We start from the raw sequence: 49,307 nt of genomic DNA, 5'->3' as shown, positions 1-49,307 counted from the left end.
GGAAGATGCCCGCCAATCTCCGCTGACCCTTCTCCCTGCCACACAATTTACGCCTCAGAGCACCTCTGAGTGGCGTCGTTCGTGGACCGCATACGTCTGACGGTATTGACCACGCCGCGGTGGCTGCAAGAGGTAATCACGACGAGACCCCGTCCCTTGACGTTAAAGCATGTCGCCAACTCATGCTGGAAATCGTCAGGAATAACCTGTACGGTCTGTTTCTCGGTGGCGAGCTTGTCTGGATAACAACCGACACCGTCCTTGATCCCGACGTGCATGCGGCTTGGCGACAACACCTTTTCAAACGATCCAGTCGGTATGTTTCCGGTAGTAAAAGCATGGTCAGCGATAACGGTCGGCGTCTCAGCGATGACAATCTTCAATTTAGCGTTGGAGAGCGCCTGCCGATCAATGTAACCAAAGTCTTCGATCTTGCCAGCGGTCCACTCGCGAGTACAAAAGGCTTCTTCGCCGCCCAGATACAACGGCAGATCCGGTCGCAGCCTGCGCTGATTGTGCTGCAGGAATCCGGCAAGACCTCCGAAGTGGTCGTAGTGCCCGTGGCTCAAAACCAGCGCGTCGAGACGCTCCGGAGCGATGCCCAGCATGGTCAGATTATTCTCCAGCGTTTCGGACGTAAATCCGAAATCGATAAGAATGTTCCGAGTCTCGCCGTTGACACTCGATTCGACGTGCATGGCCAGACCAAATTCTCCCAGCAGCGATTTTCCCGCAGGCGGCATGCCAAAGCGGGTCACTTCGACGGTGCCAACCCTGCCGCTTGGCGCTATGGCCAACTGATAGCTGTCTGTGACAACCCGCAGTCCAACGCGATCGACTGTCGGTATTTCGCCAGAAAGCGGATCGGCCCGGACGATAGGTGAGCGGGTCAGAAGAGTGCCCAGTAATACATCGAAAGCCGCCGATGCGCCACAGCAGAGGAACGTGCGGCGAGATGGCCAACGCGAATGCATGGATTGCGGCATGGCGGTCTCCTTTGAAGAAATGTGCTCGATTGCATTTCGAAGGGCGCGCGTCACCCCGGTCGCCTTCATGTTGGACCTCGCCAAAAACTCGGGCGTTGACATTGAATCCGTTGCGACGACGGATTTCCAATATAGGGCAACAATCCGCACCGCGCCCGTCAGGAAAGCACTGGTATTCGTGCGTGACCGCCAACCGGTAATCCAGGCTCTCAGACGCCCAATTTGCGCCCTATCGGGCCGAAAAACGTGACGATTCTCCTAGGCTCACCAAGGCGCTCGGATGACGTATCGTTGACGTCTGCAGCGGGCCAGAGAGCAGTCGTTCGAAGTTCTATCCGCGATGTCTCTTCATGGCCGCATTGAGCCGTCAACGGGAACAGCGTTTCACCTCTCTGCGGTGCGTTGGCAGTGCTGCCGGATCCAGTCCAGGATCACCGGCCAGAGCCTGAGATGGGCGTTGCGGCCAACCAGGACACCCACATGCTGTAATGCAACGCCGGTGTCGCCCTCATAGCGCAGCGCCTGGGCGTCGGTGCGCATCGCCAAAGCGTCGATGAACGGCACGATGGATACCGGCGGTACGACGCGGCTGCGCGGATTGAATACGGCCAACACCGGCGCGCTGATGTGAGCCGGCGCGGGCAACCGGCCGTCGATGTGCAACGTTCCGCGCGAGAACCGATCCTCGCGATATAGATATTCGACCACCTCCGCGAAGAGCCGGCCTGGCAATGCGAACTCGTCGTGCGTCCAGCGCTCCACCCTAAGGTGCAGCCATAGGGCCAATGGATCAGAAAAGCTTAGCGCGACGTCCTGCCAACGTTCCCACTGAAATTCGTCAGGTGCGGCGGCCGTGCTGACGAGATTGAGAAACGAACCGGGCACGTGGCCGCCCAGTGCGGCGACGATCGCGTCGGCAGGCGGTGCCCATTGCGCCAGAGGCGCGAAAGCGCCGGCGGCAGACCCAGCGAAACAGATAGGCGCTTCGAGGATGACGAGGGCCCGCACGGTCTCCGGATGCAGAGCGGTGAAAATCGCCGCAAGCGTGCCGCCCAATGAATGCCCCACCAGCACGACCGGGATGGTTGCCCGACGCCCCCCATCAGCGCCGATCGCTTCGAGACTCTGCGCGATCAAGCTGTCAGCGTAGGCGGCCAGCCCGTCATCCTGTTCAGCGGCGTCGCGCTTCAGCTCCGTCCAGCGAATGAGATAAACCCGCAGACCTGCCTCAAGTGCGCGGCGCACCACGCTCACCTCGGGAGCGAGATCCCAGATATGGGCCTGCTTGATTGGTGCCGGGACGATGAGCAGAGGCGCGGCGGATGAGGGATGGGCGGTGCAAGTCGACCAGAATTTCAGCCGCGCCGGTCATTTTGGCGGCGCGTCAGAGTTGAAATGGACGCCAGGCTGGGATTCTGCTGGTGGACGCATGCAATTGACAGGCTTACGGAGGCCGCCACAAACCAGCGCGAGGGCCGCGCCAAAAAGCATTGGTTCACGGGGCAACAGGAGCGTGGGACTCCCCGTGTTCTACTCGTTGTCGTCAGGCCGGGGGCGGTAGCGGAACACGACGCCTTGCTAAAATTGCAGCAGATGCCTTACCTGTTGGAGCAGGCGGTAAACCAGGTGATGCTCGAAACGGGCTATCCGGCAAGTATCAAAACAATTCCGCGCCTTGAGACTTTCGACACGCCTTACAAGCAGGGATCTCTTCGACTGCGTCTCATGATGGGACCTTGAATGGTTCCGACGATCTTCCCCTTGAGCCGCGCCCCACGTGAAAGCCAGGAAGCCAGGCTTGAGTGCCGCTGATGCCCGTCGTCAGACGACGAGCTTGCTCCGGCCGGCGTCCCCCTCGGGACGTCCGTTGAGTTCACGAAGCCGGGGATTACCACGCCGCGGGAACCTGTTGGGGTGGGAGTCACATTAGTCTTCATCCCCTTGGCGCGAGTTGAAAATTCTCCGTGCGCGACGGCCCGCCACCCGCCGTCATGCCTACGATGTGCCGGCAATCTGGTGGCGTTCGATCTGATGCGGCGGATTTTTGCGCGGCGGTCGGTGGCGGGATCGTGATGGTGCGCTTCACCGTCAGCATCACCTGACGCGATGACGAATCGTATTCGACGGCTGCTTCGGCGGCCCGTTGAGTTGAGCGTTTTCGGGAGGCGCAAACGCGGTCGAACGCCCGACAGGTGAGCTTTTGCGGGAACAAACTCCCCGCCGACAGGCCGCCGGGCCACCCCTGAATTAACCCACATGGGTAGACGAACCCTCCCAACGCCCGTATAATCCTTTGCACCCTAACCGCGAAATCGTAGCTAAATAGGCTTCGTTAGAAGGGGTTGGATGCAAATAGGAGCACATTGCGTCCGCCCCATCACCGGTAAAAAAGCCGGTCTTCCTAGGGGCCCCAAACCCCGCCGGACCAGCGACCCAGCGCCGCTGTCCACATCATCATCATCGATGGATCTGGCGCCAGTTTTGTTAAATGGCAAGCCACCGAGGGCACGAGCAACTCATCGAGACCCTCGCGCCGGGCAACAACACACTCCCGGCACCACTCGGTTCAACTCGCGGCATCTGCCGCGTCCCGAACTTCCCATTCGCAGCGTCGTCACGACGCCTGTGCGGCGTGGCTATTTCCGCGCGTCGCCCGAACAAGGAGGCGCATCTTCATGATTCATCGTCCTGCCAGACTGATCGGCAGTCTTGTAGCCATCGGCATTGTCGTCGCGTTGCTGTGGCGCGCGATCGACCCCGGCGCATTGCATCAGTACGCGCCCGATCTGGTCTACTACACGAAACGTCACCTGCTGCTCGTCGGCTACTCGATGGCGCTCGCGCTGCTGGTCGGCATACCCGCCGGCATCCTGCTGAGCCGCCCGTCGTTTGCGCGTCACGCCGAACGCTTCATGCAGATCTTCAACATCGGCAACACGATCCCGTCGTTGGCGGTGCTGGCGATCGCGCTCGGCATCTTCGGCATCGGCGACATTCCGGCGCTCGTCGCGCTGTTCCTCGCGTCGTTGCTGCCGATCACGCGCAACGCTTACGAAGGCATGAAAAACGTTTCGCCCGCGCTGCGTGAAGCGGCGCGCGGCATCGGCATGACAGGCTGGCAATCGCTGCTGCGCGTCGAGTTTCCCAACGCGATGCCGATCATCATCGGCGGCGTGCGCACAGCGCTCGCGATCAACGTGGGCAGCGCGCCGCTTGCATATCTGATTGGCGCGGACAGTCTCGGCACGCTGATTTTCCCCGGCATCTATCTGAACAATCAGCAGCAGCTTTTGCTCGGCGCCGCGGCGACCGCGATTCTCGCGCTGGTGCTGGACGGCATCGTTTCGGCCGGCAGCCGCTACCTGCTCGCACGACGCGGGGTGACGGCATGATGAGTCTGTTCAAAGGCAGCCGCTGGGTTGCAGCCGGCGCACTGTTCTTCGCGAGCCTTCACGCGAGCGCGGCGACGCTCGTGCTCGGTGGAAAAAATTTCACCGAGCAGTACGTGCTGACCGAGATCACGTCGCAATACCTAAACTCGAAGGGCTACACGATCGACGCGCGCACCGGGCTCGGCAGCACGCTGCTGCGCAGTGCGCAGGAGAACGGCCAGGTCGACGTGGTGTGGGAATACACCGGCACCGCCGCGATCGTCTACAACAAGATCACCGAGAAGCTCGATCCGAAGACGATGTACGAACGCGTGAAAACGCTCGACGCGAAGCGCGGCCTCGTCTGGCTCGATGCATCGCCGCTGAACAACACGTACGCGCTCGGCTTGCCGCAACGAGTGGCGCAGCAAACCGGTATCCGCACGATTTCGCAGCTCGCCGCGAAGCTCGCGGCGGAGCCGAACAGGAAGCACGTGTTCGCGATGGATGCGGAGTTCGCCAATCGCCCGGATGGTTTGAAGCCGCTCGAAGCCGCCTACGGCATGGAGTTCAGCCGCGCGGAAACGCGTCAGATGGACCCGGGCCTCGTCTACACCGCGTTGCATAACAACCAGGTGCCGATCGGTCTGATCTACACGACGGACGGTCGGGTGAAGGGCTTCAACATCATGCCGCTCGAAGACGACCGTCACTACTTCCCCGCGTATAACGCCACGCCGGTGGTGCGCAAGGCGACGCTCGACCAGAACCCGCAACTCGCGACGCAGTTGAACGCACTATCCGACGCGCTGAACAACGACACCATGCTGGAGATGAACAAGCAGGTCGACATCGACGGCAAGCCGGTGCGTGAAGTCGCGGCGGAATTCCTGCGCACGCACAAGCTGCCCTGAGCGGAGACCTTTTCCATGACTGTATTCGACTATGTGTCGGCCAATTGGCCTGAGCTGCTGCAACTGACCGCGCAACACGTATGGCTGGTGGGGATCGCGGTGGGCTGCGCGATCATCGTCGGCGTTCCCCTGGGGATCCTGATCAATCGGCACGAGTGGCTCGCCGCGCCGTTGCTGAGCATCGCAACCGTGGTGCTGACCTTGCCGTCGATCGCGCTGTTCGGCCTGATGATTCCGGTCTTCTCGCGCTTCGGCCAGGGGATCGGCGCGGTGCCGGCGATCACCGCCGTGTTCCTCTATTCGCTGCTGCCGATCATGCGCAACACCTACCTCGCGCTGCGCAACGTCGACGCCGGCATCAAGGAAGCCGGCATCGGCATCGGCATGACCGTTTGGCAACGGCTGCGGCTCGTCGATTTGCCGCTCGGGGTGCCGGTGATTCTCGGCGGCGTGCGGACGGCCGTGGTGACGAACATCGGCGTGATGACGATCGCCGCGGTGATCGGCGCGGGCGGCCTCGGCACGCTGATCATCCGCGCAATCGGCCAGAGCAACATGATGAAGCTATTGGTGGGCGCGGTGCTCGTGAGCTTGCTCGCGATCGTCGCCGACCTGCTGCTGCAAGCGCTGCAACGCCTGCTGACACCGAAGGGAGTGCAAAAGACATGATCGAACTCGACCAACTGACAAAGACATTTACGCAGAAGGACGGCCAGGAGGTAAAAGCGGTCGACTCGGTGAGCCTGACGGTCGGCGCAGGCGAAATCTGCGTGTTTCTCGGCCCGTCGGGTTGCGGCAAGACCACCACGCTGAAGATGATCAACCGTCTGATCGCGCCGACTTCGGGCCGCGTGCTGATCAATGGCGAGGACACCTCGGGCCTGAACGAAGTCGAATTGCGCCGGCACATCGGCTACGTGATCCAGCAGATCGGTCTGTTTCCGAACATGACGATCGAGGAGAACATCACGGTCGTGCCGCGTCTGCTCGGCTGGAACAAGAAGCGCTGCCGCGAACGGGCCACGGAGCTGATGTCGATGGTCGCGCTCGATCCGAAGCTGTATCTGAAGCGCTATCCGCGTGAACTGTCGGGCGGGCAGCAGCAGCGCATCGGCGTGATTCGCGCACTCGCCGCCGATCCGCCGGTGCTGCTGATGGATGAGCCGTTCGGCGCGGTCGACCCGATCAATCGCGAGTCGATTCAGAACGAGTTCTTCCAGATGCAGCGTCAACTGAACAAGACGGTGATCATGGTGAGCCACGATATCGACGAGGCGATCAAGCTCGGCGACCGTGTCGCCGTGTTCCGCCGTGGTCAACTGGTGCAATACGATCATCCGGATACGCTGCTTGCGCATCCGCGCGATGAGTTTGTCGGCGCGTTCGTCGGGCAGGACAGCACGCTCAAGCGCCTGCTGCTGGTGAAGGCCGGCGACGCCGCCACGCAGCCGGAAACCGCCCATGCCGACCTGCCGGTTGCACGCGCCTTCCAGATGATGGACGACAGCGACAATCGCTATCTGACCATCGTCGACGACAAGCGGCAGGCGCTCGGCTATGTGACGCGGCGCGCGGCGCGCGCGGGCCAGGGCGTGTGCGGCGATCATCGAACCGCGTTCAAGGCGACGGTCAGCGCCGACGAACATCTGCGCATCGTGTTGTCGAAGATGTATCAGTTCAATTCGTCATGGATGCCGGTGCTGGATGGCGACGGCCGCTATGTCGGCGAAGTCACGCAGGATTCGATCGCGGATTATCTGAGTTCCGGACGTTCGCGCCAGCGGACGGGTCAGCCGGCAATCGTGTCGCCTGCCGTCACCGCGGCGGAAGCGGCTGCCGCTGCCGCGCAAGCGGCGGGGCGGTAAGCGTACTGCTCTGGTGGGGGGTCAGCTTCGAAGATCGGTTCGAGCACCAGCATCGCTGCTGTCATGCACACCCGATCTCGCAAGGTCGAGATGCCCAGTGGCCTCAGCTTGCCATTGGCCTTCGGGATAAACACTCGTCTGATAGGGTCCGGCCGGTAAGTTTCCCGGCTGAGCGCCAGCGCCAGTTCACCGAGCCACTTCGACACCCCATACGTCTCGACCTCCGTGAAGTCTTGCCGATCGACGCCCGGCGCGCCCTTGTTCGAGCGGCACCGGGCGTATGCATGCGCCAGCACATCCTCACGATGGATCTTGTCGTACAGAGCATAGAAGCGGTACCCGGCTTCTGCCTTCGCTTTCGCGTGTAACGCCATCTGCAGCTACTGAACACTGATCGGAGTTGATAGGTTGCCCAATCTCCAGGTCCCTCACTACGTGTTGCGTTTGTCTTGAACTGAGGCCCCTTTCCTCCACCGGCATTACCCGGCTTCAACGGTACTACGGGCCTCTCCGTCACCCCAAGGCGTCCGGCCTGTCCCTCACGGGCGTCCGGTTGGTCATTCCTGACCACGCCAGGGGGCTTCCCGTGTTGCGTGCGCTTCCCTTGTGTGCATGCTGTCGCCACTACCCCGGCACAGCGGCTGGGCGTCCTGCCTGCTCATTTCGCCCAGCCGTATCAGCCTTCCCCGTAATGGCAGTCGGGTCGGCCTGCGCATCGACCTTTTCGAGGCTTGCTCGGCGTTCACACGTGTTACGGCCTGCACACTCGCGCTGTCACCGTATTTCGTGACACGCTACACCGAAGGCTTCAGCCATTTCGTTACCTCCATAGCTGCTCCGAATTAGAAAGGACTTTCCCGATCCCGTGGCGTAGCGATATGCCACGATGGCTGGTGCTGGCAATCCATCTGAGAAGGGGAAAGTCATGGACAAGATTACTCGTATCGGCGTCGATCTCGCCAAGAACCTGATCGTGGTACACGGAGTCGACTCAATGGAGCACGTGGCAGTCAGAAAGGCGATCTCAAGGCAGAAGTTTCTCGAATGGTTTGCCAATCTCGAGCCCTGCCTGGTGGCCATGGAAGCCTGCAGCGCAGCCCACTACTGGGGCCGAAAGCTACGCGCGCTCGGCCACGAAGTCCGCCTGATCGCCCCGCAGTTCGCCGCAGCCTACCGCAAAGGCGGCAAGCACGTGAAGAACGACCGGCTGGACGCAGAAGCCATCTGTGAAGCGGCGAGCCGCCCCCACATGCGTTTCGTCGCCCTGAAGACCGCCGACCAGCAGAACGTGCTGGTGCTGCACCGGATGCGCAGCGGCTTTGTCGAGGAACGTACGGCACTCGTCAACCGCCTGCGCGCCGAACTGTTTGAGTTCGGCGTGTTCCTCCCGCAAGGCATCGAAGCGTTCCGTGACCACTTCGTCGAGGCACTGCAGGACGGGACCACGGAGCTGGACGGTCTCGCACGCACCGCGCTCCTCGCAGGCTGGCATCACATCCACGCCCTCGACGAGCAGATCGCGTGGTGTGACTCGCAGATTGCCGCGCGGGTCAAACATGACACCAACGCGCAACGCCTCATGGCCATCGTTGGTATCGGGCCGCTCACCGCGTCGGCCGCCGTCGCGACCGTCGGTGACGCGCGCGTGTTCAGGAACGGACGGCAATTCTCCGCCTGGCTTGGCTCTGTGCCCAAACAGGCCAGCAGTGGCGGTAAAACCCGGCTCGGCCACATCACCAAGCAGGGCAACACCTATCTGCGCACCCTGCTGTTCCAGGGTGCGCGCTCGGCCCTGACAAGCGCCCACCGGCGAACTGATAGGCTCTCACGCTGGATCGTCCAGCTGCATGCACGGGTAGGCTGGTATCGAACGCTGGTGGCCATCGTCAACAAGCACGCGCGAATCCTCTGGGCGATCCTCGCCAAAGGCGAGCGCTTCGATCCCTCCTATACCCCAATCCGTCCGTCGTAATTCGTGAGCCGCACCGCGATCCCTGAAACGCAGGACACCACCGTACAGCACCCCAAAGGGGCCACTCCCAACACAAGGACGCAATAGGCATGGATAGCGACAGGTCAGACCGACAGCAGGCGAACTCGAGGAAGCTCCAGGCGACGCATCTCATGCGTGGCGCCGCGCTCCGGATGGAGTCCTGCTGCGCGGTCACTATCCTGGCCCGGGCACAGAAGCGACAGTGCCCAACGAGGCCGTTTATAGGTATGCAGTCTGCCCCGCCGCCGATCTGTCCATCACGTCCCGCCCACAACATCGGATCGGAGCTCAATCAATGACCAAATGAACCCCAAGGTTTGCAAAAAGGGAAAGTCCTTATAGGTTGCTTCCGGCTGGAGCGGTTGCCGGGTGGGGCTTACACCCACTGGGAAAACACCGCCTTTACACGGCGCACGCCATCTACGGTCCTCCGCAATTCATTGGCGAATGTCTGCACAAGAGTTGCCGAGCCGCCGTTTGATCCCGTAATGGAAGCCACTCCTCAGCCCTGGCGATCTGCACTTGCGCGCTCTCGTCCGCGGCGGTCGCGGGACCGGTGTAGTAGCAGTTGTAGCCTTGCTTGTTGAGTTCCTTGTTCGCCCGTTCACATCCACAGTTTCTTCATTGCTTCCTCCTGTTCGGCGCCGGCTCTACGGTGCCCATGTCGGCCTACACAGTCTTCGTAACGATCCAACGTCAGGCCCGCCCGGCGTCAGGACGACTTTCCCTGACGCCGTCCTGCCGTTCTGCAAATCGTCGAACGCCTGGCTTCCGGCATCGAGCGGCCGCACGTCGAGCCAATCCAGCGAACCGAACGCGCCTTCGTGCAACGCCGAAACCGTCGCGCGAAGATCCGCCATCGTATAGGTGTACGTACCCAGCAGCGTGATTTCAGCGAGCGTCAGCTTGCGCATATCGATTTCGCTTGCCCAATCCTGGAGGCCGATGTGCATCACGACGCCGCCAGGCTTCACCGACGACAACGCGAGCGCGCGTGTCGGCTTTGCGCCCACGGCATCGATCACGAACTCAAACCGGCTTTCAGGCGCCGGCGCGTCCAACGGATCCCATGTCTCGCACTGCGCATGCTGCTCCGCCGATCGTCGACGCAGCGGATTGACCTCCGCCATTTCCACCGACCGGCAGCCGTACGATTTCAGCAACAACGCCGACAGCAATCCAATCGCCCCGCCGCCAATGACCAGCGCGCGGGTTTCCGGCAACGGTCTTTGCAGCGCGCGCATCGACAGATTCAGCGCATGCAGCGCCGTAGCAGCCGGCTCGGTCACCGCGGCGTGCGTTGCGGGCATCTCCTGCGGAATTTCGACAACGCATCCCGCAGGCAACGACATATATTGTGCAAATGCACCCGGACGCGTCATGCCGACCATCGTCCGGTTCGCGCACAGATTGTCGCGCCCCTGCACACAATATTCACAGTGCCCGCAGGTGATCAACGGATTGCCCGTGACGCGCAAGCCTTTCATCAGATGCGGTGCGCGCGTCTCCACGATCGTGCCGGCGAACTCATGACCGAGAATGAGGCCGGGTTTGCGTCGCGGATCGTGGCCGTGGAATGCATGCATATCGGAGCCGCAAATACCGACCGCATCGATCCTGAGTATCACCTCGCCGTCGGCTGCCAGCGGTTCGGGCCGATCCAGCAACTGGAGCTCATTGGGCTGCGTGTAGACAAGTGCTTTCACAAGCGTTCTCCGTCGTGCAATTGCGTGACCGCCTAGCGCGCGGTGTACCCGCCGTCGACCATGATGGTCTGGCCCGTGACGTACGCGGACGCGTCACTCGCAAGAAACACCGTGACGCCATACAGATCGTCGAGTTGTCCATTGCGTCCGATGCACGTGTTCTGCGCGTGCATGTCCGCGACGCGCGCGTCGTTGAAAACGGGAGCCGTCAGCGCAGTGGGGAAAAAGCCCGGCCCAATCGCGTTGCACGTGATGCCGTAGCGTGACCACGCCTGCGCGATAGCACGCGTCAATTGCACGACACCGCCCTTCGCCGCGCCGTATGGCGCGCTATCGTTGAATGCACGGTATGACTGCAGCGACGCGATGTTGATGATGCGACCATGTCCGCGCGCCTTCATCGAGGGTGCGAGCGCCTGCGTCATGAAGAACGGCGCGCCAAGATGCAGTGCGAGCTGCTGTTGCCACGCTTGCGGCGTCACTTCATCGAATGGTTGACGCAGATTGACGCCCGCCGCGTTGACGAGAATGTCAATCCGGCCGTGCTGTGCCGCTGCATCGAGCGCGCAGGCGCGCGCCGCATGCGCGTCGCTGAGATCGCACGCCTGCATGTGCGCATCAATACCGTCATCCCGCAGCCGCATTGCCGCTTCGTCGAGCGCATCACTTCGCCGCGCCACCAGCACGACGCACGCACCCGCCCCGCCCAACGCGCGCGCCATCGCTTCGCCGACGCCCGAGTTGCCGCCGGTCACGAGCGCGGTTCTGCCATTCAGGTCGAATAGTCGAGCGATATTCAACGGTGTCCTCCTTCGTCGTACCGATTGCACATGCCGATGGCGTTCATACCTGTACCGGTTCGCCACGCACGAATGCTTCGTCGGGAAAGTACTTCTTCAAGCGGTCGTCAGCGGTACGGGCGTGGGCTTCCATGCCTTCGAGCCGCGAGATACGCGCCGTCACTTCGCCAATGCGCTTCGCCGCATCGCGCGTCATGCGCTGCCACGTCAGCGTCTTCACGAACTTGTGCACCGAGAGCCCCCCTGAATAGCGCGCTGCGCCCTTGGTGGGCAGAACGTGATTCGGACCGCTCGCCTTGTCGCCGAATGCGACCGTCGTTTCTTCGCCGAGAAAGAGCGAGCCGTAGCACGTCAGATGTTCGAGCCACCAGTCCAGATCGGCAGCCTGCACTTCGAGGTGTTCCGATGCATAGCGGTCAGACACGTCCACCACTTCCTCTCGCGTGTCGCACAGGATCACTTCGCCGTAGTCGCGCCACGCGGCGCCTGCGGCATCGTGTGCGGTCGGCGGCAACGCATCGATGAGTTGCGGAACCCGCTCAATGACCTCGTCGGCGAGCGCCTTCGACGTCGTGAACAACCATGCCGGCGACTCGTGGCCATGCTCGGCCTGGCCGACCAGATCGCTCGCGACCATCGCCGGGTCGGCACTGGCGTCGGCGATCACCGCAACTTCCGACGGCCCCGCGAAGACGTCGATCCCAACCTTGCCAAAGAGCGCGCGCTTCGCCTCCGCGACGAACTTGTTGCCCGGCCCCACCACGACGTCCGCCTGCTTGCCGGTAAAAAGCCCATACGCCATCGACGCAATCGCCTGCACGCCTCCCAGCGTCATCACGACATCGGCGCCTGCCGCCTTGAACGCATACAGCACATACGGATGGATGCCGCCTCCGCGAAACGGGCTCGAACAGGCAATCACCGTCTTCACGCCCGCTGCCTTGGCAGTCGCAACGCCCATGTATGCCGACGCGATATGCGCGTACCTGCCAGCAGGCGCATAACAGCCGACCACGTTGACGGGCACCACTTTTTGCCCTGCCGTCACGCCTGGATACAGTTCGACCGAGAAATCCCCAATCGAGCGCCGCTGGGCGAGCGCGAAGTCGAATACCTGTTGCGCGGCGAAATCGATATCGGCCTTCACGTGCGCGGGCACTTCGAGCGCACGCCGTTCGATCTCATCGGCGCAGACGATGATCGGACCGTCCCAGTTATCGAGTTTCTTCGCATACGCACGCGCGGCGTCTTCGCCATGCGCCTGAATCTGCGCAAGCATTTCACCGACGACCTGTTGCGCCGTCGCGGTCTCGGTTTCCGGCGTCTTGGCTGCTTTCTTCAGGTAAGTCACGCTCATCGCCTTCTCCTTCATCGAAGTTAACAATAATGCAAGCGCTTGCAGCGAGGGGCTTTTAAAAGGCCACACCGTGGCCTTTTTGCGCGATCGCGACCGCGCGTTATTTGCTGCCGTCCATTGCGAACGCCGCGAGTTTAGGGTCGCCCAACACACGCTTCATCGCGCTGTCGTCGATATAGTCTTTTGCTTCGGGGACGGACGCGAGCGCGCCCGATGCATGCATGAACTGCGCGATCTTCGTGAACGAATCGTCGGCCTGCGATACGCCTTTCGTGCGGTCCATCGCGGCGAGTTGCTGCTTCAGGTCGAAGGTCGGGCGCGTAGCGAATTCCTTGCGCATCGAATCGTCGCTGATGTTGACGCCGCCCTCCTGGTAAAACTTCTTCATCATCGCGACGGCCTGGTCAGGGTGCGCCCTCATCCACGCCCATGCATGCAGATAGACGGCGAGAAATTTTGCCACCTGATCGGGATGCTGCTTCTCGAATTCGCCACGCGTGACGAGCGCGCCGGGCACCGATGCGCCGCCGTCCTTACCGGAGCACAACACGCGCGCGCCCGCCTTCTCTTCGAGCGTATAGTCATACGGCGCCCACACGCCCGCGTAATCAGCATTGCCCGACGACACAGCGGAAATGATCTCGGCCTGGCCCATGTTCTTGAGCGTCACATCAGCCTTCGTCAGCCCATACTTTTTCAGGCATGCCTGTACCGCGTAATCACCCGTCGAGTTGGACGTCAACACGATGGTTTGGCCTTTCAGCGACGCCGGATTGCGGCGCACCGCGTCATAACGCGCCTTGCTCGCCATCAGAACGTTGCCCTGCGATTCGTCGTTTGTCAGGCCGATCACCTGAATGCCGAAGCGCTTGTAGCCGAGCACCGCCGGCACGGAACCCGTGCCGCCCACGTCCCAGGATTTCGACGCCGCCGCCGCCATCTGCGGCACGCCTGCGGGAAACACCGAAAACTCGGGCTTCAATCCGACCTCTGCCCACCACCCTTTTTCGGTTGCGACATAGAACGGCAACGCCCAATACAGCGCGGGCTGATAGCTGACCCTGATCAGTGTGAGATCGGCGGACCACACCGTGCCCGGCAACGCCGCACTGCCCGCGCAGAGCAACGCGATGAAAGGGATCGCACGCAGACGTTTCATGTTGGTCTCCTGTTTTATGGGGTATTGCGCTCAGCCGTTGGAACCGGTGGCAGTTTTATGCAGTTTCATGCAGCGACACGTTCGACAGCGCCGTGTTCGTCGCGCAACGACTTCCAGATATGCGTGCGCAACCGGACGAACGATTCGAGATCCATCACGTCTTCGATCCGCTTGCACGCGTCCCAGCCATGCTGCTCGCGCACGGACTTCACATCGATCACTTCTTTCACGCGCCCCGGCCGGCCCGTCATCACGACGACGCGATCCGCGAGATACACCGACTCTTCGACCGCGTGCGTGATGAACAGCACCGTGCGCGGATTCACGCGCGTGAGCCGCACAAGTTCTTCCTGCATGACGACCCGGGTTTGGGCATCGAGCGCGCCGAACGGCTCGTCCATCAGCAGCACGCCGGGGTCGAGCGCATACGCGCGCGCGATCGCGACGCGCTGCTGCATGCCGCCCGATAGTTGATGCGGATACGCCTGCTCGTAGCCGCGCAGATTCATCAGCGACAGATAGCGTTCGATCGTTTCGCGTCTTGCGTCGGCGGCCATGCCCTTCGCGCGCAAGCCGAGATCGATGTTGTCCCACACGGTCTTCCACGGGAACAGCGCGAACTGCTGAAAGACGACCGCGCGATCGGGTCCTGGCCGTGTCACCTTGCGGCCCGCCACCGTCACGCTGCCCGAAGTCGGAAACTCGAGACCCGCGACCATCCGTAGACACGTCGTCTTGCCACAGCCCGACGGCCCGACGATCGCAACGAATTCCTTGTCGGCGATTTCCAGTTCGACGTGTTCCAGCGCGACGACGCTCGCCTTGTCGCGCCTGAACATGCGGGATACATCATTGAAACGAATCATGCTCATCGTGCGCTCCGTCACGGTTGAGAGAGTGAAGCCCCCCACGGGTGCTAGTGCCGGGCCACGCGCCGGTTGCGCATCGCGTACGCTTCGATGCGTCCAAGCAGCAGGTCGATTGCCGCGCCCACCATACCGATTGCGATCATCGCGCTCATCACCGTCGCAGTGTCGATTGCCGCTTGTCCCTTGACCATCATGTAGCCAATGCCGCTCGACGCGACGATCAGTTCGGCGCCAACCAGCGACATCCAGCCCAGTCCCGCCGCGACGCGCACACCTGCGATCACCGACGGCAACGCGCCTGGCAGCAGCACTTCGCAGACGATCATCCGGTTCGACGCGCCGAGCATGCGCGCCGCTTCGAGCAGCCTGCCGTCGACCTGCTGCGCACCGCGATAAGCATTGACGACGCACGGCGGAAACGCACCCGCAAAAATGATCAGCACCGGGCCACCGATGCCCGTGCCGAACCACAACGCGGCAAACGGCACCCATGCAATCGGCGCGATGAAACGCACGGTTTCGAAGAGCGGCGTCACGCAGTAGTCGAGCCAGCGGAACCAGCCCATCATCAGACCGAGCGGCACACCCAGCGCGACGGCCAGCAAAAAGCCCATCAGATAGCGCTGCAAGCTCGACCATAGATGCACTTCGAGCGTGTAACCGACAAACGGATGCGTGAGCAGATCGGCAAACTTGTGAACGACTGCAAGCGGCGTCGGTAGAAAGATCGCGGGGACGAGTTCTGCTGCCGATGCCAGCCACCAGATGCCGAAGAATGCGATCAGCCCCGCGGCATTCAGCGTCCAGAGCGGCACGTTGCGTTGAGCCACAGCACGCCCAGGCTCGCTGACCATCTTGCGCTGGCGCAACGTGCGTGCCGCACTGCCGGACTCGCGATTGACGCCGACGGGCTCGATGTCAGGATGCGCGACACCGCGCAGATGACCCGGTTTCATCTGTTCGCTCTCCAAGGCATGAGTTGCCGTTCGATTTGCCCAAGCGCGACCGTCATCAAGCATCCACACAGCGCGACCGTCAGCATCGCAACGACGATCATCGCCGGATAGATGTCGAGCGAGCCTTGCGTCAGCAGATGCCCGAGACCTTTGACCGCACCGATCAGTTCGCCCGCCACGAGCGTCGTCCATGAGGCCTGCAATGAGAGGCGCAAGCCTGTGAAAATCATCGGCAGCGCGCCGGGAATCATCACTTCCAGCACGAAGCGCGAACGCCGCAAACCCAGCATCTCGGCGGCTTCGAGCATCGGCACGTCGAGATTGCGCACGCCCGCGAAACTGTTGATCACGCATGGCACGAACGCCGCGAACCAGATCACCATCACCTTCGCGGAGTCGCCGAGTCCAAGCCAGACGATCGCGAGCGGAATCCACGCGAGCGGCGGAATGGGTCGCAACAGCAGAAAGATCGGGTTGAAGAACGCTTGCGCACGCGGCGAGTAGCCCATCCATAGGCCGAGCGGCACGCCCGTCACCGCCGCCGTCGCGAAGCCGTATAGAACGAGCTTCACGCTCTGCACGATGTGCTGGTCGAGACGGCCGTCGGCATAACCGTCCGTCACCACCTGGGCAAGCGCCTGCCAGGTATCGAACGGAGTGGGGAATCTCGATGCTGCGACGATGCCCGTGAGAGCCGTCAGCACGTACCACGCGGCGAGCGTTGCTGCGAGCGTGCCGATGCTGCACAGGAAGCGCGGTGAACGCAATGCGGGGAACACATTGTCTCCTGCCTGTTCAGCGGCGTGAAATACAACGCGCCGCGCAATGAAATGTAACCGCTTGCATTTGAATATAGACGCTATGATCACGGGTCACATCGGGATTTATACCGATTCGAATGATGTTGTACTGTCGTTCGCTTGCAATCGGGCACTACAATCAATTGAGCCTATCCAAACCTGTCTGATCTGCCGCAATGAATACCTTGCCACGCGCCCGTATCAGCGATGTCGCCACACTCGCCGGCGTCTCGACGGCAACTGTGTCGCGCGCTCTCTCCAACCCCGACATGGTGAAAGCGGACACGCGCGCGCGCATCCGTGATGCGATCGCCACGCTGGGATATGTGCCCGACGGCGCGGCGCGCGCGCTTGCGCTGGGCCGTGCGCGAATGGTCGGCGCAATCGTGCCGACGCTCGACAACGCGATCTTCGCGCGTGCGGTGCAAGGCTTGCAAACCACACTGTCGAATTCCGGCTATCAGTTGCTGATCTCCGCGCACGAGTACAACCTGTCCGCGGAAATCGAAGTCGTGCGCGCGCTGCTGGAACGTGCTGTCGACGCAATCGTTCTGGTCGGCACCGACCATGCGCCGCAAACCTATGAACTGATTCGCGCGAGCCACGTCGCGCTGCTGCTGACCTGGTCGCACGCCGAGCGCCCCAGCGCAGCCGGCAGCGGCGACGCAGATACACCGCCGTCGATTGGCTTCGACAACCAGTTGATCGGGCAACTGGCCGCTGAACATCTGCTCGAACTCGGTCATCGCCGCTTCGGCGTGATCTCGGGCTTCACGCGCCATAACGACCGCGCGCGTCAGCGGATCGAAGGCTTCCGGCGAACCCTTGCACAGCACGATATCCGTCTGCCTGATGCGAACATCATCGAACAGCCATTCGGCTTCGAAGGCGGACGCGCCGGGCTCAAGCTACTGACGCAATTGCGCCCTGCTCCAACCGCCATTTTCTGCGGCAATGACGTGCTCGCGTTGGGTTGCCTGTTCGAAGCGCAATCGGCCGGTATCGCCGTGCCGCAGCAGTTATCGATTGTCGGTTGCGACAATCTGCCCATCGTCTCGCAGATCACACCAGGTCTCACTACCGTGCTGTTGCCCACTTACGAACTCGGCGAACGCGTCGCGCGGGCACTGCTGCGCTGGCTCTCGGACGGCGTGCCGCCGCAGCGCGAGTGTCTGCCGATCGAACTGATCGTGCGTGGCACGAGCGGTCCGGCGCCCGCGTGAAGTGCGCCTGGTTCCTTTCGGCGCATTCGCGCATCACGCGACCAAGGTCTGCAACTGGGTGAGCAACGCATCGGGAATCTCGATTCCATCGCGGCTTGCCGCGTCGGCCAACGCACGCCGCCGTTGCCCTGGCAAACGGACATCCGCATCCTGCAACATCGCCGCGACAAGCGCCTCGACCCGTTCTACGTACATCTCATTGCCCGCCAGCGCGCCCGGATCGATGGCCCAGAACAGATGGCCGATCCGCGAGCGTGCCCCCTCCTCAGTCAGGAACGATCCCGCTTCATAGCCGAAGTTCGCGCCCGCCAGCGCCGCCGCCAGCAGTTCGACCATCAGCGCGAGCATCGCGCCTTTCGCGCCGCCGAACGGCAGCATCATGCCGTCGAGCGCCGCCTTGGCGTCGGTGGTCGGCGTGCCGTCACGGGCGGTCGCCCAGCCGGACGGTATGGGCTTGCCATCGCGCGCCGCAACCATGATCTTGCCGCGCGCCACTTGCGACAGCGACAGGTCGACTATCAATGCGTCGCCATTGCGGCGCGGAAACACGGCGGCAATGGGATTGGTGCCGAATAGCGCATGACGCCCGCCCCACGCGGGCATCGCCGCCGGGGAATTGCTGAACGCAAGGCCCACCATGCCCGCCGCGCCGATCGCCTCCAGGTGATATGCGCCGACGCCGAAATGATGGCTGCGGGTCACGCTCGCCACTGCGCTGCCGTGTTCGCGCGCACGGCCGATCAAGGTCTCGACAGCAAGCGCGCAGGCGGGAAACGCCATGCCATCGGCGGCATCGACGAGCACGGCGGCGTTGCGCGTCGCAACAATGGAGGGCTTCGCCTGCGGATCGACGCGCCCGTTGCGCAACTGCGCGACGTACATCGGCAAACGCGAAACACCGTGCGACGACAACCCGCACGAGTCCGCATACACCAACGCGCGGGCCGTGGCCGTCGCGGTCTCCGGCGTTGCGCCCGCGTTGCGGACGGCGCGCGTCGCGAGTTCGAGCAGTTCGTCGGCTGAGACTCGCGTCATCGTGAAATTCCTTCGGTCACGTGTGAATCACGCTGCGCAAGCAGGGCCTCCGACACGCGCGCCGCAACGAGCGTGCTGACACGTTCGTTCGACTGCATGGTCAGCCCCGCAATGTGCGGCGTGAGAATGAGGTTTGGTGCGTCGGCCAGCGGGGAACGGGCGGCGAGCGGCTCATCGTTGAAAACGTCGAGCGCCGCGCCGCCAATGCGGCCTTCGCGCAACGCCAAGGCAAGCGCCGCTTCATCGACGATCCCGCCGCGCGACGTGTTGACGATAATCGCGTGGCGCTTCAGCGCCGCGAGTTGCGATGCGCCGAGCAGATTGCGCGTGCTGTCGACGAGCGGCACATGCAGCGTGATCACATCGGCGGCACGCAACGCTTCGTCGATGCTCACGCGGCGTGCGCCGGTCGCGGCCCAGCACGCCGCGTCGGCCGGCTGCAGCGGATCGTAGGCGAGCACCTGCATGTCCAGCGCGCGCGCGAGCTGCGCAACGAGTTGCCCGATGCCGCCGAAGCCGATTACGGCAAGCGTGCTACCCGCCGCTTCGCGGCCATTCGAAAGCGCCGCGCGCGGCCATTTGCCCGCCGCGACCTCCATGCTCGAACGGTATGCACCGCGCAGCAGCATCAGTGCCGTGGCGAGCACGTACTCGGCCACCGCGCGTGCATTCGCACCCGTCGCCGGGAACACCGATACGTTGCGTTGCGCGCATGCGTCCAGATCGATGTTGTCGAGCCCGACGCCCAGACGCCCGACCACGCTCAGACGCGGCGCGGCATCGAGCAGCGCGGCCCTTACCTGCGTGCGATTGCGCACGATCAGCGCGTCGGCATCGGCCAGCAACGCGTTCAACGCAACGGGTTGATCGACAAGCGACGCATCCGCATGCACGTCGAAGCGCTCGCTGAGCGCTGCGACTGCGCAAGCGTCGATGAATTCGCTGATGACGATCTTCTTGCGCGTCGCGCGCCGATTCGTATTCAGGTTCGTGCTCAATTCGAGCGCTCCTGTACATACGCGGGCGGCGCCATGTCGTTGACATCGCTTGCGTTCGCTTGCGGCTCGCCGCGTTGAACTTCCGGCGGCGCGGCCAGCAGTTTGCGCGCGGCCTGCACATCGAATGCGCCTTCCCAGCGGGCGACGACAATCGTCGCCACCGCATTGCCGATCATGTTCACGATCGCGCGAATCTCGTTGAGCACGCGATCGATACCGAGTATCAGCGTAATGCCCGCAACCGGAATGATGTTGTGCGTCGACAGTGTCGCCGTCAGTGCGACCAGCGCCGCACCCGCCACGCCCGCGCCGCCCTTTGACGTCACCATCAATATCGCCAGCAGCCCGATCTGTTGCAGTAGCGTGAGATGGGTATTGGTGGCCTGCGCGATGAAGAGCGAGGTCATCGTCAGATAGATCGCGGCGCCGTCGAGGTTGAACGAATAGCCCGTCGGCAGCACGAGCCCGACTACCGGCTTCGGACACCCAAGCCGTTCGAGCTTTTCCATCAAACGAGGCAACACCGATTCCGTTGTAGACGTGCCCAATACGATCAGCAGTTCCTCACGCAGATACTTGAGCAGCGGCCACAACCCCACGCCCGCCCAGCGGCAGATCGTGCCCAGCACCAGGGCGATGAAGAGAATGCTCGTCAGATAGAAGCACACGATCAACAGACCGAGTTGCTGCAACGTCGAAATGCCATATTTTCCGACTGTGAACGCCATCGCGCCGAACGCGCCAAGGGGCGCCAGGCGCATGATCATTTCGACGATCCGCATCAGCGCTTCGCCGCTCTGTTCGATCACGCGCGACAGGAAGCGGCTGCGCCGCGACATGATCGATAGCGCGATGCCGAACAACACCGAGAACAGCAACACCTGCAACAGATCGCCCCGCGCGAACGCGCCCACGACCGAATTCGGCACGATCTCTTCGAGGAAGCTGGTGTTCGACTGCGCGTGAACTTCCGTCACGTAATGGCTGACTGCATGCGTATCGAGCGTCTTCGGATCGATGTTCAGCCCGGAGCCGGGGTGCAGCAGATTGGCGACGACAAGGCCGATGACGAGCGCCACCGTCGTCACCGCTTCGAAGTACACGATGGTTTTGAGGCCGACGCGCCCGACCTGCTTGAGATTCTCCATCCGCGCGATGCCGACGGAGACGGTACAGAAGATCACCAGCGTGATCAGCATCTTGATGAGCCGGATAAAGGTATCACCGAACGGCTTCATCTGGACGCCGAGATCCGGCCAGAAATAACCGACGAGAATGCCTGCCGCAAGTCCGATCAGAACCTGCACGTAAAGATGTTTTAGCACGCGCAAGATGGTGTCTCCTCCACTCGCTGCTGCTGGAAAATGGAACAGCGCCGTGTGGCGCGTGCCGGGCTTCCTGGGCCCGAGACGTCACGCGTGCGCGCGCTGCTGCGAAAACTCCATTGAACATTGAATACAGGGGATCCGAAGCTGACGCGAAGCTAACTGTCATCGCAGCCGCCTGCGCGATCAGGATTCATGCGCTATGCAGCGCGGCCCGTCGCGAGGACGGGCCCGGAGAAATTACGCGCTTTCGAACAGGCGCGTCAACACGAACTCGCGGTGGCCCAGCGCTTCCGCCGACGTAAAGCGCCCATTCGCGGTGCGCAGCATCGATTCCAGCAGTTTGTCGCCAGCCTGATCGAGATTCTGTTCGCGCTGCAATAGTCCCGACACATCCACGTCGATATGCTCGCTCATCGTGCGCACCGTACGCGGGTTCGCGCAAATCTTGATGACAGGCACGATCGGATTGCCGATCACGTTCCCCTGCCCGGTCGGGAAGAAATGCACGGCAAAGCCCGACGCGGCGCACAGCGTCACCATCTCGGCCGCGGCTGACGACGAATCCATGAACCACAAGCCCGGCCCCGTCGGCTCCTCGGCCTTGTCGAGCACGCCGTCGACTCTGCACTTCTTGCCGATCTTCTGGATATTGCCCAGCGCTTTTTCTTCGATGGTCGTCAGGCCGCCCGCGATGTTGCCTTTGGTCGGCTGCGACTCCGACAGATCGTCGGTCTTCCAGCGGTTGATCATGTCCTGATAGCGGTCGAACATGAACTGGAAGCGCTCGCGCACCTGGTCGTTCGCGCAACGCGCGGCAACGATCTGCTCGCCGCCCGTGAGTTCGGACGTCTCGCCGAAGACGAGCGTCGTGCCCAACCCGTAGAGCTTGTCGAACGCATTGCCGACAGTCGGGTTCGCGCCGCAGCCGGACGTGGTATCGGATTCGCCACACTTCGTGGATACCCACAGGTCCGAAATCGGGCATTCTTCGCGATCGAGAGACGTGGCGTACTGCACCATCTCTTTCGCGGTTTTCGACGCACGCATGATCGTATCGTGATCGCCATGCAGTTCGATGCCGAAGCCCATCACCGGCTTGCCTGACTTCGCAATGCCGTCTACGACGCGCTTGGTCCAGCCTTCCTCGATCCCGATCACGACGACCGCCGCGACATTCGGGTTGCAGCCGGCGCCGATCAGCGTGCGGAAATGCAGATCGAGGTCGGCGCCGAACTGCAGGCGGCCGTATGGATGCGGTAGCGCCATCGTGCCTTTGATGGCCGTTTCGACGGCCAGCGCGGCGGCGTTCGACAAATCGTCGACGGGCAGGATGATCACATGGTTACGCACGCCGACGCGTCCATTGGAACGGCGAAACCCGCGGAAAGTGGTGTTCTGGTCAATCACGCTCATGGTGGCTCTCTTCGATCTGGCTCTGTTGAGTGGGGAAGCTCGCTCGCAATGTCGATGCACGAGCTGGTCGATCCTCGCGCCGGCTACCAGCGCTTCGTCTTGATGTTGTGAACATGCGCATGTTCGCCCGCGCGGATCGGCGCAACGACCTTGCCGATGTCCACGCCGTACTTGAACACCGTGTCGCCGACCGCCATGTCTTTCAGCGCCACCTTGTGACCGATCGGAATGTTCTGTTTCGCCGAGATCGTCACGACCTCGTCGTCGTCCATGATCCACGCGTTCAACTGGGTCCCCGCCTTGATGCCTTCGACAACCGCCACACCGACGGTGTCTTTCGCTTCGTGCAGCACGATATGAATCGTTTTGCGGTCTGACGAAAGGCTGGCGGAAGATCCTTCACCGGATTGTTGCGGTGCACCTGCTGCGGTGTGGCTCATCAGTTGTCTCCAGTCTGTTGGTACGGTTTGGTTCGCCTGCGTGAACCCATCTTAGGCGGCACATTTGCATATGTCAACCAGATCATCTATATGTGTTTGATGAACCGTATGAAGTAGAATCAATTGAAAGACAGCAGCAATGAAGATGCAACGACAGGATGAGATCGATGAATACGTTGACGACGGGTATCAACCTACCGAACGGTGCGGCCACCACGCCGGCAATCGGCGGCACGCGCTACAAGGAAGTGAAGAATGCGATGCTGGCCGCGCTGGCCGCGCACGAATGGAAGGGCGGCGAGACGATTCCTTCGGAAAAGCGGCTGGCCGAACGCTTCGGCGTATCGATCGGCACGCTGCGCAAGGCAATCGACGAACTGGTGGCCGACAACATTCTGGTGCGGCATCAGGGGCTCGGTACTTTCGTCGCGCAACACCAGCGTGACCGTCATTTCTTCCGCTTCTTCCGCATCGTGCGCCAGGACGGCGACAAGACCTACCCGACCGTAACGCTCGTGCAGTTCAGGAAGGCCAAGGCTACGCGCGATATCGCGACGCTGCTGAAAGTCGAAACCGGCGCGCGCGTGTTCACGTTCATCAACCGTCTGGCGCTGCATGGCGAAACGGTGATGATCGACAACATCACCGTACCCGAGGCGCGTTTTCCGGGCCTGACGGAAGCCGCGCTGCGCAGCCGGCCGAGCACGCTGTACAACTTCTATCAGGACGCGTTCAACATCAACGTGCTCGGCACCGAGGAACGCGTGCGCGTCGCGGTAGCCAATGAACTCGAAAGCAAACTGCTGGAAGTGCCGCACGGCACGCCGCTTCTTGAAGTGCGGCGCGTCGCGTATTCGTATCATCAGGCGCCCGTCGAAGTGCGGATCTCGCATGCGAACACCGCACGCTACGAATACGTCGGTGCTTCGGCATCGCACGAAGAGCCGCTCTGACAAGGCCAGAAGCCAAGCGCGGTGCGCAGCGCCAAAAGCCGCCGGCCGCGCGCCGCACATGTCACGTTTTCCCGCATTTGCAATCAACAGCACGATCACCTACACTCGCTACTCATACAGATGAGTTAAATCACACGGCGCTGAATTCGCTGAATGCCACAGTCACCGAAGCAAGGCATTTCACGCGCGATCCGGTTGCCCACAACACACCATCTGTGAACCTGATTCCGGCCGCGTCGCGCAAACCGTTTTGTCGCGAGCAGGCCGGCAACAAGGAGACACTCACGATGCGTACCCCGCCTCATCGTCATCCCGCTCATGTCCTTCATGTCGCGCCTTGCCGCGTGACGCATGCGTTGCGCCGGCCGCAGCCACGCGAGACCGAATAAGCACACGCAGCCCCCACCCATCCGGTTGATCCGGTGTCGCATTTCAACAGACTGGCCGTGCCGTTCCTGTCGCAAGGAGTGTCCAGCAATGAGCCTTCGTAAAGTTGCCGTATTTCTCTCAACGCTGCTCGCTCTCGGCGCAGCTCTCACCAGTGCGCCCGCCCGCGCCGAACTGTCGGAGATCCGGATCGCGCGCCAATACGGCGTCAGCTATTTGCCGCTGATGCTGATGCAGGATCAGAAGCTGCTCGAAAAGCACGCCGCGCAACTGGGCGTGCCGAATCTGAAAGTGTCATGGGTCGAATTCGCGGGCGGCAACGTGATGAACGACGCGCTGCTGTCCGATTCGTTGCAGATCGCGTCAGGCGGCGTCGCGCCGCTCGTGCTGCTGTGGGCGCGTACGCGCGGCACGCCCGTCGAGGTCAAGGCGCTGTCGGCGATCAATTCGATGCCGCTGCTGTTGAACACCAACAATCCGACGGTGAAAACGTTGAAAGACTTCACCGGCAAGGACAAGATCGCCCTGCCCGCAGCGAAGGTGTCGATCCAGGCAATCACATTGCAAATGGCCGCGGAAAAGGCCTTCGGCGCCGGCAACCAGGGGCAGCTCGATAAATACACTGTCTCGCTGGCTCATCCCGATGCGCAGCAGGCGCTGCTGTCGGGCAATAGCGAAGTGACCGCGCATTTCGGCTCGCCGCCGTTTCAGGAACAGGAATTGGCCCACCCTGGCGTGCGCACCGTTGTGAATTCGTATGACGTTCTGGGCGGCAAGTCGACATTCAATCTGGTCTGGTGCATGACGAAGTTCTACCAACAGAATCCGAAACTCGTGCAAGCCTTCATGGCCGCGCTCGACGATGCCGAAGCGCAGATCGCCAGGGACAAGCACGCGGCCGCACTCGCCTACCTGCGCATCAGCAAGGACAAGAGCAATGTCGCCGACATCGAAAAGATGATTTCGTCGCCCGACGTCGCCTTCACGACCACGCCCGAAAACACGGTCAAATACGCGGATTTCATGGCACGCACGGGCCTGATCAAGACCAAACCCGCCTCGTGGAAGGACATGTTCTTTCCGACCGCCCAATCGCTTCAAGGGAGTTGATCATGCATCGCACGCGTGCCGGAGCCACCCGCGCCACATCCTCGCCGAGCGGCATGCCGTTACTGGATGTCGCCGGCGTAACGCTGCAATACAAGACGCCGCGGCATCTCGTGATGGCAACCTATCGCGTCGACTTTCAGGTATTCGAAGGCGACCGTTTCGTTTTGCTTGGGCCATCGGGTTGCGGGAAGTCAACGTTGCTCAAGAGCGTCGGCGGCTATCTGCTGCCGACGGAAGGGTCGATCACGCTGAAGGGCAAGACGGTGACGAAGCCGGGCCCCGACCGGATGATGGTCTTTCAGGAATTCGACCAGTTGCTGCCGTGGAAGACGGTCAGGCAGAACGTGATGTTTCCGCTGCTCGCTTCGCACCGACTGTCGGCGCGCGAAGCGCAACAGCGCGCGATGCATTACATCGACAAGGTCAACCTCACGAAATTCTCGGACAGCCATCCGCATACGTTATCGGGCGGCATGAAGCAGCGCGTGGCGATTGCGCGCGGCATGGCGATGGAACCGGACATCCTGCTGATGGACGAGCCGTTCGCCGCACTCGATGCGCTCACGCGCCGCAAGATGCAGGACGAACTGCTGACGCTATGGCAGGAAACGCGCTTCACCGTGCTATTCGTCACGCATTCGATTCCGGAAGCGATCAAGGTCGGCAGCCGGATTCTGTTGCTGTCGCCGCACCCGGGACAGGTCAAGGCAGAACTCGATACGGCGGCGGCAGGTGAATCCGCTGCCACGCTCGAAAAACGCATCCAGCACATGCTGTTCGAAGACGAAATCCACGAGGCAGAGAATGTCTGACGCTACCGCACACGGTTCCGCATCCGTCCATCCGCCCCGTGACGACATGATCACGCGCGCGCCGCGCGGCGAGATCATTCGCGAACCCAGCGATGCACAGCATTTCAGCGTCGTCGAAAAGCCGCTGTCGCCGTTCGAGCGCCTGTACAACCAGAGCTGGCTGCGCAAGTTCCTGATCCTCGCGCTGCTCGCGCTGGTCTGGGAAGGCTACGGACGCTGGCTCAACAATCCGTTGCTGTTTCCCACTTTCAGCGCGACCGTCGACGCGTTTTGCACGAGCATCGCAAACGGCGAACTGCCCGGCAAGGCATGGGCGTCGATCCACGTATTGCTGCTCGGCTACGGCTGCGGTCTGCTGCTGGCCGCGTTGCTGACGGCCGCCGCGATCACCTCGCGCATCGGCACGGACTTTCTCGAAACGATGACGTCGATGCTCAACCCGCTGCCCGCCATCGCGCTGCTGCCGCTCGCGCTGATCTGGTTCGGGCTCGGCAACGGCAGCCTGATCTTCGTGCTCGTGCATTCGGTGACATGGTCGGTCGCGTTGAATACGCACTCGGGCTTTCTGTCGGTGAGCAACACGCTGAAAATGGTCGGGCGCAACTATGGGTTGCGCGGCGGGCGCTACGTCGCCGCGATTCTGGTGCCCGCTGCGTTCCCGAGCATTCTGACCGGTCTGAAGATCGGCTGGGCCTTCGCGTGGCGCACGCTGATCGCGGCGGAACTCGTGTTCGGCGTGAGTTCGGGTTCCGGCGGCCTCGGCTGGTTCATCTACGAAAACAAGAACCTGCTCGACATCGCGAACGTGTTCGCGGGTCTGTTCACGGTGATTCTGATTGGCCTCGCCGTCGAAAACCTGATCTTCCGCGTACTCGAACGCCATACCGTGCAACGCTGGGGCATGCAGTCGTGAAGCATGGCGTGCACGCACGGGAGGCTCGTTGCTAAGCGCCGACATCGCGCTGCTGGTGATTGGAGGCAGCGCGGTCGCCGGCTTCGTGTCGGGGCTGGCGGGATTTGCGTTCGGTCTCGTCGCGATGGTGTTCTGGGCATGGGCGCTGCCGCCGCAAGCGATCGGGCCGATGCTCGTGGTCGGCTCGCTGGTCGGACAGATGCTAACCGTGCATACGGTACGTTCGCAGATACGGCCGAAGATCATCGGTCCGTTCATCGCAGGAGGCATTGTCGGCGTGCCGATCGGCGCCACGCTGCTGCCGTTCATCGATCCCGTCGGCTTTCGGATCGGCGCCGGTCTGCTGATGATCGTCTATTGCGGCGTGATGCTCGCCGCGAAAGATCTGCCGACGGTGACGGCAGGCGGTGCCTGGGCGGACGGCGGCGTCGGTGTGGTCGGCGGCATTCTGGGCGGCATTGCGGGGCTCGTCGGTCCGGCACCGACCATATGGTGCATGCTGCGCGGTCACAACAAAGATACGCAGCGCGCGATCTGCCAAAGCTTTTTCATCGCGATGCAATCGCTGACGCTCGTCACGTATGCACTGACGGGCCTGATCGGCAAGCAGACGCTAGTACTCTTCGCCTGGATGCTGCCGTCGTCGCTGCTGTTTGCGTGGCTCGGCTCACGGCTTTATCGGCGTCTGTCGGACACCGCGTTTCGGCGGGTGCTGCTTGCGCTGCTGTTCGCTTCGGGCGTGGCGCTGCTGGGCTCATCGCTTGTTCACGCGATAAAGTAATGCCGATGCGGCAACGTCAAGCGGAGTGAGCGTCATGAGTGCGATTCGCTATTTCGTCACGTTTCTGTCCGTCGCGCGCCACGGCTCGTTCGCCGCAGCCGCCGACGAAGTGTGTCTCACGCAGGCCGCCGTGAGCCTGCAGATGCGTTCACTGGAACGCGATCTCGACATGGTGCTGTTCGAACGGAGCGCACGCTCGGTCGCATTGAGCGAACAGGGACGCACGATCATGCCGCTCGCCGAAACGCTGGTCGCCAACTATCGGCGGATTCTGGCCACGGCGGGCCGCGACGAACTGGCGGGCGTCGTGCGGGTCGGCGCGCTGGTGTCGTCGCTGATGGGCGCGTTCGCCGATGCGATGCTGAATCTGAAACGCCGCTACCCGCGCCTCGAACTGAAGCTTTTCACGGGCCTGTCGAGTGACTTCACGCTACGCGTGGAGAACGGAGAACTCGACGCCGCCATCGTCACGCAGTCGCCCACCGGCTTTCCCGCCGCGTTGAAGTGGACGGTGCTGTATCACGAGCCGATGGTGCTGATCTCGTCGGCTGACAATCCGCGCGCGCACGTCGACACGCTGCTGCGTGAGCCGTTCATCCGTTTCGACCGGCAGACGTGGACAGGCATGCTGATCGACGACGCGCTGCGCGGCCTCGACGCTTGCGTGCACGACATCATGGAGCTGAACTCGCTCGAATCGATCTGCGAAATGGTGAAGCGCGGTTTCGGCGTTTCGGTAGTGCCGCGCCTCGCGAATGCGAACTGGAATCACGAATCAGGGCTGCGCGTGACCGAGTTGCCCGAGCGGATCGCGCCGCGCCGCGTCGGCCTGCTGGAACGACGTGAACACGGACGCGAAGCGTTCACGGCCGCCGTGAAGCGTCACTTCACGACGGCGGCCGACGTTTCCGCCAGTGGCAATGATTCGTCGAGCAGCGACTGACCAGGCTTCACGCGCGTGAACTGCACGCGCCGGCGGCTGGTTTCGAAGGCGTTCTGCTGCAGCCGCAGGCATACATACTCGGATGTGTCCAGATCTCCGGCGTCGGGAAAGTCTTCGCGGAAATGCGCGCCGCGCGAATTCTCGCGCAGCAACGCCGACTCGGTGATCGCGCGGCTCACGAGCGTCAGGTTGTGCAGGTTCATCCAGTCGTGCCACGACAGGTTGAAGCGCAGATCGCGTCCATCGACACCCGTGCGCTCCAGCCGTTCGCCGATGTCGATCAACGCGCTTCTCGCGCGCAGCAAGCCCTGCCCGTCGCGCAGGATGCCGACGTCGCGCCACATCAACTCGTACAGGTCGTCGCGTATCGATTCGAGATCGCCCGCAGGCTGGCCGAGCGGCCGCGTGCAACGTTCGATGGCGCGCTCGATCTGACTGGCATCGGCGGTGGCGAGGCGCCCATGGCGCGGCACCCAGCGCGCGAGCGTCTCACCCGCAATGCCGCCGAACACCGTCGAATTCGCGACGCCGTTGCCGCCCAGCCGGTTCGCGCCGTGCACGCCGCCCGCATCCTCGCCCGCGACGAAGAGGCCCGGCAGCGTCGTCGAACAGTCGGTCTCGAACATCACGCCGCCCATCATGTAGTGCGCGGTCGGCACCACTTCGACCTGGCCGGCCGCCAGATCGAAGCCGCAATCCGCGCAGCGTTCGACCATGCCCTTGAAACGCTGGCGCACGCTGTCGGGCCCGAGATGATCCATGCGCAGATAGACGCCGCCGTTCGGCGTCGTGTTGCCCGCGCGCAGTTCACGGAAAATGCTGCGCGAGACGATGTCGCGCGTCGCGCGCTCGCCGCGCGGATCGTAGCGGTGCATAAAGCGCTCGCCGTCGCCCGTCAGCAGATAGCCGCCCGCGCCGCGCAGCCCTTCTTCGAGCACGGTGCCCGTCATGCGCGTATGAGTGCCCGCCAGCAAGCCCGTCGGGTGGAACTGCACCATCTCCATGTCGCGCAACGTGAGGCCGGCACGCAGCGCCATCGCCATGCCGTCGCAACTCTTGTCTGCGCTCGGCGTGTGGTACTTGTACATCGTGGGGCCGCCGCCCGTCGCGAGCAGCACGGCCTTCGCGCGCACGAAGACGAATTCGCCGCTGCGAATGTCGATCATCAGCACGCCGGCCAGTGCGCTGCCGTCTTCGGACTCGATGAATTCCACCGCGCGATGTTCTTCGAGCCGCTCGATCCCGCGCGCCCACACCTGTTCGGCAAGCCGGTTGATGATCTCGATGCCAGTCTGATCGCCCTTGTGCACCGTGCGGTCGAAGGTTTGCCCGGCGAATGCCTTCTGCTTCAGCGTGCCGTCCGGGTTGCGGTCGAAGAAGCAGCCCAGTTCGTTTTCGAGTTCGTTTATCCGCTCGACCGCGCGTGTCACCAGCGTCCACGCGAGTTCCTGGTTCGACAGCCATTTGCCGCCTTCGATCGTATCCATGAAGTGACGTTCGATCGAATCGCCCTGTGCTAGCGCGACGTTATAGCCGCCCTGCACCATGCGCGTACAGCCGCATTTGCCGAGCAATCCTTTCACGGCGATCGTGATGCGCAACTGCGGCGCGTCGGCCTGCGCATGCAACGCGGCAAACAGGCCCGCGCCGCCGCTGCCGAGAATCAGGATGTCGGTATCCACGTGCTTCATGGTCGGTTCCCGTGATGAACGACGCTGCGTTCGTTCAGCTTCTGATGCCCAGCGACGCGAGCACCGCTTCGCGCCGCTCACGCGTGCTCTGCTGGACCTTCGTGTAGACGCTGCCGCCGTGACCATCCATCGCGACGAGTAGCGGGCCGAATTCGCCGATCCTGAAGCGCCATAGCGATTCGGGGTTCAGGTCGTCGAGATCGACGTCTTCGATCTGTTCGATCCATGTCGTCTCCAGCGCCGCCGTGCCGCCGACGATCGCGAGATACACGCCGCCGTATTTTGCGAACGCATCGCTCGACGCCTGCCCGAGCCCGCCCTTGCCGATCACGATGCGCACGCCGTACTGCGCCATCAGCGCCGCGGTGAAGCGCTCCATGCGTGCGGACGTCGTCGTGCCGACGCAGACGGGCTCGTAGCCCGCCGGATGTGCGTCCGAGCGTGGCACCTTGCGCACGTTCGGCGCGGTGTGAATCACCGCATGGCCGCGCAGATCGAAGCGAGTCGTGCGGCCACGGTCGAACATGTGGATCTGCGTGGCGTCGCGGATGCCGAACAGCGTGCCTGTCAACGTAACGGTATCGCCCGTGCGCAACGCGCGAATCTGCGCTTCGCTAGCGGGCATGGACAGCGTGTGATGAGTCATCGATCGTTCCTTGACGGTGTGCGTGCCGATGCGGACAGCCCGCGTGTCAGTAGCCGTACTCGACGCCCGCCGGCGTCAGCGTGGCGCGCGCGCGGCGGGCCGAATGACACTGCATGTTCACGGCAACCGGATTCATCGTGATATGCGTCGCAGCCAGTTCGAGGTGGACCGCGAACGATGTCGCGTCGCCGCCGAGCCCCTGCGGGCCGACGCCCAGGCGGTTCACCGCGGCCGACAGTTCCTCCTCCAGCGCGGCCGCCGCCGGATCGTCGCAATGCGTACCGAGCGCGCGCGTCGCGGCACGCTTGGCGAGCCACACGCACAGATCCGATGTACCGCCGATGCCCACGCCTACAATCGTCGGCGGACACGTCTTGCCGCCCGCATCGACCACGCAGTCGATCACGAAGCGTTTGATCGCGTCGACACCTTCCGCCGGAATCGCCATTTTCAGAAACGAGTTGTTTTCCGAACCGCTGCCCTTCGGAATCATTTCGATCACGAGCGTGTCGGCTGTCGAGTCGAAGTCGATATGGATCGCGGGCATCAGCACGCCGCAAGACGAATGTTCGTTGTTCCGCGTCAACGGATGCACGACCGACGAGCGCAATGGATGCTCGCGCGTGGCCCGTTCGCAGCCGCGCCGGATCGCTGCTTTCAACGCGACGCCGTCGAGCGCGAGGCCCGTGCCGATCGTCACGTTGTAGATCGGCAGCCCGGTGTCCTGGCACAGCAGGTTGTCCTGATCTTCGGCAATTGCGATATTGGTGCGCATGGTGCCCAGCACGCGGCGCGCGGTGTCGTCGGTTTCAGCGCGTTCGAGGCGCGCGATACCGTCCTTGATGTCGGGCGGCAAATGCTTCAGCGCGCGTATGTACAACTGCTTCGCGACCTCTTCGATCTGCTGCATGTCCATTGATGAATCTCCGTCGGGGGACCGTGCGTTCACGACGTGAGCGACAGCGCAAACGCCAGCCCGATGACCAATGCGCCGCCCGCTGTCGCCGCGATCAGGTTCTTGCGCAAACCGCTCCATGGCCGGTATTCGATGAGCAGAATGCGCACGCCGCCGAACAGATGCGCGGCCAGCAACGTGACGAGGCCCCACTCGGCGAATACGAAGGCGGGTTGCCTCGTCACGGCGAGAAACGACTCGAACGATGCTGCGCTGTGCAAAGCGGTGCCGAGCGCCCAGAAGTGCAGCGGCAGAAAGAAGGCGAGCGCGAGTCCGGACAGACGGTGCACAAGAAAGGCCCACCACGCGGGATGGTTGCGCGCGCGCGAGTCGGCGCGCCGGCCAGGGGTGCGGTGTCCGGCGTGGTTCGTGTCTGTTGCTGGTTTCGCTGCGCGTGCCATGTCGCTCATTGCGGCCCTCCTACCAGCGCGAAGACCGCGCGCAGACCGGCAATCGCCAACGCAATGCCGACGATCACGCTCGCCACCCCGACGCTGCGCCCGCGCCAGCCGAGCCACTCCTCGGCGATCCTTCTCAACCCGACAGGCACATGCGCGGACGACGCAAGCACGAACACTGAATAGAACACCGCCCACGCCGTATTGCCGTGCAGACGCGCGATCACGTTCGCCGCGCTCAGCCCGCCATGCACGACGATAATCATGGTGACAAGATGGACGGCCACGCATAAGGTCAGCACCATCGCCGACAGGCGCTGCAACCGCCAGCCGCTCATCATCGCGGGTCTCCTTTCGGCGCATGGCCGCGAAGCCGCTTCAGGCCAGCAATGCTGGCCGTCGGCTGCAGCGACTTGGGACACCGTTCGGTGCACGAGCCGAGCGTATGGCACGAATGACAGCCTGCGTCGTTGGAGACGGCTGCGACGCGGGTTTGCTGCTGGATGTCGCGTACGTCGTTGACGAGCGTCCACGCACGGTTGAGCGCGGCGGGTCCGAGATAGTCGGGGTTCCATGCGACGACGTCGCAGCTCGCATAACAGACACCGCAGCCAATGCATTCAATCCCAGCGTCGGCCGCCTTGCGTTCGGCGGAGGCGGGATCGACGCAAGTGGCAGGTTCGTGACGCGTGTGTTCGCCCTTGAAATAGCCCTTCGCGTCGCGCCATTTGTCGAAGAAGGCGGTCATATCCGTCGCCAGATCCTTGATGACGGGCAGGTGATTGAGAGGCGCGATTTCGAGCACGTCACCGGCGTGCTTCATGACTTTGGTGACGTGCGTGCGGCAGGTCCATCGCGCGCGGCCGTTGACGGTCATTGCGCATGAACCGCACATGCCGACCCGGCACGCAAAGCGATAGGACAGCGTCGCATCCAGATGGCGCTGGATGTGGATCACCACGTCGAGCACGGTCTGACTTTCCATGCGCGGCACGTCGAAGCGCTGAAAGCTGCCTTCGTCGTTACCGCGCCAGACGTCGACCTTGAGTTGCGGGGGAGTGGTTTGCATCGTGACCGTTGAGGTTCGAATGATTGCGAAGCCAGTCTAAGGGGCGCGCGCCGCCCGTCAAAGCCAAAGATTCTTGTTGCAACCTCAAGGTTTTTTTATGCTCGCGGGCGTGCGAGTGCCTGTGAGAACGCTCTTGAAACCGCCCCACCAGGCTTGTCATTTCAGAGTGCTCGAAATTCCGCGCTAACATATGTTCGATTGCCCAATTGGAGTGCGTACGCACTCGTCGACGCCAGGGAACGCCGCCGCGTCCGCGGGTCTAGTGGATCCTGAGTTGTCGCAACACGCAACTAATCCACGAAGTCGGACAGCTTTAGTCAAACGGTCTGCAGAATGAGAAAACGATTACCTCCGCTTAACTGGTTGCGCGCATTTGAATCCTCTGCCCGGCATCTCAGTTTCACCCATGCGGCGACAGAGTTGAGCCTGACCCAGGCGGCGGTAAGCCAACAGGTGAAGGGACTCGAGTCGCAGTTGGGGGCAGTCCTCTTTAAGCGCTTGCCAAGAGGACTCGAGCTCACTGAGGCCGGGCTAGCCTATTTGCCGGTTGTCCACGAGGCCGTAGAGCGACTGGCGGCCGCAACTGAAGAGATCTTCGGGCAAGGTCACGGCAGAGTCCTTACCGTTCGGGTCAGCCTGGTGTTTTTTACCCATTGGCTGGCAATGCGCCTACCCGACTTTCGTGAACGCCACCCCGAGGTCAATCTGCGTATCACCAGCAACATATGGGGGGGCGATTCGAGCGTGACCGACGTCGAAGCCGATATGGAAATCCGCTATGGACATGGAGAATGGACGGGACTCAAGTCCGAGCGGCTGACCTGGGATACGTTGCTGCCGGTCTGCGCCCCATTCTTGCCCTCCGAACAGGCGCCACTGGCTACTCCGAAGGATCTCCGTTACCACGAACTACTTCACGTCCTGGGCTACGAGGAGGGCTGGGGATACTGGTTGAAGAAAGCAGGCGCGGGACAGGTCGACTCTTCGAAGGGAATGCAGTTCGATACCTTGATCTCTGCTTTGAGAATGGCCGAGCTTGGTCAAGGGGTGGCCTTGGCGCGCTCGTCGCTGGTCCAGTCGATGCTGGACACCGGGCAACTGATAGCGCCTTTCAAATCCCGGCTTACGACCAGTGAAGCTTTCTACCTGGTCTATTCTCCTCACAGCATCGTCAACCCTGATGCCGCGGCGTTCGTGGCCTGGTTGAGTGCGAAGGCTCAGGAGGGGCGTGCGCGAAACTGATCAGGCAGGTTGACATCGCACGTCCATTTCGCCGGGCTGCCAGTGATCGACTGGTCATTTTCCGGCGCGTTCACTTCGCCGGCCTCAGCCATAAATAAAATAGCCCCATCCTCGGTTTTTTTATTGCTTTACCGGCTCCCCGTTGTATCCGACAGTGATCCCCAGTTCGTCGCCAAGGCCCCTCGCCTCGCATTCGAAATGCGGTTGATTGGTGCTGGCGGCGACCCACCACAATGATGACCTGCGTTTCGGAAGATCTGCAGGTCCTGGAGATGAGTCGGTGAGCCATGGGAAAGCATGATCAACTGCCTTTTAGCGGCGTGAAAGTCATCGACTTTGGCCAGTACATCGCCGGCCCGGCCGTGGCGATGATCCTGGCGGATCTCGGCGCCACCGTCATTCACATCGACCCCCCTGCTGGGCCGCTTTGGGACAGCCCGGCCAATGCCGTACTGAACCGCAACAAGTATTGCTTGAAGCTTGACCTGAAGTCCGCGCAGGGGCTCGAGGCGGCCATGGCATTCATCGCGCGTGCAGATATCGTGATCGAGAACTTCCGGCCGGGCGTCATGACCCGGTTGGGCCTGGACTTCGCCGAGCTGCGTCGTCAAAGGCCCGAGCTCATTACGCTGTCCATCCCTGGCTTCGCCAGCAACGACCAGTTGCGTCGTCACTGGCGCGCCCTCGAACCGATTATTGCGTCGGCCTCCGGGGTATTCACCGATATGGGTCAGAACCGCGTACTGATGGGGATAAACCCGAGCTTTTCGCCGCTGCCGCTAGCCTCGTCCTACGGCACCATGCTGGCTGTCTCCGCGGTGGCACTCGCCCTGCAAGCGCGGGAGCGCACGGGAGTGGGTGATCAGATCGAGGTGCCTCTGGCCGCGGCGGTGATGGAGGGGCTGTCCTACAACTCGATCAAGATCGACGGTTATCCCGAACGCTACAAGACCTTGCGCGAAAAGGAAATTGAGCGGCGGCGGTCGGAAAATCTTCCGATGAACCTCAGCTACGAAGAACTGCAAGAATACCTCGACCCCTTTTACCGCACATACGAGTGCGCGGACGGTCGCAAGTTCTATGCGGTATGCCCGTCACACCGCTCGCACGCCAGGCGTTGCCTTCAGGCGATGGGCTTGTACGAGGAAACGCTATCTGCCGGGCTGCCGACAGTGAGCGACCCATACCTTCCTATCTCTCAGTGGGAGGGGGACGCCTCACTCGGTGTCTACCCGTTGCCTGACCATTGGGCACGGCGCATTTCGGCACGCATGAAGGAGGTGTTCCTGACCAGGACAGCGACCGAGTGGGAAAAAATTTTCGGCGAAGGCCGGTTTCCCGGTGCGCCCCACCGCTCGACTCAGGAGTGGTTGCACGACGAGCACGCCAACGCCGCGGGTCTGGTGGTCGATGTCGACGACCACCAGTACGGCAACATGAAACAGCCCGGCGCGATCGCCTGGCTGGAAGACAGTGCCGACTTGATGCTCTCGCCCGACTCACGCCGCACGGTGAGTCTCAAAGAAGCCCTGGCCATCCTGGATAAGTGCGGGCCCACGGCACTGCCGCCCCCATCTGAACAGCATGTTGGCGGCTGGCTTGACGGTGTGCGTGTCCTCGATCTGACCAATGTCATCGCGGGTCCGCATTCGACCTCCTACCTCGGCCGGTTCGGCGCCGAGGTTATCAAGCTCGACCCCGTAACACCCAACTATGATCCCTGGAACACAGTGGTCTTTGGCATGTCTTCGGGCCGCGGCAAGCAAAGCGTCCTGGTCGACCTGAACCACCCTGACGGACGCGAGGTGTTTAACCAATTGGTTCGTTCGGTTGATGTGATCGTGATGAATGCACCGGATCGTCAACTGGCACCTTTGGGTCTTGACGAAGTCAGTCTCCAGGCCGTCAACCCTGGCGTGATCTTCTGTCAACTGGATTGCTTTGGGGGACCGCGTCGCGGCCCGCGGACCGATTATCTCGGTTACGACGACTTGATCCAGGCCAGCACCGGCATCATGCTGCGCTTCGGCGGCGGCATGGCAACGCCAGAGGAACACGCTCACGTCGGAACCATTGACGTGAATTGCGGGTTCGCTGCAGCGCTCGGCGTTGGCGCCGCGTTATATCGCAAAGCCAGAACCGGCCAGATCAGCCGTGCCCGGACCTCCCTGGCATCGCTCGGCAACCTGGTGCAGATTCCCTTCTGCTACGACTACCCACGGCGGGCCCCGTTCGATGAGCCTTCCGGCCGTAGCGCCCAGGGCTTTGGCAACCTGTCACGCTTCTTTCGGGCCGCGGATGACTGGTTGTATGTGGACGCCAGCGAAAAGGAACTGGACAAGCTAAACGCCGTAGAGGGGCTGACGGGCATCCGCGACGCGGCAGATCCCGCAGCGTTTCTCAGCTCCGCGTTCGCCACGGCCTCCGCCGAAACCTGGCAGACGCGGTTGCAAGCGGCCAATGTGGCGGCAGCCATTCCGGACAATATCGACAACTTGCGCCAACGCTACAGCCGCCCTGCAGACAATCGTCCGGGTATCGATAACGCCAGCTATTCATTCAGTGTGTATGCCGAGCATCCGAGTGGACGACGCGTCATCCAACTCGATCCTTTTGCGATTCGCCCTCACGTTGCTCCGATCCGCGCACTGGCGCCAGCAGAAAAGTTTGGTGCCTCGACCCGAGGGGTTCTGCGCAAGATGGGCTACAGCGATACCCAGATTGCGACGTTGATTGCGCGAGGGGCGGTCGGCGAAAGCTGGAGCGAGGAGTACTTGCCCAGCTGAACACGTCACCGTTGCGGGCAAGCCGGAACAAATCGCGACCGCTCCGCTGATGTGTGGGCGCGGCCGATAGCAGCAAGCACCCTGGAAGAAAAAAGGCTGTCGCGAAGGGGTGTTCGAATATTTATAAGATTGGAGACGAAGATGCACGTACGACACCGCAAGCTCCCGGGTACCGAAAACACCCGGCGAGGCGCAGAAATCGTTATCGAGAACCTCAATCGAGCTACGCAGCACATGGCGCGAAAACGCCCATGGCGAGGCACGGGGAAGGAAGTACCCTGTGCGCCTCCCTGTCGCCGCAGCCGATCTGCAGACACAGCACTACCGCCTGCGCTGCCAGGTGCCTTCCGCACCGAAAGACATTGAGGGTAACGATCATGCAAGACCAGGGCAATACATTTGTGAGCTTCCGCAATGTTCGGAAGACATACGACGGAGAAACACTCGTCGTCAAAGACCTGAATCTCGACATCCAGAAGGGGGAGTTTCTCACTTTGCTTGGTCCGTCTGGCTCGGGAAAGACCACCTGTCTCATGATGCTCGCCGGGTTTGAATACCCAACCGATGGAGAAATCTGGCTGGATGGTCAGTTACTTAATCGTATTCCGCCGCATAAACGCGACATTGGAATGGTATTTCAGAACTATGCACTCTTTCCACACCTGACCGTCGGACAGAACCTCGAGTATCCCCTCAAGGTTCGCAAGATGCCGCCAGACGAGCGGGCCGCGCGCGTCAAGCGGGCGCTCGAGATGGTCCACATGGAAAAGCTGGGTAAGCGAATGCCAGGTCAGCTCTCAGGCGGTCAGCAACAGCGAGTGGCGCTTGCGCGTGCGTTGGTGTTCAACCCAAAGCTTGTGCTGATGGACGAACCGCTTGGCGCGCTGGACAAACAGCTGCGCGAGCACATGCAGATAGAGCTCAAGGCATTGCACGAATCTCTTGGCCTGACCTTTGTGTACGTCACACACGATCAAGGTGAGGCGCTCACGATGTCTGATCGAGTAGCGGTCTTTGATCAGGGGGTGATCCAACAGCTCGACCGGGTCGACTCGCTCTACGAATCGCCGAGGAATCTGTTTGTAGCCAACTTCATTGGTGACAGTAACCGGGTGGAAGGCACCGTCGTAAGCCGGGATGGTAATTATTGCGAGTTGCGCATTGCAGACGGTACGACCGTACGTGCGCTGAATGTTGCCGGGCTCAATGTCGGTAGCCACGCCACAGGGGTGATCCGTCCCGAGCGGCTCTCGATCGGACGGCAATCCGAACAGCAGCGCAATGTCATCAACAGCGAAACGCTTGGGATGATCTACTTCGGCGATCACGTCCGGCTACGCTGCCGCTGCCCCGGAGAAACAGAGTGTTTCGTGAAAGTTCCGCTCGGGCAGGACGGGGCGGCCCATGTCCAACCGGGAAATCGAATCGCGTTGTCGTTTCATGAGGATCATCTAAGAGTTTTCAATTGACCACGCGTAGCGAAATCACCTTGTGCCAAGGAGAACGAAATGAGGTTTTTTAGAAATACGGTAGGCGTGGCTGCCATGATGTGTTGTTCCGCTTTCGCATTGGCCGACAGCCTTACGACGGTCAATTACGGTGGCGCCGTGGGGAATGCCGAGAAGGCTGCCTGGGTTGAACCGTTCTCGAAAGCGAGCGGTATTCCGACGATTGCGATTGAGTACACGGGCGAAATGGCCAAAGTCAAAGCGATGGTCGACGCCAAAGATGTCACGTGGGATGTCGTTGAAGTCGAGTCGGCAGACATCGGACGCGGCTGTCAGGACGGACTCTTCGAGAAGCTCGACTGGTCGAAAATCGCGAAAAAGGGTGATCTGGTGCCTGGATCGGTGACTCCCTGCGCTGCCGGCACATTCGTGTGGTCGACCGTGCTGGCATACAACCCGACGCTGACGAAGGGAACGCCACAGGGCTGGAAGGATTTTTGGGACGTCAAGAAATTTCCTGGCAAGCGTGGCATGAAGAAGGAGGCGCGTTATAACCTCGAGTTCGCACTGATGGCAGACGGCGTTCCGGCGAAAGACGTGTACACCGTGCTGGGCACGGAGGCTGGCGTCAATCGGGCGTTCAAGAAGATGGACGAGCTCAAGCCACACATTCAGTGGTGGGAGGCTGGCGCACAGCCGCCGCAGTTCCTGGTCGCCGGTGACGTTTCGATGTCCACCGCGTATAACGGCCGCATCGACGCCGCAATGCGGGCAGGGAACAAGAACCTGGGTATCTCGTGGGACCAAAGCATCTATGAGCTGGACTTTTTCGTGATTCCGAAGGGCTCGAAAAATAAGGATGCAGCCGAGAAGTACATTGCCTACGTGCTCGAACCTCAGGCTCAAGCTGCGTTCGCGCGGCACATTCCGTACGGGCCAACCAACAGGAACGCTTTAAAGTTGCTCGATGCAGCCATTCTTGAAAACCTGCCTAACTCGCCGAAGAACGGCAAAACCGCTATCCCCAACGACGTAGAGTTCTGGACCGACCACGGCGACGGGCTGGAACAGCGTTTCACCGCGTGGGCAGCGAAATAACGCGAATCGCGTACCCATCGCTCGAACGCATGCGTACGCGAAGGAGAGAGACATGAGCGCGGTAACTACTCAGCAGCAGGATTGGCATTTGCGTGAGCTCAAGCGATCGCTTAGGAACGTGAATTTACGTAAGCAAATGGCGGCGCTGGCGCTGGTCGCTCCCCTTGCTATTTTCATTTTTCTGGTATTCGTGATGCCCGTTGCATCCATGATTTCACGGTCGATTCAGAGTCCGGAAGTCGTTGACGCGTTGCCACACACGACGGCGGCGCTGCGAAACTGGGATCGGAAATCGGCAGTTCCGGATGACGCTTTTCGCGGGCTGATGCTGGATATCGAGCGCAACGGCGGGAACAACAGTTCGGGTACCGCTGCCGGTCGACTGAACGGCCAGAAGGCGGGTTTCCGTTCGTTGTTTTACAAGACTTCGAGCGCACTTCCGTTCGGCGACGATGATTCAGCGCTGCCTGCGCACGAGATTCGACAAAAGCTGATCGAAATCGACAGGCGTTGGGAAGATCCCGGTTACTGGCAGGTCATCGCTAAAGATTCATCCCGATACACAAGCCAGTATCTCCTCGCGACGATGGACTTCCGTCGCAATTCTGCCGGTGACATCGTTCCGGTTGATCCAGGCGCCTCGGCATATCGGGAGGTATTCAAGCGAACGTTCGTGATTAGCGGCCTGGTAACGCTCGCCGCGCTGCTCCTCGGCTACCCCCTGGCATATTGGATCTCCAGTCTGCCGGCGGGTAAGGCAAATCTGCTGATGATCCTGGTGCTCCTTCCCTTCTGGACTTCGATCCTCGTGCGGATCTCCGCCTGGATTGTCATCCTTCAAGGATCGGGCCTCGTCAACAAGGCGTTGCTGTCGCTGGACCTGATATCGTCTCCATTGACACTGCTGTTCAACCGGACGGGGGTGCTGATCTCGATGACTCATATCCTCCTGCCGTTCATGATTCTGCCGCTGTACAGCGTCATGAAATCGGTGCCAGCCAGCTATACGAAGGCAGCGATCTCGCTGGGTAGTCACCCGTTCGGCGCGTTCTGGAAGGTCTACTTTCCGCAAACGCTGCCAGGAGTCGGCGCCGGCGGACTGCTGGTATTCATCACGGCTTTGGGCTACTACATTACTCCGGCATTGCTGGGCGGAGCCGGCGACCAGATGGTGAGCTACTACATCGCCTATTTCACGAATGTGGCCTTGAACTGGGGGATGGCGTGCGCACTGGGAGCGGTTCTGCTTCTCGTGACGTTGATACTGTTCGGTGTTTATCGAAAGATCGTCGGCAACGAACTGAAGGTAGGTTAGGACCATGAAAACGACCGTATCGCGTTTTGCACCTTATACATCGGCCCCCGAGATCGCGTGGCACTACTTTTTGCGATCGACCAATGTCATGATCCTGCTTTTTCTGGTCTTGCCGATACTGGTGATCATCCCGCTTTCTTTCACGGACAATACATTCCTGGTCTATCCGATACACAAGTTCTCGTTCAAGTGGTACCACAATCTGTTTACGTCCATTGACTGGCTTCGTGCCGGAAAAAACAGCTTCATCGTAACCCCGCTTGCCACGATCCTGGCCACTGTCCTCGGGACGTTGGCCGCGTTGGGCCTCAACAAGGCGACGTTCAAAGGCAAGGGCGCGCTGATCGGCATTTTGATCTCGCCGATGATCGTGCCGGTGATCGTCACTGCCGTCGGGATGTATCTGTTCTTTGCGAAGTGGGGGTTAGCCGGGTCGTACCTTGGTCTGATTTTGGGTCATACCGCTATCGCTGCTCCATTCGTGGTGGTCACTGTCAACGCCACCCTTGCCGGGTTCAACCAGAATTACGTGCGCGCGAGCCTGAGCCTCGGTGCGTCGCCCGTCACGACGTTCTTCTCCGTCACCCTGCCCATCATTGCGCCGGGCGTTATTTCTGGAGCCCTGTTTGCATTCGCCACGTCGCTCGATGATGTCGTCATCACGATGTTCATCGCGGGTCCGACACAAGGTACATTGCCGTTGCAGATGTTCATCGGCCTCCGGGAAAACATTACTCCGACGATTGCTGCCCTTGCGACAATTCTGATTGTATTTTCGAGCCTGCTTCTGGTGACGATGGAGTGGCTGAGGTCCAGAAGCGCGGCGCGACAGATAGCGACGTGACATCGCTTGCCGCGGCACCTGTCGCCCTGTTCCTGTGCAAGCCGTCAGGCATCGGGCGTAGTGGTACATCCTTGCATGGTTTATGTTGTCCGGATGTACCATTTCGCCTTGCCTGCCCGCCTGCGTTCACCGTCAGAGAGGACAAGCATGGCTTTTTCAGCCCTTTATTTGCAGCACAATGACAACGGTTTTTCGGCCGGGGTTACCAGCCTCGATGACCGAACCCTCGATGAGCATCCCCTCGCAGCCGGCGAAGTGCTCATTCGTATCGCGCACTCGACGCTTAACTACAAGGACGCGCTAGCGGTCACGAACCGCGGTCCGGTCGTGCGCGCCTGGCCAATGGTCGCGGGTATCGATGGCGCCGGCGAGGTGGTGACATCGACAGATTCTCGCTGGAAAGCGGGCGATATTGTCCTCGTCAACGGATGGGGCCTCGGCGAAACACACTGGGGGTGCCTCGCAGAGAAAGCCCGCCTGAAGGCCGACTGGCTGATTGCGGTACCGCAGGGACTATCTACGGCCGAAAGCATGGCAATCGGGACGGCCGGTTACACGGCGATGCTATCCTGCCTTGCGCTGGAACAGGCCGGTGTCAAGCCGGCCGACGGTGAAGTCCTCGTGACCGGCGCGAGCGGCGGTGTGGGCAGCGTGGCAATCTCGCTATTGAGCAGTTGGGGATTTACGGTCGTGGCATCGACGGGCAAGCCGGAGCAGGCGCATTTTCTGAGGCGTATCGGCGCCGCCGATGTGGTCGATCGGGACACGCTGTCGACAGCCGGCAAGCCGTTGCAGAAAGAGCGCTGGGCGGCGGTTGTGGATTCTGTCGGCTCGCATACGCTTGCCAACGCATGCGCACAGACGAAACATGGCGGCGCCGTAACGGCATGTGGTCTCGCGCAAGGCATGGAGTTCCCGGCGAACGTTGCGCCTTTCATTCTGCGCGGTATAAAACTGCTGGGCATCGACTCGGTCATGTGTCCGATCGCTCATCGTCAGATAGCGTGGAGTCGGCTCGCTGCGGATCTGGATCGAGCAAAGCTCGCCGAACTCACGCACCTGATAGCGTTGCACGACGTGCCGGAGGCAGCCGTGCAAATGATGGATGGAAAGCTGAGCGGTCGAACGGTTGTCGACATTCGCCGCAGTGCATGATGTCGGGCGCTTCCGTTCGGATTTGAAGGTCTGCGACTTCAGGACCGGTGGTGTGCTCTCCCGTGCCGGGATGTGGCAGCACGGGAGCTGTAGCGGGTTTTGCAGTGGAAAGACTACCTCGCCGTCGGCATCGCGAATTCGGCACCTTGCTCGATACTCTCCGGCCAGCGTTGCATGATTGACTTCTGACGCGTATAGAACCGGACGCCTTCCTCGCCATACGCGTGCGTGTCACCGAACAAGCTACGCTTCCAGCCGCCAAATCCGTGCCACGCCATCGGTACCGGGATCGGTACGTTGATGCCAACCATTCCAACCTCAATTCTCCGGCCGAACTCGCGCGCGATGTGTCCGTCGCGAGTGTAACAGGCGACGCCATTGCCGAATTCGTGCGCGTTGACCAGGTCGACGGCCTCTGTAAAGTCCTTCGCACGGACGCAGGACAGCACCGGTCCGAAGATTTCCTCTTGATAGATGCGCATCTCGGGTGTGACGTGGTCGAACAACGTGGCACCGGTAAAAAAGCCTTCCTCGTGCCCCGGAACTTTGAGGCCACGTCCATCGACAACCAGCGACGCGCCTTCTTCGACGCCAATCGCGATGTAGTTTTCAATGCGCTCCAGCGCCTGACGTGTGACGATCGGCCCCATCTCGGCGTCGGCCTCCATGCCGTTCTTTACTATTACGGAGCGTGCTCGATCAGCGAGCCGCGGAATCAGCTTGTCCCCAACGTCGCCTACGAGGACTGCGACCGAGATCGCCATGCACCGTTCACCCGCGGAGCCGTAGCCTGCGCCGACCAAAGCGTCGACGGCTTGATCAATGTCAGCGTCGGGCATCACTACCATGTGATTCTTCGCTCCGCCAAGCGCCTGGATCCGTTTTCCGTGCTTTGCCCCCGTCTCGTAGATGTAGTTGGCAATCGGCGTCGAACCGACGAAACTGATCGCTTTTACGTCAGGATGTTCGAGCAGAGCATCCACGACTATCTTGTCCCCTTGCACGACGTTGAACACTCCGTCAGGCAACCCGGCTTCCTGCAGCAAGCGGGCCATGTAGAGCGACGCTGAGGGATCACGCTCGCTGGGCTTCAGAATGAACGCATTGCCTGCGGCGATCGCGATCGGAAACATCCAGCAAGGAACCATGCACGGAAAGTTGAAAGGCGTGATTCCCGCGACAACGCCGAGCGGTTGCCGGGTCGTCCAGTTGTCGATGTCGGTCGACACCTGTTCCGTATGGTCACCCTTCAGCAACTGCGGAATGCCGCAGGCAAACTCGATCACATCAATGCCCCGTGCTACTTCGCCTTGCGCATCGCTGAACACTTTTCCATGCTCGGCCGTCATGATCGCTGCCAGCTCGTCCTTGTGCTGGTTCATCAGTTCGAGAAAGCGGCGCATGACGCGCGCGCGACGGATGGGTGGCGTATTGCTCCATCCCTGGAATGCCCGTGTCCCTGACGCTACTGCGGCACTTACGTCGGACGCGTCGCCGAGGTGCACCATGCGTGCAGGAGAACCGGTCGCGGGGTTGAATATCGGCTGCTTTCGAGTGCCTGAGCCAGGCACGCGGCGACCGTTGATGAAGTGAACCACGTCTGCGTCGTCGTTGAAGGGCTGCATTTCATACTCCTTGCTGGGATTGGAACAGGTTCTGAGTGCCGCAAAAACGGGCGATGGGAATAGGGTTTTGCCTTCCGATGTCAAGAGTTGTCGTTGCATCTGAATGACCGTCACTTCGACAGGTCAGATGCGGTTTTTTTGAGGGGGAATTCGCTTACCAGAGACCGCGGTAGAGCTCGACCATTTCCGCGACCGAGGGCACGCGTGGGTTATTGCCAGGCGAGCCAGAGGCCAGAGCCTGCTGTGCCATGGTCGGCATTAAGCTGAAGAAGCGCTCGCGGTCGATACCAAATTGTTCGGGCGTCGGCACCTGAAGGTCAGCGTTGATCGACCGCAATTCAGCGAGCAACCTGGCGTTGGCGGCCTGCGTACTGTCCTGCCTGTCGGCCACGCCCATGGCACGAGCGCAATCAGCGTAGCGTTCTTCCGCCGCCGGGATCGAGAACGCGGTCACACTGGGCAGCAGCATGGCGTTGGACAGCCCATGGGGAACGTGGAAAAAAGCGCCGATCGGTCGACTCATGCCGTGTACCAGCGCCACGGACGCAGCGCAGAACGCCACACCGGCGAGCGTCGAACCGAGCATCAGGGCTTCGCGGGCGGCTGTATCCTGGCCGGATCGATAGGCTTTACGCAGATTGGGGCCAATCAAGCGCATGGCCGCCAGGGCCTGACTGTCGCTGTACAGGTTGGCTTTCTGGCTGACGTAGGCTTCGATCGCGTGGGTCAGCGCATCAATACCCGTATCGGCGGTGACGCGCGGCGGCAGGCTGAGGGTCAGGTCGTAGTCGACCAAGGCTGCCACGGGCATGAAGCCGATGCCCACACAGAGCATTTTTTCGTCGTTCTGCTCGTCAGTGATGATCGTGAAACGGGTCACTTCCGAGCCGGTTCCCGCAGTGGTGGGCACCGCGATAATGGGCAACCCAACCTCGGTAACAATGCGCGGAAACTTATAGTCGCGCATTTCTCCACCATGCCTGGCAAGAATGCCAATCGCCTTGGCGCTGTCGATCGGACTGCCGCCGCCCAGTGCAATGATACTGTCGTAGTCTCCTGCGCGAGCCTTCTCCACGCCAGCTCGAATCGAGTCAACCGTGGGCTCGGGGACCGTATCAGCGAAAATTTCGGCTGTCACGCCATTGGCGGCGAGATTTTCCTGAATGCGCCCGGCATAGCCCAGCTGCACCATCATCTTGTCGGTGATGATCAGAGGTCGACTGCAGCCGAGAGTCGCCAGAACCGTGGGAACTGTCTCGCTGGCGTTGGCGCCGACCTGGAGGATGCGCGGCAAAATCACATGGTTGGACATATCGAATCCAGTATGAATGTCGGTTAAATATAAAAAGCAATCCGGGATCTAATCATTAATTGAAGTCTTCATCTCGATGCCTTGTCTTTCTGATAATTTTGATAACCAGACATCGATATCTTTGCTATTGGGAATGGTGAAACTTGCCGGAGCGGTATAGTTTTCGGTGTTCGTTAATTCCCAGTTAGGCATCACCTGTTCGAGCGGTCCCTGCAGGCGTGCATCGCGATGACGCAATAAATCCAGCGTCATTAACAGAGATAGCGGCAAAGTGATATGCCCATGGCCGGGCCGGCCGTGCGTTGCCCGAAGTGAATGGCCCTGACTTCGTAAGCCGATAGTTGATTAAGCTTCCACATGACTCATCGTCTCGTCTCCCGGACCCGCAGATTTGCTGCAATGCAGGTCATCATTGTCGTCGGTAGCCGTCAGCACTGATCAATCGCGTTTCGGCTGCAAGCTGCCGTGGCGGCGCGCTGAGGTTACTGTCGGTTAGAACGAGGAGCGGGTAAAGCAATAAAAAAGCCGATGATGGGTCCGCTTTACTTATGGCTATGGCCGTCGGGGCGAGGTGGAAGGCTATTTTTGCCCATCCCCCGCCGAACTGAGCGATCTGAAGAAGCAGTTACATTAATCTCGTCCACGTCATGTGAGCGGTCGCCGCGCGCGAGAGCGACCTTCGGCGGGGACATTTGCGCTGATCCGCCCCGCCGCCCTCGATCGATATGACAAGCAGTTCTTCCCCGCTTCGAACACGATGTCGGTCGCGACGTTCGGCTGGTGCGAGCAGGAATGCTTTACTTGCGTATAGGACTTCAACGCCTGATGCCCTCCAGTGGCGCCACACAGACTGAGCGTTCGGCGCTGCAATGGCCGTTGCCAACCGGATCTTGAGGCGGGTGCCGCGCCTCACAGCGATCTAGCGCCGCTGTCTCAGCAAGTCGAATTGGCGCTGTTGTCTCAGCGAATTCAGTTCGCGCTGCTGCCTCAGCAAATCCAGGTCGCGCTGTTGTTTCAGTAATTGGAGTTGTTCGTTCTGGAGTTCGATCTGTTGCTTCTGCGCTTCCAATTGCGCTCTATAGGCCCCCATGCTTTGGTCAGCCAGCGCTCCCTGCGGGTAAGTCTGCGCGTAGGCGAGGGAACAGCCAGCCGTCAATGTCGCAGCAACGATAAGTGCTTTCATGATGCCCCCGGGCGGATGCTCTTTTGAGATATTTTAGGCCAGAAAGGTGGGGCATCGGCGGGACCGACGTGGCTGTCGGCGTCGTGCCTGGATCGGTGATTGCGTATGTTGAGCGAGCGGCGTGCGTGGCAACGAGAGGCCGGCATCGACCCGCTTCGGTCAGCCAACGTTCTCCAAAGCGGTCGCTCAGCCGCAGTAGCAAGTTCCCGTGTTCATCAGACATCGAACGGTCGATCAGATCGGCCGTGCGCAGACCGGCCGGGGATTCATTCGCTTGAAATATACAGCATTACTGTATATTATTTATACATACCCTCCCGAGAGGTTTAACGAATTTCTGAAAAGTGAAGGACAGGCATGAACAGCAACGATCCCAAAGCTGTCGTCGAGCGGTTCAATTACGAAGTGATCCGTGACGGCAATCGAGAATGCTTCGAGGCTCTGATGGCGCCCGACTTCGTCAACTGGTCAGTGCCGAATGAGGCGATGCAAGGCGCCGAAACAATGTGGGCGACGTTTACTTCCGTGTTACGCCCAGCAATTGAAGGCATGCAAGTCCACATTCATGAGCAACTATGCGATGGTGACAAAGTCACTACGCGAAAATCGATTTCCGGCAAACATGTCGGGCCACTGCTGGGCGTCGAGGCAACCGGAGAGAACATTTCGATCGATGTAATCGATATCGTCCGCATTCGGGACGGACAATACGTCGAGCATTGGGGCGTCAATACGCTTGCTGCCGTCGTTGCGCGACTTCACAGACAGTCAGTGCTCCCGAAATGAGCCAGGCAGACCGGAACCGTCCTACCATCCGCACCAGTGAAGCCGCAGTTCTAGGTGAATCGATTCGCGATGTCGTGAGCCGTCTCGTTAAGGTCGTCCGCGAGCAAAGTGGTACGCACTCGAACGCGCAGAACGAGACACTTTCGCTGCTGGAACGCTCGGGCCCTGTCAGTATTTCGACCCTCGCCGTGCGCAGGGCGGTGACTCATCAGACTATGCGGCTGATCGTAATGAAGCTGGTCGAACAAGGGTTGGTGACCTTGATGCAGGATGCTGAAGATCGCCGCGCTTACGTCGTGGATCTGACCGATAAAGGGCGAGCAAAGACCGCCCATGAACGATCCACACGTTCGCAATGGCTTACAGATCAGTTGATCAAGAAGACGAGCCGCGAAGAGCGCGCAGCATTGGAAGTTGCGGTTCGAACACTTAACAAGCTGATTGACTAATCGAACCTCGCGGCATCTCCGTTGCAGATAAGGGTCGACGGTTGACGTAAAGTCGCAAACAGAGAATCAGGCTGGAGTTTGCCGATCGCGAGGATCGTGCGGGGGTGTCCGGAATTTTGTGTAAACGGGTTGAGGTTTAACCCGGCACCAGCCGCTCTTCGAACTGGATCGTGAAGCGGTTCAGTGCAGCCTT

General features: G+C 61.3%; 48 protein-coding genes. 22 read left to right on the top strand and 26 right to left on the bottom strand.

From position 1 onward, the window contains the following. Window positions 1-47: 47 nt before the first annotated feature. Window positions 48-1,055, bottom strand: coding sequence for an MBL fold metallo-hydrolase (locus HDG33_RS34630; protein ID WP_260330688.1), 1,008 nt, complete (start codon window positions 1,053-1,055; stop codon window positions 48-50). 315 nt (window positions 1,056-1,370) lie between these two features. Continuing rightward, window positions 1,371-2,261, bottom strand: coding sequence for an alpha/beta fold hydrolase (locus tag HDG33_RS34625; protein WP_311548418.1), 891 nt, complete (start codon window positions 2,259-2,261; stop codon window positions 1,371-1,373). A 120-nt stretch (window positions 2,262-2,381) separates the two neighbouring features. On the opposite strand from HDG33_RS34625, the gene HDG33_RS34620 reads away from it, so the two are divergent. From HDG33_RS34620 to HDG33_RS34600, 5 genes are all read left to right on the top strand, one after another. Continuing rightward, entirely contained in the window at window positions 2,382-2,726 is a 345-nt protein-coding gene (locus tag HDG33_RS34620; protein ID WP_184040254.1) for a hypothetical protein, read from the top strand. A 935-nt stretch (window positions 2,727-3,661) separates the two neighbouring features. Beyond that, on the top strand, window positions 3,662-4,378 hold the full coding sequence (locus HDG33_RS34615) for an ABC transporter permease (protein WP_184040251.1): 717 nt from the start codon (window positions 3,662-3,664) through the stop codon (window positions 4,376-4,378). Further along, window positions 4,375-5,271 (top strand): glycine betaine ABC transporter substrate-binding protein, encoded by an 897-nt coding sequence (locus tag HDG33_RS34610; RefSeq protein ID WP_409259124.1) that lies wholly within the window; start codon window positions 4,375-4,377, stop codon window positions 5,269-5,271. Before HDG33_RS34615 ends, HDG33_RS34610 begins: the two co-directional genes overlap by 4 nt. Window positions 5,272-5,286: 15 nt before the next feature. Beyond that, complete coding sequence (locus HDG33_RS34605; RefSeq protein WP_184040245.1) at window positions 5,287-5,940, top strand: ABC transporter permease; 654 nt, start codon at window positions 5,287-5,289, stop codon at window positions 5,938-5,940. Further along, the gene (locus tag HDG33_RS34600; RefSeq protein WP_184040242.1) at window positions 5,937-7,136 is read left to right on the top strand and encodes a betaine/proline/choline family ABC transporter ATP-binding protein; all 1,200 of its coding nucleotides are present in this window, start codon (window positions 5,937-5,939) and stop codon (window positions 7,134-7,136) included. The genes HDG33_RS34605 and HDG33_RS34600 overlap by 4 nt, the downstream gene beginning before the upstream one ends. Here HDG33_RS34600 and HDG33_RS34595 read toward each other — a convergent pair. Further along, a complete protein-coding gene (locus HDG33_RS34595; RefSeq protein ID WP_260330687.1) occupies window positions 7,061-7,510 on the bottom strand; it encodes a hypothetical protein in 450 nt (149 codons plus the stop codon). The genes HDG33_RS34600 and HDG33_RS34595 overlap by 76 nt on opposite strands. 551 nt (window positions 7,511-8,061) lie before the next feature. On the opposite strand from HDG33_RS34595, the gene HDG33_RS34590 reads away from it, so the two are divergent. Continuing rightward, window positions 8,062-9,108, top strand: a complete 1,047-nt coding sequence (locus tag HDG33_RS34590; RefSeq protein ID WP_184040239.1) for an IS110 family transposase — start codon at window positions 8,062-8,064, stop codon at window positions 9,106-9,108. 671 nt (window positions 9,109-9,779) lie between these two features. Here HDG33_RS34590 and HDG33_RS34585 read toward each other — a convergent pair. The 7 genes from HDG33_RS34585 to HDG33_RS34555 all read right to left on the bottom strand — a co-directional run bounded on the left by HDG33_RS34585 (window position 9,780) and on the right by HDG33_RS34555 (window position 16,755). After that, window positions 9,780-10,835: a galactitol-1-phosphate 5-dehydrogenase gene (locus tag HDG33_RS34585; RefSeq protein WP_184040236.1), complete on the bottom strand. Its 1,056-nt coding sequence runs from the start codon at window positions 10,833-10,835 to the stop codon at window positions 9,780-9,782. Window positions 10,836-10,867: 32 nt separating this feature from the next. Continuing rightward, the gene (locus tag HDG33_RS34580; RefSeq protein WP_184040233.1) at window positions 10,868-11,635 is read right to left on the bottom strand and encodes an SDR family oxidoreductase; all 768 of its coding nucleotides are present in this window, start codon (window positions 11,633-11,635) and stop codon (window positions 10,868-10,870) included. A gap of 43 nt (window positions 11,636-11,678) precedes the next feature. Further along, entirely contained in the window at window positions 11,679-12,992 is a 1,314-nt protein-coding gene (gene hisD / locus HDG33_RS34575; RefSeq protein WP_184040230.1) for a histidinol dehydrogenase, read from the bottom strand. Between the two features lie 100 nt (window positions 12,993-13,092). Then, on the bottom strand, window positions 13,093-14,151 hold the full coding sequence (locus tag HDG33_RS34570; protein WP_184040227.1) for an ABC transporter substrate-binding protein: 1,059 nt from the start codon (window positions 14,149-14,151) through the stop codon (window positions 13,093-13,095). A 65-nt stretch (window positions 14,152-14,216) separates the two neighbouring features. Next, on the bottom strand, window positions 14,217-15,023 hold the full coding sequence (locus HDG33_RS34565; protein ID WP_018422900.1) for an ABC transporter ATP-binding protein: 807 nt from the start codon (window positions 15,021-15,023) through the stop codon (window positions 14,217-14,219). A 44-nt stretch (window positions 15,024-15,067) separates the two neighbouring features. Beyond that, window positions 15,068-15,976: an ABC transporter permease gene (locus HDG33_RS34560; protein WP_184040225.1), complete on the bottom strand. Its 909-nt coding sequence runs from the start codon at window positions 15,974-15,976 to the stop codon at window positions 15,068-15,070. Next, window positions 15,973-16,755 (bottom strand): ABC transporter permease, encoded by a 783-nt coding sequence (locus HDG33_RS34555; protein ID WP_184040222.1) that lies wholly within the window; start codon window positions 16,753-16,755, stop codon window positions 15,973-15,975. Before HDG33_RS34555 ends, HDG33_RS34560 begins: the two co-directional genes overlap by 4 nt. A 197-nt stretch (window positions 16,756-16,952) precedes the next feature. On the opposite strand from HDG33_RS34555, the gene HDG33_RS34550 reads away from it, so the two are divergent. After that, window positions 16,953-17,999, top strand: a complete 1,047-nt coding sequence (locus HDG33_RS34550) for a substrate-binding domain-containing protein (RefSeq protein ID WP_184040219.1) — start codon at window positions 16,953-16,955, stop codon at window positions 17,997-17,999. 33 nt (window positions 18,000-18,032) lie between these two features. Here HDG33_RS34550 and HDG33_RS34545 read toward each other — a convergent pair whose 3' ends face one another. The 5 genes from HDG33_RS34545 to HDG33_RS34525 all read right to left on the bottom strand — a co-directional run bounded on the left by HDG33_RS34545 (window position 18,033) and on the right by HDG33_RS34525 (window position 23,126). Then, window positions 18,033-19,034 (bottom strand): Ldh family oxidoreductase, encoded by a 1,002-nt coding sequence (locus HDG33_RS34545; RefSeq protein WP_184040216.1) that lies wholly within the window; start codon window positions 19,032-19,034, stop codon window positions 18,033-18,035. Beyond that, window positions 19,031-20,032 (bottom strand): hydroxyacid dehydrogenase, encoded by a 1,002-nt coding sequence (locus tag HDG33_RS34540; RefSeq protein WP_184040213.1) that lies wholly within the window; start codon window positions 20,030-20,032, stop codon window positions 19,031-19,033. The genes HDG33_RS34545 and HDG33_RS34540 overlap by 4 nt, the downstream gene beginning before the upstream one ends. Then, window positions 20,029-21,363 carry a C4-dicarboxylate transporter DctA gene (gene dctA / locus HDG33_RS34535; RefSeq protein ID WP_184040210.1) on the bottom strand — a complete coding sequence of 445 codons (1,335 nt, stop codon included), beginning with the start codon at window positions 21,361-21,363 and terminating at the stop codon, window positions 20,029-20,031. The genes HDG33_RS34540 and dctA overlap by 4 nt, the downstream gene beginning before the upstream one ends. Before the next feature lie 234 nt (window positions 21,364-21,597). Continuing rightward, window positions 21,598-22,773 carry a UxaA family hydrolase gene (locus HDG33_RS34530; RefSeq protein WP_018422893.1) on the bottom strand — a complete coding sequence of 392 codons (1,176 nt, stop codon included), beginning with the start codon at window positions 22,771-22,773 and terminating at the stop codon, window positions 21,598-21,600. Window positions 22,774-22,856: 83 nt separating this feature from the next. Continuing rightward, window positions 22,857-23,126 (bottom strand): UxaA family hydrolase, encoded by a 270-nt coding sequence (locus HDG33_RS34525; protein WP_244144807.1) that lies wholly within the window; start codon window positions 23,124-23,126, stop codon window positions 22,857-22,859. 254 nt (window positions 23,127-23,380) lie between these two features. Between HDG33_RS34525 and HDG33_RS34520 the strand changes: the two genes are divergently transcribed. The 6 genes from HDG33_RS34520 to HDG33_RS34495 all read left to right on the top strand — a co-directional run bounded on the left by HDG33_RS34520 (window position 23,381) and on the right by HDG33_RS34495 (window position 29,112). Continuing rightward, window positions 23,381-24,166: a GntR family transcriptional regulator gene (locus tag HDG33_RS34520; RefSeq protein WP_184040204.1), complete on the top strand. Its 786-nt coding sequence runs from the start codon at window positions 23,381-23,383 to the stop codon at window positions 24,164-24,166. A 477-nt stretch (window positions 24,167-24,643) separates the two neighbouring features. Continuing rightward, entirely contained in the window at window positions 24,644-25,663 is a 1,020-nt protein-coding gene (locus HDG33_RS34515) for an ABC transporter substrate-binding protein (RefSeq protein WP_184040201.1), read from the top strand. Window positions 25,664-25,665: 2 nt separating this feature from the next. Next, window positions 25,666-26,475 (top strand): ABC transporter ATP-binding protein, encoded by an 810-nt coding sequence (locus HDG33_RS34510; protein WP_260330686.1) that lies wholly within the window; start codon window positions 25,666-25,668, stop codon window positions 26,473-26,475. Then, complete coding sequence (locus tag HDG33_RS34505; protein WP_184040199.1) at window positions 26,468-27,388, top strand: ABC transporter permease; 921 nt, start codon at window positions 26,468-26,470, stop codon at window positions 27,386-27,388. Before HDG33_RS34510 ends, HDG33_RS34505 begins: the two co-directional genes overlap by 8 nt. Before the next feature lie 28 nt (window positions 27,389-27,416). Then, on the top strand, window positions 27,417-28,169 hold the full coding sequence (locus tag HDG33_RS34500) for a sulfite exporter TauE/SafE family protein (protein ID WP_018422887.1): 753 nt from the start codon (window positions 27,417-27,419) through the stop codon (window positions 28,167-28,169). 34 nt (window positions 28,170-28,203) lie between these two features. Next, window positions 28,204-29,112: a LysR substrate-binding domain-containing protein gene (locus tag HDG33_RS34495; protein ID WP_184040197.1), complete on the top strand. Its 909-nt coding sequence runs from the start codon at window positions 28,204-28,206 to the stop codon at window positions 29,110-29,112. Here the strand turns inward: HDG33_RS34495 and HDG33_RS34490 are convergent. Genes HDG33_RS34490 through HDG33_RS34465 form a run of 6 tightly spaced genes read right to left on the bottom strand, consistent with a single transcriptional unit; the run spans window position 29,052 to window position 33,871 of the window. Next, window positions 29,052-30,803, bottom strand: coding sequence for an L-aspartate oxidase (locus tag HDG33_RS34490; RefSeq protein WP_184040195.1), 1,752 nt, complete (start codon window positions 30,801-30,803; stop codon window positions 29,052-29,054). The genes HDG33_RS34495 and HDG33_RS34490 overlap by 61 nt on opposite strands. Window positions 30,804-30,837: 34 nt before the next feature. Beyond that, the gene (locus HDG33_RS34485) at window positions 30,838-31,449 is read right to left on the bottom strand and encodes a fumarate hydratase C-terminal domain-containing protein (protein ID WP_184040193.1); all 612 of its coding nucleotides are present in this window, start codon (window positions 31,447-31,449) and stop codon (window positions 30,838-30,840) included. A gap of 46 nt (window positions 31,450-31,495) precedes the next feature. Beyond that, window positions 31,496-32,365, bottom strand: a complete 870-nt coding sequence (locus tag HDG33_RS34480) for a fumarate hydratase (protein WP_184040191.1) — start codon at window positions 32,363-32,365, stop codon at window positions 31,496-31,498. 29 nt (window positions 32,366-32,394) lie between these two features. After that, entirely contained in the window at window positions 32,395-32,814 is a 420-nt protein-coding gene (gene sdhC, locus HDG33_RS34475; protein WP_184040189.1) for a succinate dehydrogenase, cytochrome b556 subunit, read from the bottom strand. Then, complete coding sequence (locus HDG33_RS34470; RefSeq protein WP_184040186.1) at window positions 32,811-33,143, bottom strand: succinate dehydrogenase; 333 nt, start codon at window positions 33,141-33,143, stop codon at window positions 32,811-32,813. Before HDG33_RS34470 ends, sdhC begins: the two co-directional genes overlap by 4 nt. Further along, entirely contained in the window at window positions 33,140-33,871 is a 732-nt protein-coding gene (locus HDG33_RS34465; protein ID WP_184040183.1) for a succinate dehydrogenase/fumarate reductase iron-sulfur subunit, read from the bottom strand. The genes HDG33_RS34470 and HDG33_RS34465 overlap by 4 nt, the downstream gene beginning before the upstream one ends. A 333-nt stretch (window positions 33,872-34,204) precedes the next feature. On the opposite strand from HDG33_RS34465, the gene gcvA reads away from it, so the two are divergent. From gcvA to HDG33_RS34430, 7 genes are all read left to right on the top strand, one after another. After that, the gene (gene gcvA / locus HDG33_RS34460; RefSeq protein ID WP_184040180.1) at window positions 34,205-35,113 is read left to right on the top strand and encodes a transcriptional regulator GcvA; all 909 of its coding nucleotides are present in this window, start codon (window positions 34,205-34,207) and stop codon (window positions 35,111-35,113) included. Between the two features lie 287 nt (window positions 35,114-35,400). Further along, window positions 35,401-37,899: a CoA transferase gene (locus tag HDG33_RS34455; protein WP_184040177.1), complete on the top strand. Its 2,499-nt coding sequence runs from the start codon at window positions 35,401-35,403 to the stop codon at window positions 37,897-37,899. A 377-nt stretch (window positions 37,900-38,276) separates the two neighbouring features. Continuing rightward, a complete protein-coding gene (locus HDG33_RS34450; protein ID WP_090805787.1) occupies window positions 38,277-39,368 on the top strand; it encodes an ABC transporter ATP-binding protein in 1,092 nt (363 codons plus the stop codon). Window positions 39,369-39,407: 39 nt separating this feature from the next. Then, window positions 39,408-40,445, top strand: coding sequence for an ABC transporter substrate-binding protein (locus HDG33_RS34445; RefSeq protein ID WP_184040174.1), 1,038 nt, complete (start codon window positions 39,408-39,410; stop codon window positions 40,443-40,445). 52 nt (window positions 40,446-40,497) lie between these two features. Beyond that, a complete protein-coding gene (locus tag HDG33_RS34440; protein ID WP_184040171.1) occupies window positions 40,498-41,760 on the top strand; it encodes an ABC transporter permease in 1,263 nt (420 codons plus the stop codon). Between the two features lie 4 nt (window positions 41,761-41,764). Continuing rightward, window positions 41,765-42,604, top strand: coding sequence for an ABC transporter permease (locus HDG33_RS34435; RefSeq protein ID WP_184040168.1), 840 nt, complete (start codon window positions 41,765-41,767; stop codon window positions 42,602-42,604). A 147-nt stretch (window positions 42,605-42,751) separates the two neighbouring features. Beyond that, window positions 42,752-43,759 (top strand): MDR family oxidoreductase, encoded by a 1,008-nt coding sequence (locus HDG33_RS34430; protein ID WP_184040165.1) that lies wholly within the window; start codon window positions 42,752-42,754, stop codon window positions 43,757-43,759. Between the two features lie 113 nt (window positions 43,760-43,872). Here HDG33_RS34430 and HDG33_RS34425 read toward each other — a convergent pair whose 3' ends face one another. The 4 genes from HDG33_RS34425 to HDG33_RS34410 all read right to left on the bottom strand — a co-directional run bounded on the left by HDG33_RS34425 (window position 43,873) and on the right by HDG33_RS34410 (window position 47,879). Continuing rightward, the gene (locus HDG33_RS34425; RefSeq protein WP_184040162.1) at window positions 43,873-45,384 is read right to left on the bottom strand and encodes a CoA-acylating methylmalonate-semialdehyde dehydrogenase; all 1,512 of its coding nucleotides are present in this window, start codon (window positions 45,382-45,384) and stop codon (window positions 43,873-43,875) included. A gap of 154 nt (window positions 45,385-45,538) precedes the next feature. Beyond that, complete coding sequence (locus HDG33_RS34420) at window positions 45,539-46,696, bottom strand: iron-containing alcohol dehydrogenase (protein ID WP_184040159.1); 1,158 nt, start codon at window positions 46,694-46,696, stop codon at window positions 45,539-45,541. Window positions 46,697-46,744: 48 nt separating this feature from the next. Continuing rightward, the gene (locus HDG33_RS34415; protein ID WP_184040156.1) at window positions 46,745-46,948 is read right to left on the bottom strand and encodes a hypothetical protein; all 204 of its coding nucleotides are present in this window, start codon (window positions 46,946-46,948) and stop codon (window positions 46,745-46,747) included. A gap of 667 nt (window positions 46,949-47,615) precedes the next feature. Then, the gene (locus HDG33_RS34410; protein WP_184040153.1) at window positions 47,616-47,879 is read right to left on the bottom strand and encodes a hypothetical protein; all 264 of its coding nucleotides are present in this window, start codon (window positions 47,877-47,879) and stop codon (window positions 47,616-47,618) included. Between the two features lie 357 nt (window positions 47,880-48,236). Between HDG33_RS34410 and HDG33_RS34405 the strand changes: the two genes are divergently transcribed. Continuing rightward, window positions 48,237-48,665 (top strand): ester cyclase, encoded by a 429-nt coding sequence (locus HDG33_RS34405; protein ID WP_184040150.1) that lies wholly within the window; start codon window positions 48,237-48,239, stop codon window positions 48,663-48,665. Further along, a complete protein-coding gene (locus HDG33_RS34400; protein ID WP_184040147.1) occupies window positions 48,662-49,114 on the top strand; it encodes a MarR family winged helix-turn-helix transcriptional regulator in 453 nt (150 codons plus the stop codon). Before HDG33_RS34405 ends, HDG33_RS34400 begins: the two co-directional genes overlap by 4 nt. Here HDG33_RS34400 and HDG33_RS37050 read toward each other — a convergent pair. After that, window positions 49,111-49,307, bottom strand: a 197-nt coding sequence (locus HDG33_RS37050) for a hypothetical protein (protein WP_221311631.1), incomplete at its 5' end; no start/stop codon positions are given. The two genes, HDG33_RS34400 and HDG33_RS37050, sit on opposite strands and share 4 nt — an antisense overlap.

This window comes from Paraburkholderia sp. Cpub6, from assembly GCF_014201065.1.
GTDB lineage: Bacteria > Pseudomonadota > Gammaproteobacteria > Burkholderiales > Burkholderiaceae > Paraburkholderia > Paraburkholderia tuberum.
The sequence above is the reverse complement of the archived record's forward strand: the minus strand, read 5'-3'. Positions and strand labels throughout refer to the sequence as shown.

Bases quoted from the DNA above. Each gene is read 5' to 3' on its own strand.
- HDG33_RS34630 (WP_260330688.1), bottom strand. From the start codon at position 1,055: ATGAAGGCGACCGGGGTGACGCGCGCCCTTCGAAATGCAATCGAGCAC.
- HDG33_RS34620 (WP_184040254.1), top strand. From the start codon at position 2,382: ATGGACGCCAGGCTGGGATTCTGCTGGTGGACGCATGCAATTGACAGG.
- HDG33_RS34615 (WP_184040251.1), top strand. From the start codon at position 3,662: ATGATTCATCGTCCTGCCAGACTGATCGGCAGTCTTGTAGCCATCGGC.
- HDG33_RS34610 (WP_409259124.1), top strand. From the start codon at position 4,375: ATGATGAGTCTGTTCAAAGGCAGCCGCTGGGTTGCAGCCGGCGCACTG.
- HDG33_RS34605 (WP_184040245.1), top strand. From the start codon at position 5,287: ATGACTGTATTCGACTATGTGTCGGCCAATTGGCCTGAGCTGCTGCAA.
- HDG33_RS34600 (WP_184040242.1), top strand. From the start codon at position 5,937: ATGATCGAACTCGACCAACTGACAAAGACATTTACGCAGAAGGACGGC.
- HDG33_RS34595 (WP_260330687.1), bottom strand. From the start codon at position 7,510: ATGGCGTTACACGCGAAAGCGAAGGCAGAAGCCGGGTACCGCTTCTAT.
- HDG33_RS34590 (WP_184040239.1), top strand. From the start codon at position 8,062: ATGGACAAGATTACTCGTATCGGCGTCGATCTCGCCAAGAACCTGATC.
- hisD (WP_184040230.1), bottom strand. From the start codon at position 12,992: ATGAGCGTGACTTACCTGAAGAAAGCAGCCAAGACGCCGGAAACCGAG.
- HDG33_RS34570 (WP_184040227.1), bottom strand. From the start codon at position 14,151: ATGAAACGTCTGCGTGCGATCCCTTTCATCGCGTTGCTCTGCGCGGGC.
- HDG33_RS34565 (WP_018422900.1), bottom strand. From the start codon at position 15,023: ATGAGCATGATTCGTTTCAATGATGTATCCCGCATGTTCAGGCGCGAC.
- HDG33_RS34560 (WP_184040225.1), bottom strand. From the start codon at position 15,976: ATGAAACCGGGTCATCTGCGCGGTGTCGCGCATCCTGACATCGAGCCC.
- HDG33_RS34550 (WP_184040219.1), top strand. From the start codon at position 16,953: ATGAATACCTTGCCACGCGCCCGTATCAGCGATGTCGCCACACTCGCC.
- HDG33_RS34545 (WP_184040216.1), bottom strand. From the start codon at position 19,034: ATGACGCGAGTCTCAGCCGACGAACTGCTCGAACTCGCGACGCGCGCC.
- HDG33_RS34530 (WP_018422893.1), bottom strand. From the start codon at position 22,773: ATGAGCGTGATTGACCAGAACACCACTTTCCGCGGGTTTCGCCGTTCC.
- HDG33_RS34520 (WP_184040204.1), top strand. From the start codon at position 23,381: ATGAATACGTTGACGACGGGTATCAACCTACCGAACGGTGCGGCCACC.
- HDG33_RS34515 (WP_184040201.1), top strand. From the start codon at position 24,644: ATGAGCCTTCGTAAAGTTGCCGTATTTCTCTCAACGCTGCTCGCTCTC.
- HDG33_RS34510 (WP_260330686.1), top strand. From the start codon at position 25,666: ATGCATCGCACGCGTGCCGGAGCCACCCGCGCCACATCCTCGCCGAGC.
- HDG33_RS34505 (WP_184040199.1), top strand. From the start codon at position 26,468: ATGTCTGACGCTACCGCACACGGTTCCGCATCCGTCCATCCGCCCCGT.
- HDG33_RS34495 (WP_184040197.1), top strand. From the start codon at position 28,204: ATGAGTGCGATTCGCTATTTCGTCACGTTTCTGTCCGTCGCGCGCCAC.
- HDG33_RS34490 (WP_184040195.1), bottom strand. From the start codon at position 30,803: ATGAAGCACGTGGATACCGACATCCTGATTCTCGGCAGCGGCGGCGCG.
- HDG33_RS34485 (WP_184040193.1), bottom strand. From the start codon at position 31,449: ATGACTCATCACACGCTGTCCATGCCCGCTAGCGAAGCGCAGATTCGC.
- HDG33_RS34480 (WP_184040191.1), bottom strand. From the start codon at position 32,365: ATGGACATGCAGCAGATCGAAGAGGTCGCGAAGCAGTTGTACATACGC.
- sdhC (WP_184040189.1), bottom strand. From the start codon at position 32,814: ATGAGCGACATGGCACGCGCAGCGAAACCAGCAACAGACACGAACCAC.
- HDG33_RS34470 (WP_184040186.1), bottom strand. From the start codon at position 33,143: ATGATGAGCGGCTGGCGGTTGCAGCGCCTGTCGGCGATGGTGCTGACC.
- HDG33_RS34465 (WP_184040183.1), bottom strand. From the start codon at position 33,871: ATGCAAACCACTCCCCCGCAACTCAAGGTCGACGTCTGGCGCGGTAAC.
- gcvA (WP_184040180.1), top strand. From the start codon at position 34,205: ATGAGAAAACGATTACCTCCGCTTAACTGGTTGCGCGCATTTGAATCC.
- HDG33_RS34455 (WP_184040177.1), top strand. From the start codon at position 35,401: ATGGGAAAGCATGATCAACTGCCTTTTAGCGGCGTGAAAGTCATCGAC.
- HDG33_RS34450 (WP_090805787.1), top strand. From the start codon at position 38,277: ATGCAAGACCAGGGCAATACATTTGTGAGCTTCCGCAATGTTCGGAAG.
- HDG33_RS34445 (WP_184040174.1), top strand. From the start codon at position 39,408: ATGAGGTTTTTTAGAAATACGGTAGGCGTGGCTGCCATGATGTGTTGT.
- HDG33_RS34440 (WP_184040171.1), top strand. From the start codon at position 40,498: ATGAGCGCGGTAACTACTCAGCAGCAGGATTGGCATTTGCGTGAGCTC.
- HDG33_RS34435 (WP_184040168.1), top strand. From the start codon at position 41,765: ATGAAAACGACCGTATCGCGTTTTGCACCTTATACATCGGCCCCCGAG.
- HDG33_RS34430 (WP_184040165.1), top strand. From the start codon at position 42,752: ATGGCTTTTTCAGCCCTTTATTTGCAGCACAATGACAACGGTTTTTCG.
- HDG33_RS34425 (WP_184040162.1), bottom strand. From the start codon at position 45,384: ATGCAGCCCTTCAACGACGACGCAGACGTGGTTCACTTCATCAACGGT.
- HDG33_RS34420 (WP_184040159.1), bottom strand. From the start codon at position 46,696: ATGTCCAACCATGTGATTTTGCCGCGCATCCTCCAGGTCGGCGCCAAC.
- HDG33_RS34415 (WP_184040156.1), bottom strand. From the start codon at position 46,948: ATGACGCTGGATTTATTGCGTCATCGCGATGCACGCCTGCAGGGACCG.
- HDG33_RS34410 (WP_184040153.1), bottom strand. From the start codon at position 47,879: ATGAAAGCACTTATCGTTGCTGCGACATTGACGGCTGGCTGTTCCCTC.
- HDG33_RS34405 (WP_184040150.1), top strand. From the start codon at position 48,237: ATGAACAGCAACGATCCCAAAGCTGTCGTCGAGCGGTTCAATTACGAA.
- HDG33_RS34400 (WP_184040147.1), top strand. From the start codon at position 48,662: ATGAGCCAGGCAGACCGGAACCGTCCTACCATCCGCACCAGTGAAGCC.